General features: G+C 60.1%; 57 protein-coding genes (2 of these 57 running past the window's edge). 18 read left to right on the top strand and 39 right to left on the bottom strand.

Annotated features, from left to right (window positions below; genetic code table 11):
- Nucleotides 1-457 carry the 3' portion of a hypothetical protein gene (locus MHX65_RS07545; RefSeq protein WP_239269531.1) on the top strand. The gene continues 353 nt to the left of window position 1, outside the view, so only the last 457 of its 810 coding nucleotides appear in the window; the start codon falls outside the window, past its left edge; it ends in the stop codon at nt 455-457.
- An 11-nt stretch (nt 458-468) separates the two neighbouring features.
- A complete protein-coding gene (locus tag MHX65_RS07540; protein WP_239269530.1) occupies nt 469-1,017 on the top strand; it encodes a hypothetical protein in 549 nt (182 codons plus the stop codon).
- 5 nt (nt 1,018-1,022) lie between these two features.
- Here the strand turns inward: MHX65_RS07540 and dapF are convergent, their stop codons facing one another.
- Genes dapF through MHX65_RS07525 form a run of 3 tightly spaced genes read right to left on the bottom strand, consistent with a single transcriptional unit; the run spans nt 1,023 to nt 3,380 of the window.
- The gene (dapF, locus tag MHX65_RS07535; protein WP_239269529.1) at nt 1,023-1,868 is read right to left on the bottom strand and encodes a diaminopimelate epimerase; all 846 of its coding nucleotides are present in this window, start codon (nt 1,866-1,868) and stop codon (nt 1,023-1,025) included.
- Between the two features lie 10 nt (nt 1,869-1,878).
- Nucleotides 1,879-2,778: a tRNA (adenosine(37)-N6)-dimethylallyltransferase MiaA gene (gene miaA, locus MHX65_RS07530; protein WP_239269528.1), complete on the bottom strand. Its 900-nt coding sequence runs from the start codon at nt 2,776-2,778 to the stop codon at nt 1,879-1,881.
- Nucleotides 2,760-3,380 (bottom strand): hypothetical protein, encoded by a 621-nt coding sequence (locus tag MHX65_RS07525; protein ID WP_239269527.1) that lies wholly within the window; start codon nt 3,378-3,380, stop codon nt 2,760-2,762. Before MHX65_RS07525 ends, miaA begins: the two co-directional genes overlap by 19 nt.
- Nucleotides 3,381-3,516: 136 nt before the next feature.
- On the opposite strand from MHX65_RS07525, the gene MHX65_RS07520 reads away from it, so the two are divergent.
- Both MHX65_RS07520 and MHX65_RS07515 read left to right on the top strand, forming a co-directional pair.
- A complete protein-coding gene (locus tag MHX65_RS07520) occupies nt 3,517-4,821 on the top strand; it encodes a DUF349 domain-containing protein (RefSeq protein WP_239269526.1) in 1,305 nt (434 codons plus the stop codon).
- A complete protein-coding gene (locus MHX65_RS07515) occupies nt 4,821-5,921 on the top strand; it encodes a GNAT family N-acetyltransferase (RefSeq protein WP_239269525.1) in 1,101 nt (366 codons plus the stop codon). Before MHX65_RS07520 ends, MHX65_RS07515 begins: the two co-directional genes overlap by 1 nt.
- On the opposite strand, the gene MHX65_RS07510 is transcribed toward MHX65_RS07515, so the two are convergent.
- From MHX65_RS07510 to MHX65_RS07490, 5 genes are all read right to left on the bottom strand, one after another.
- Nucleotides 5,918-6,544 (bottom strand): Rv2732c family membrane protein, encoded by a 627-nt coding sequence (locus MHX65_RS07510; protein WP_239269524.1) that lies wholly within the window; start codon nt 6,542-6,544, stop codon nt 5,918-5,920. The two genes, MHX65_RS07515 and MHX65_RS07510, sit on opposite strands and share 4 nt — an antisense overlap.
- A 22-nt stretch (nt 6,545-6,566) precedes the next feature.
- Entirely contained in the window at nt 6,567-8,093 is a 1,527-nt protein-coding gene (miaB, locus tag MHX65_RS07505; protein WP_284771451.1) for a tRNA (N6-isopentenyl adenosine(37)-C2)-methylthiotransferase MiaB, read from the bottom strand.
- A gap of 183 nt (nt 8,094-8,276) precedes the next feature.
- On the bottom strand, nt 8,277-8,876 hold the full coding sequence (recX, locus tag MHX65_RS07500; RefSeq protein ID WP_239269523.1) for a recombination regulator RecX: 600 nt from the start codon (nt 8,874-8,876) through the stop codon (nt 8,277-8,279).
- Nucleotides 8,877-8,915: 39 nt separating this feature from the next.
- Nucleotides 8,916-10,052, bottom strand: a complete 1,137-nt coding sequence (gene recA, locus MHX65_RS07495; RefSeq protein WP_023030598.1) for a recombinase RecA — start codon at nt 10,050-10,052, stop codon at nt 8,916-8,918.
- Nucleotides 10,053-10,233: 181 nt separating this feature from the next.
- Entirely contained in the window at nt 10,234-10,449 is a 216-nt protein-coding gene (locus tag MHX65_RS07490; RefSeq protein ID WP_023017347.1) for a DUF3046 domain-containing protein, read from the bottom strand.
- 130 nt (nt 10,450-10,579) lie between these two features.
- Between MHX65_RS07490 and MHX65_RS07485 the strand changes: the two genes are divergently transcribed.
- From MHX65_RS07485 to MHX65_RS07475, 3 genes are read left to right on the top strand one after another with little or no spacing between them, the layout of a single operon-like run.
- The gene (locus MHX65_RS07485) at nt 10,580-11,143 is read left to right on the top strand and encodes a biotin transporter BioY (protein ID WP_239269522.1); all 564 of its coding nucleotides are present in this window, start codon (nt 10,580-10,582) and stop codon (nt 11,141-11,143) included.
- Nucleotides 11,143-11,835: an energy-coupling factor ABC transporter ATP-binding protein gene (locus MHX65_RS07480; RefSeq protein WP_239269521.1), complete on the top strand. Its 693-nt coding sequence runs from the start codon at nt 11,143-11,145 to the stop codon at nt 11,833-11,835. Before MHX65_RS07485 ends, MHX65_RS07480 begins: the two co-directional genes overlap by 1 nt.
- Nucleotides 11,836-11,848: 13 nt before the next feature.
- On the top strand, nt 11,849-12,472 hold the full coding sequence (locus MHX65_RS07475) for an energy-coupling factor transporter transmembrane component T family protein (protein WP_255716860.1): 624 nt from the start codon (nt 11,849-11,851) through the stop codon (nt 12,470-12,472).
- A gap of 124 nt (nt 12,473-12,596) precedes the next feature.
- Here the strand turns inward: MHX65_RS07475 and MHX65_RS07470 are convergent, their stop codons facing one another.
- From MHX65_RS07470 to pgsA, 4 genes are all read right to left on the bottom strand, one after another.
- The gene (locus tag MHX65_RS07470; protein ID WP_126319241.1) at nt 12,597-13,454 is read right to left on the bottom strand and encodes a PspA/IM30 family protein; all 858 of its coding nucleotides are present in this window, start codon (nt 13,452-13,454) and stop codon (nt 12,597-12,599) included.
- A gap of 133 nt (nt 13,455-13,587) precedes the next feature.
- Nucleotides 13,588-13,965 carry a helix-turn-helix domain-containing protein gene (locus tag MHX65_RS07465; RefSeq protein ID WP_005278839.1) on the bottom strand — a complete coding sequence of 126 codons (378 nt, stop codon included), beginning with the start codon at nt 13,963-13,965 and terminating at the stop codon, nt 13,588-13,590.
- Nucleotides 13,966-13,973: 8 nt separating this feature from the next.
- Complete coding sequence (locus MHX65_RS07460; RefSeq protein WP_239269520.1) at nt 13,974-14,489, bottom strand: CinA family protein; 516 nt, start codon at nt 14,487-14,489, stop codon at nt 13,974-13,976.
- A 3-nt stretch (nt 14,490-14,492) separates the two neighbouring features.
- Nucleotides 14,493-15,077, bottom strand: a complete 585-nt coding sequence (gene pgsA, locus MHX65_RS07455) for a CDP-diacylglycerol--glycerol-3-phosphate 3-phosphatidyltransferase (protein WP_239269519.1) — start codon at nt 15,075-15,077, stop codon at nt 14,493-14,495.
- A 59-nt stretch (nt 15,078-15,136) separates the two neighbouring features.
- On the opposite strand from pgsA, the gene MHX65_RS07450 reads away from it, so the two are divergent.
- The gene (locus tag MHX65_RS07450; protein ID WP_239269518.1) at nt 15,137-15,427 is read left to right on the top strand and encodes a YciI family protein; all 291 of its coding nucleotides are present in this window, start codon (nt 15,137-15,139) and stop codon (nt 15,425-15,427) included.
- A gap of 10 nt (nt 15,428-15,437) precedes the next feature.
- Here MHX65_RS07450 and MHX65_RS07445 read toward each other — a convergent pair whose 3' ends face one another.
- From MHX65_RS07445 to dapB, 7 genes are all read right to left on the bottom strand, one after another.
- Nucleotides 15,438-16,559: a TerC family protein gene (locus MHX65_RS07445; protein WP_023017338.1), complete on the bottom strand. Its 1,122-nt coding sequence runs from the start codon at nt 16,557-16,559 to the stop codon at nt 15,438-15,440.
- A 169-nt stretch (nt 16,560-16,728) separates the two neighbouring features.
- Nucleotides 16,729-19,950 carry an FtsK/SpoIIIE family DNA translocase gene (locus MHX65_RS07440; protein ID WP_239269546.1) on the bottom strand — a complete coding sequence of 1,074 codons (3,222 nt, stop codon included), beginning with the start codon at nt 19,948-19,950 and terminating at the stop codon, nt 16,729-16,731.
- 272 nt (nt 19,951-20,222) lie between these two features.
- Nucleotides 20,223-20,861: a TIGR03085 family metal-binding protein gene (locus MHX65_RS07435; protein WP_239269545.1), complete on the bottom strand. Its 639-nt coding sequence runs from the start codon at nt 20,859-20,861 to the stop codon at nt 20,223-20,225.
- 65 nt (nt 20,862-20,926) lie between these two features.
- Nucleotides 20,927-23,083 (bottom strand): ribonuclease J, encoded by a 2,157-nt coding sequence (locus tag MHX65_RS07430; protein WP_239269517.1) that lies wholly within the window; start codon nt 23,081-23,083, stop codon nt 20,927-20,929.
- Nucleotides 23,084-23,085: 2 nt separating this feature from the next.
- Nucleotides 23,086-23,994, bottom strand: a complete 909-nt coding sequence (dapA, locus tag MHX65_RS07425) for a 4-hydroxy-tetrahydrodipicolinate synthase (RefSeq protein ID WP_239269516.1) — start codon at nt 23,992-23,994, stop codon at nt 23,086-23,088.
- A gap of 54 nt (nt 23,995-24,048) precedes the next feature.
- Nucleotides 24,049-24,795: an FAD-dependent thymidylate synthase gene (gene thyX, locus MHX65_RS07420; protein WP_239269515.1), complete on the bottom strand. Its 747-nt coding sequence runs from the start codon at nt 24,793-24,795 to the stop codon at nt 24,049-24,051.
- Between the two features lie 4 nt (nt 24,796-24,799).
- Nucleotides 24,800-25,546, bottom strand: a complete 747-nt coding sequence (dapB, locus tag MHX65_RS07415) for a 4-hydroxy-tetrahydrodipicolinate reductase (protein ID WP_239269514.1) — start codon at nt 25,544-25,546, stop codon at nt 24,800-24,802.
- A 124-nt stretch (nt 25,547-25,670) separates the two neighbouring features.
- Here dapB and MHX65_RS07410 point away from each other — a divergent pair, with 124 nt between their 5' ends.
- A complete protein-coding gene (locus MHX65_RS07410) occupies nt 25,671-26,060 on the top strand; it encodes a VOC family protein (protein WP_239269513.1) in 390 nt (129 codons plus the stop codon).
- Nucleotides 26,061-26,178: 118 nt separating this feature from the next.
- The gene (locus tag MHX65_RS07405; protein ID WP_239269512.1) at nt 26,179-26,910 is read left to right on the top strand and encodes an AMIN-like domain-containing (lipo)protein; all 732 of its coding nucleotides are present in this window, start codon (nt 26,179-26,181) and stop codon (nt 26,908-26,910) included.
- An 86-nt stretch (nt 26,911-26,996) separates the two neighbouring features.
- Here the strand turns inward: MHX65_RS07405 and MHX65_RS07400 are convergent, their stop codons facing one another.
- From MHX65_RS07400 to MHX65_RS07385, 4 genes are all read right to left on the bottom strand, one after another.
- Nucleotides 26,997-29,243, bottom strand: coding sequence for a polyribonucleotide nucleotidyltransferase (locus MHX65_RS07400; RefSeq protein ID WP_239269511.1), 2,247 nt, complete (start codon nt 29,241-29,243; stop codon nt 26,997-26,999).
- A gap of 212 nt (nt 29,244-29,455) precedes the next feature.
- Nucleotides 29,456-29,725 carry a 30S ribosomal protein S15 gene (gene rpsO / locus MHX65_RS07395; protein WP_005278802.1) on the bottom strand — a complete coding sequence of 90 codons (270 nt, stop codon included), beginning with the start codon at nt 29,723-29,725 and terminating at the stop codon, nt 29,456-29,458.
- A gap of 149 nt (nt 29,726-29,874) precedes the next feature.
- Complete coding sequence (locus tag MHX65_RS07390; RefSeq protein WP_239269510.1) at nt 29,875-30,816, bottom strand: nucleoside hydrolase; 942 nt, start codon at nt 30,814-30,816, stop codon at nt 29,875-29,877.
- A complete protein-coding gene (locus tag MHX65_RS07385; protein WP_239269509.1) occupies nt 30,817-31,839 on the bottom strand; it encodes a bifunctional riboflavin kinase/FAD synthetase in 1,023 nt (340 codons plus the stop codon).
- Nucleotides 31,840-31,862: 23 nt separating this feature from the next.
- Here MHX65_RS07385 and truB point away from each other — a divergent pair, with 23 nt between their 5' ends.
- Nucleotides 31,863-32,756, top strand: coding sequence for a tRNA pseudouridine(55) synthase TruB (truB, locus tag MHX65_RS07380; protein WP_239269508.1), 894 nt, complete (start codon nt 31,863-31,865; stop codon nt 32,754-32,756).
- Nucleotides 32,757-32,803: 47 nt separating this feature from the next.
- Here the strand turns inward: truB and MHX65_RS07375 are convergent, their stop codons facing one another.
- From MHX65_RS07375 to rimP, 9 genes are all read right to left on the bottom strand, one after another.
- Nucleotides 32,804-33,478 carry a 4'-phosphopantetheinyl transferase family protein gene (locus MHX65_RS07375; protein WP_239269507.1) on the bottom strand — a complete coding sequence of 225 codons (675 nt, stop codon included), beginning with the start codon at nt 33,476-33,478 and terminating at the stop codon, nt 32,804-32,806.
- Entirely contained in the window at nt 33,478-34,284 is an 807-nt protein-coding gene (locus MHX65_RS07370) for a metallophosphoesterase family protein (RefSeq protein WP_239269506.1), read from the bottom strand. The genes MHX65_RS07375 and MHX65_RS07370 overlap by 1 nt, the downstream gene beginning before the upstream one ends.
- Nucleotides 34,285-34,384: 100 nt before the next feature.
- Nucleotides 34,385-35,695 (bottom strand): MATE family efflux transporter, encoded by a 1,311-nt coding sequence (locus tag MHX65_RS07365; protein ID WP_239269505.1) that lies wholly within the window; start codon nt 35,693-35,695, stop codon nt 34,385-34,387.
- Nucleotides 35,685-36,653, bottom strand: a complete 969-nt coding sequence (locus MHX65_RS07360) for a DHH family phosphoesterase (RefSeq protein ID WP_239269504.1) — start codon at nt 36,651-36,653, stop codon at nt 35,685-35,687. The genes MHX65_RS07365 and MHX65_RS07360 overlap by 11 nt, the downstream gene beginning before the upstream one ends.
- Nucleotides 36,654-37,097 (bottom strand): 30S ribosome-binding factor RbfA, encoded by a 444-nt coding sequence (gene rbfA, locus MHX65_RS07355; protein WP_005278773.1) that lies wholly within the window; start codon nt 37,095-37,097, stop codon nt 36,654-36,656. It abuts the gene before it with no gap.
- Nucleotides 37,098-37,316: 219 nt separating this feature from the next.
- Nucleotides 37,317-40,184, bottom strand: a complete 2,868-nt coding sequence (gene infB, locus MHX65_RS07350) for a translation initiation factor IF-2 (RefSeq protein WP_239269503.1) — start codon at nt 40,182-40,184, stop codon at nt 37,317-37,319.
- Between the two features lie 107 nt (nt 40,185-40,291).
- A complete protein-coding gene (locus tag MHX65_RS07345; protein WP_239269502.1) occupies nt 40,292-40,654 on the bottom strand; it encodes a YlxR family protein in 363 nt (120 codons plus the stop codon).
- Nucleotides 40,655-40,738: 84 nt separating this feature from the next.
- Nucleotides 40,739-41,755: a transcription termination factor NusA gene (gene nusA, locus MHX65_RS07340; protein WP_239269501.1), complete on the bottom strand. Its 1,017-nt coding sequence runs from the start codon at nt 41,753-41,755 to the stop codon at nt 40,739-40,741.
- A gap of 23 nt (nt 41,756-41,778) precedes the next feature.
- Nucleotides 41,779-42,318: a ribosome maturation factor RimP gene (gene rimP, locus MHX65_RS07335; protein WP_239269500.1), complete on the bottom strand. Its 540-nt coding sequence runs from the start codon at nt 42,316-42,318 to the stop codon at nt 41,779-41,781.
- Between the two features lie 38 nt (nt 42,319-42,356).
- Here rimP and MHX65_RS07330 point away from each other — a divergent pair, with 38 nt between their 5' ends.
- On the top strand, nt 42,357-43,205 hold the full coding sequence (locus tag MHX65_RS07330; RefSeq protein ID WP_239269499.1) for a DUF4439 domain-containing protein: 849 nt from the start codon (nt 42,357-42,359) through the stop codon (nt 43,203-43,205).
- 178 nt (nt 43,206-43,383) lie between these two features.
- Complete coding sequence (locus MHX65_RS07325) at nt 43,384-43,713, top strand: transglycosylase family protein (RefSeq protein WP_370657795.1); 330 nt, start codon at nt 43,384-43,386, stop codon at nt 43,711-43,713.
- A 124-nt stretch (nt 43,714-43,837) separates the two neighbouring features.
- Here MHX65_RS07325 and MHX65_RS07320 read toward each other — a convergent pair whose 3' ends face one another.
- Together MHX65_RS07320 and MHX65_RS07315 are read right to left on the bottom strand one after the other, a co-directional pair.
- Nucleotides 43,838-44,200, bottom strand: coding sequence for a DoxX family protein (locus MHX65_RS07320; protein WP_239269498.1), 363 nt, complete (start codon nt 44,198-44,200; stop codon nt 43,838-43,840).
- A 60-nt stretch (nt 44,201-44,260) separates the two neighbouring features.
- The gene (locus MHX65_RS07315; protein WP_239269497.1) at nt 44,261-46,030 is read right to left on the bottom strand and encodes a proline--tRNA ligase; all 1,770 of its coding nucleotides are present in this window, start codon (nt 46,028-46,030) and stop codon (nt 44,261-44,263) included.
- A gap of 30 nt (nt 46,031-46,060) precedes the next feature.
- Here MHX65_RS07315 and yaaA point away from each other — a divergent pair, with 30 nt between their 5' ends.
- Nucleotides 46,061-46,783, top strand: a complete 723-nt coding sequence (yaaA, locus tag MHX65_RS07310; RefSeq protein ID WP_239269496.1) for a peroxide stress protein YaaA — start codon at nt 46,061-46,063, stop codon at nt 46,781-46,783.
- Nucleotides 46,784-46,805: 22 nt separating this feature from the next.
- On the opposite strand, the gene MHX65_RS07305 is transcribed toward yaaA, so the two are convergent.
- From MHX65_RS07305 to MHX65_RS07290, 4 genes are read right to left on the bottom strand one after another with little or no spacing between them, the layout of a single operon-like run.
- The gene (locus MHX65_RS07305) at nt 46,806-47,543 is read right to left on the bottom strand and encodes an ABC transporter permease (RefSeq protein WP_239269495.1); all 738 of its coding nucleotides are present in this window, start codon (nt 47,541-47,543) and stop codon (nt 46,806-46,808) included.
- Between the two features lie 28 nt (nt 47,544-47,571).
- A complete protein-coding gene (locus tag MHX65_RS07300) occupies nt 47,572-48,471 on the bottom strand; it encodes an ABC transporter ATP-binding protein (protein ID WP_239269494.1) in 900 nt (299 codons plus the stop codon).
- 59 nt (nt 48,472-48,530) lie between these two features.
- Nucleotides 48,531-49,292, bottom strand: coding sequence for a response regulator (locus tag MHX65_RS07295; protein WP_239269493.1), 762 nt, complete (start codon nt 49,290-49,292; stop codon nt 48,531-48,533).
- Nucleotides 49,285-50,466, bottom strand: a complete 1,182-nt coding sequence (locus MHX65_RS07290; protein WP_239269492.1) for a sensor histidine kinase — start codon at nt 50,464-50,466, stop codon at nt 49,285-49,287. Before MHX65_RS07290 ends, MHX65_RS07295 begins: the two co-directional genes overlap by 8 nt.
- A 66-nt stretch (nt 50,467-50,532) precedes the next feature.
- On the opposite strand from MHX65_RS07290, the gene MHX65_RS07285 reads away from it, so the two are divergent.
- Nucleotides 50,533-51,357 carry a PhzF family phenazine biosynthesis protein gene (locus MHX65_RS07285; protein WP_239269491.1) on the top strand — a complete coding sequence of 275 codons (825 nt, stop codon included), beginning with the start codon at nt 50,533-50,535 and terminating at the stop codon, nt 51,355-51,357.
- 1 nt (nt 51,358) lies between these two features.
- The gene (locus MHX65_RS07280; protein ID WP_239269490.1) at nt 51,359-52,714 is read left to right on the top strand and encodes a protein adenylyltransferase SelO; all 1,356 of its coding nucleotides are present in this window, start codon (nt 51,359-51,361) and stop codon (nt 52,712-52,714) included.
- Nucleotides 52,715-52,819: 105 nt separating this feature from the next.
- Here the strand turns inward: MHX65_RS07280 and mqo are convergent, their stop codons facing one another.
- The gene (gene mqo / locus MHX65_RS07275) at nt 52,820-54,316 is read right to left on the bottom strand and encodes a malate dehydrogenase (quinone) (RefSeq protein WP_005278731.1); all 1,497 of its coding nucleotides are present in this window, start codon (nt 54,314-54,316) and stop codon (nt 52,820-52,822) included.
- Nucleotides 54,317-54,601: 285 nt separating this feature from the next.
- Here mqo and MHX65_RS07270 point away from each other — a divergent pair, with 285 nt between their 5' ends.
- Together MHX65_RS07270 and mtr are read left to right on the top strand one after the other, a co-directional pair.
- Nucleotides 54,602-55,648, top strand: coding sequence for an alpha/beta hydrolase (locus tag MHX65_RS07270; protein WP_239269489.1), 1,047 nt, complete (start codon nt 54,602-54,604; stop codon nt 55,646-55,648).
- Nucleotides 55,649-55,683: 35 nt separating this feature from the next.
- A protein-coding gene (gene mtr / locus MHX65_RS07265; protein ID WP_239269488.1) for a mycothione reductase crosses the window boundary here: on the top strand, nt 55,684-56,106 show its 5' end (the start). Its footprint extends 978 nt past the window's final position; only the first 423 of its 1,401 coding nucleotides appear in the window; its start codon is at nt 55,684-55,686; its stop codon lies off the right edge, out of view.

Raw genomic sequence — 56,106 nt, 5'->3', positions numbered from 1 at the left:
CGCGCAGGGGCCGCTGTTGGCAGAAGAACCGCGGCAGGAATGGCAGCAGGTATCGCTGACCGCCATGGGGCTCGATATCACCACCTACGAGTCCCCGGCCGCCTACGAGGCCGAAAACGGCGAATACCCCGCCCTCTTTGAATCCGAGGGCGCCCGCGTCATCGCCTCTGGCTCCGGCGCGCAGGCCCCCACGCCGGCGGCTACCTTCGCCGCCCGGGTGATGGAAGCCGAATGGCGTACCAATGAACTCACCGGTGAGAAATTCGCGCACCTCGTCATGGATGGGCTATTCCCCTTCGATCTCTGCCTGCCGGCGGACCGTGGCGAATTGCCGGTCAAGGATTCCGTGATCTCCGGTACGGCCCTGCTCACCGCCGCTATTGACATGCCGTCCGGCGGCTGCGGCGATGGCGGATGCGGTTGTGGATCCGGCGGTTGCGGCTGCGGCGGGCACTAGATTTTTAGGCCATGCCTTTCCTTAGCGATCCGCAAAACCGGAGGACACTTGTCTTTGTCCTCTTGGTCCTTTGCGCGATCGCGATCGTTGTAACGCTAAAACTGCCCGGCCTCATCATCGCCGCCATGCTGGTGGGCGCGGGCTGGTTCATGCTGCGCACGCGCCCCGATACCGCGGAAAGAAAGGCCCTGCGCAGCTCCATTTCGCTTTCGGCGGACGATATCCAGGACGTCATCGCCGAATTCGAGGAATTCGAAACGTCCACAGAGGCCGAGCCGCTGGCGGATCGCACGCTGTACCGGCCTGCACTGCTGGACCTCGACTGTTCCCACCCCGCCATCGATGCGTTCCACTACGAATTGGCTGGGGCACGCCGCTTTCTCCGCCGGCTCAATATCCGCATCCACTCCCACGGCATGCGCACACAGGACTTGGAAGCCCTCCTCCGCGTCACCGATGAGCGCACCCGCGAGCTGAAAGAATCGTGGTTGGCGGCCCGCCGCGCGGCCTTCCGGCTCGGCCCGGATTACCGCACCCGGCAGTTCGACGACGAAGACTAAGGCTTTTACAGGCTCGTTTCGCCCGTCGCGACGATGGCGGACGGTCCCGTCAAGCGCGTGCCGTTCTCATAGACCTCAACGGTGACCTCGCCGCCAGGAACGTGGACGTGGACGGTGCCGAGGGCTTGGGCGGCATCGGCAAGCGCGGCGGTAGCTGCCGCGACCGTGCCCGTACCGCACGACTGCGTCTCCCCAACCCCGCGCTCAAAGACGCGCATATGCACGTGCCCCTCGCGCAGCGGGGTGACCAGCTCAAAATTCACCCCGCCCGGGAAGAAGGACTCATCGTAGACCGGCGCCGTTAGGTCCTTGGCGGCCAAAGCTGCTGGCTCCAAGCCCGGAATGACGGCCGCGAGGTGCGGGTTGCCCATATCCACCCCGAGGCCGGCGTAGGACTCACCGCCCACGGACGCGGTAGATACCCCGGTCACGCGCGCGGGGCCCATCTCCACGGTGACGCTCGCGTCGGTAGCGTCACAGGAATGCACCGTCACCTGCTTGGCGCCCGCCCGGGTACCGATGGTGAATGCGTCCTCGCCCACCAAGTCGTGCGAACGCAGCCAGTGGGCAAAGACGCGGGTGCCATTGCCGCACATTTCCGCCACGGACCCATCGGCGTTGCGGTAATCCATAAACCAGTCGGCGGAATCCACCCCGTCCGGAAGTGCCGCCAGCTCTCCTGCGTCCACGAGGGCGCCGGCGCGCACTACGCGCAACAGGCCATCGCCGCCGATTCCCGCCCGGCGGTCACACAGCGCCGCTACGCGCTCCGGTGAGAGCGGCGCCTCGGCGTCGAAGTCTTCTACGATGACGAAGTCATTTTCGGTTCCATGGCCTTTGGCAAATTTCATGCCTTCTACCCTAGCGCCGAAGCGCATACAAAGCCTGGGCCATAGTATCGCCCTCGGCATCGAGCCAGGTAATGCGCTTATCGCGGTTAAACCAGGAACGCTGGCGGCGCACGTACCGGCGGGTGCCAGTAATCGTGCGCTCCACGACATTCTCCCAGGTCAGCTCGCCGCGCTGGGCTTGTAGAACCTGCGCATAGCCAATGGCGCGACCCGCGGTGGAATCGGCCACAAGCCCCTTATCCTGCAGGCGCTCGACTTCCTCGACGAGGCCTTGCTCAAACATGAGGTGCGTGCGCTTTTCGATGCGCGGGTTCAACCACTCGCTATCAGTCCGCAGCCCCAGCAGCTTCGTCCCCCACCGGGGCGGGCCGTTCTTCGGCGGCTGGCTGGCCTTAAAGGACTTGCCGGTCAGCTCGATGACCTCGAGCGCCCGGACGGTGCGGCGGGGGTCTTTGTCCTCGATGATGGCGGCGGCGGCCGGATCGACGCGTGCGAGCTCGGCGTGGAGTGCATCCGTTCCGATATCGGCGCGGCGGGCCTCGTATTTGGCCCGCACCTGCGGATCGGTGGGCGGGAATTGCCAGTCATCCACCAACGCCTGGGCATAGAGCATGGATCCGCCGACGAGGATGGGCGTCTTGTCGCGGGACATGATGTCCTCGATATCGCGCAAGGCCGCCTGCTGATAGCGCGCCACGGAAGCAGTCTCCGTCACGTCCCAGACATCGAGTTGGTGATGCGGGATGCCTTCGCGCTCTGCGGGGGAAAGCTTCGCGGTCCCGATATCCATGCCGCGGTATAACTGCATGGAATCGACATTGACCACTTCCCCACCCAGTTCATGGGCAAGGGCCAGCCCGAGCGCGGATTTGCCGGACGCGGTGGGGCCAACTACTGCGATGGGGCGCATGTTACCTCCCAACCTGCCACGTAGCGGCCTACCCCGAGGGTGGCGTCCGTCGCCCGGACCTGCGCGCGCTTGGGCGTGCAGGCGGCAAGCTCGAGCCAGAGCGCTGGCTCTTCCACGCCGCGTTGCTTCAGCCATTCGGCCTCGCTGCTTGCCGATGCCCCCATCAACACCTCCTCGCACCACCGGTGCGCCTCCTGCGCGCCGGGGATAAGGGCCAGCGGTGCTCTCTCGGTAAGCCCCGCGCTGCCGTCTGCGACCACGATGCTAAGGACCTTTGGGTCTGGCGTGCCCAGGCGGTCGCGGCTATCGCGCACCGTTATCTGTGGGACCGTGGAAAGGACGTAGCGGGCCATGATTTCTGGCAGGTAGTTTCCGGCGCCCACGTGCACCTGGTCGGCTCCCCAGGCGCGTAGGCTTCCCGCGTGGCGGGTATGCCACCGCGAGGAGCGGGATCCGATAATTTCTGCTTCGCCAATGCCGGCGGCTGCGGCTTCGACCGCCAGCGTGCGCGCCGCTGCCAGCAGCGCCCGCGAGGCGGCATCGTTGGGGGCTAGCTCGACTGCCAGCGCCGGCGAGGCGGCCATAACCATGAGATTGAACATTATTCCTCCATACTATCTACCCAAGAGGAGGTAATTAAATAGATTCTAGGCACACGGCGATTTTTCGCGGTAATGTAACCAGTGATTTCATCCGGCAGCCGTGACGCGCGGCGATATATGTCTAGGAGGGCTTTCCATGTCTCCCACCCCTACCCCAGGTTCCATGCCCAAGAAGGGCCCCCGCCCCACAGCCAAGCCCGTGCCCGTGCAATCACCGAGCAAGAACGATCCGGCCAAGTGGGGGCGCGTCGATGCCGATGGGTCCGTCTTCGTTTCCGCCCCCGAGGGCGAGCGCAAGATTGGAGAATGGCAGGCAGGCTCTGCGCAGGAGGGCCTCGAGCAATTCGGCGCCCGGTATGATGACCTAGCCACCGAGATCGAGCTCCTAGAGGCTCGCCTGCGCGCCAACCCAGGCGAGGCCGCAGGAATCAAGCAAACCGCCGCCGAACTCCGCGAGACCCTGCCTACCGCTGCGGTCATTGGCGATATCGCGGCGCTGGATCGCCGCCTCGCTGCGGTTATTGATCACTCCGTTGTGGCCGGTGAGCAGGCGCAGGCGGAGCGGGAAAAGCGCCGTCAGGACGCGATTGCGGCGAAGGAAAAGCTCGCCGCCGAGGCCGAAGAGATTGCCGAAAACTCTACGGAATGGAAGGCCGCCGGCGACCGCATCCGCGCCATTTTGGAAGAGTGGAAGCAGATTAAGGGTATCGATAAGAAGACCGATGACGGCCTGTGGAAGCGCTACTCTCGCGCCCGCGATTCCTTTAATAGGCGCCGCGGTTCGCACTTTGCGGATCTCGATCGTGCCCGCGCGGCGGCGCGAAAGAAGAAGGAAGAACTCGTCGAGCGCGCCGAGGCCATCCAGGACTCCACCGATTGGGGCCCCACCGCCCGCGCCTACCGCGATCTAATGGCGGAGTGGAAGGCGGCCGGCCGCGCCCCGCGCGAGGTCGATGACCAGCTGTGGGCGAAGTTCCGCGCAGCGCAGGACCGCTTTTTTGATGCCCGCAATGCGGTCAACGACGAGCGGGACCGCGAGTTCGCCGAAAACGCCAAGGCGAAGGATGCGCTGCTTGCGGAATACGACAGCCAAATCGACCCATCGCAAAGCATGGACAAGGCCAAGGCTAAGCTGCGTGAGCTGCAGGAAAAGTGGGAGGAAATCGGCTTCGTGCCCCGCAACCAGGTGCGCGAGTACGAATCCAAAATTGAGCAGCTAGAAAAGCGCGTCACCCAAGCAGAAGAATCCGAATGGCGGCGCACCGACCCTGAAGCGCAGGCTCGCGTGGCCCAATTCCAGGCGAAGGTGGAAGACTTCAAGGCCCAGTCCGCGGCCGCAGAGGCTAAAGGCAAGGAGAAGAAGGCCGCGGAGCTGCGCGCGCAGGCGGAGCAATGGCAGGAATTTGCCGATGCCGCTGCCAATGCCGTCAACGATAAATAGTGCACCTCGTTCAGATTGCGCGCCCAACCCAGGTAGCCGAGGCTGAACCGGCGGATTGCATCCGTTCCTTTGTTTTCTGGGCAAACCTGGCGGCGCAGGAAGCAAGCGGCGATGCGGCGGCCTCGACTTCGCCTAGCCGCGTGGTGCACCGCCTGCAGGGTTCGGGCGAATCGCAGACCTACCTTTTCGCGGTGGTCGATGGGCCGGCGACGCTCGGGCCCGTCTCCGAGCTCGGTCTGCCCCAGATCCCCGCCACCGCACCGAGCCCCGAGCTGGACTACGTGGGATTTATCCACATCAGCCTGCCGCTTTTAGAAGAGCGCAATGCCGCGGAAATCGAGTGCGTCCTGTGCGATCTACCGCTGCCCGGTGAACCCCTTGATGCCGAGGGGCACAAGGTGGCTACCTGGATGGGAGATACCGCCTTAAAAATCACCCAGCAGCTCGGCCGCAGCGTCGCGCACGTGGGCCTGCTGCACCCGCCGGAGACGGCGCCGGAATATGACGCAATGGCGGCGGTCTACCAATCCCTGGGCTTTACGCAGCGCCATAGCGAGCGGCAACTAGCCATCGATATTCCAGAGCACCCGGCTGCCGCCCTCTTTCCGCCCGGGCTTTCGGCCGCGATATGGCAGGACTATGCCATTCCGGAAGAACATATCGACGATGTCATGCGCCTTTTAACGGTTGCCTCCGCGGATGCCGATACCGGCACCTTATCCACCGAGCCCATCGTCTGGTCCCGGCAGCGGTTGGAAGAAGCGCATCAACGCCTGCGCTCGCGGCGCGGACATACGCTGCTCGTGGCGCTCATCGATGATGCTGGGGGCATCGTAGCGCTCACGGAGCTAGCACGGCACGAGGCCGCAGATCCGGAGGTCTGCGAATGGACCCTCACCGGCACCGACCGCGACCACCGCCGGCAAGGACTGGCGCAATTGGCAAAACTCACCGCCCTGCACGAGGTCAACCAAGCGTGGCCACAGGTGCGCCGCTGCTATTGTTCCGTCGCAGCCGGCGACGCCGCCATGAACGCGCTGTATGCGCGGCTCGGGGCGCGGGAAATCTCCCAGTCTTCTGCCTGGGAGCTCCACCTTTAGCCCTCGTGCTGGTGGCGGTGGCGCTCGGCGGCCTTTTTCCGGCGGTCATCGACAAGCATCTCCTGCGGCTGCGGGGACGCAATATTGGATTGGAATTTGCCTACCTCATCCAGCTGGCCTGCCGAGGCACGAACCTTTTCTTCTGCCGCGCGCTGCTCTGGGCTACGCCGCAGGGCGACGAGGCTAAAGCCCAAGAAGGCCAGGAAGGTTGCCAGCATGCCCACCCACATGCCAATGGCCGGGCCGTCCGCAGTAGAGCCGCGGTACCAAAAGCCCCACAGGTTAACGAAGAAAGAAACCGTCACCATCATCCACGCAATCAGCCCGAAGGTGGCGCGGCGGGTCAGCAGGGTTGCCGTCGTCAGCACGCCCACGCCAAGTAGCGCGAGCCACGCGGAGATGGTCTCCATCAGCGAGATCTTCACCCCGTCCTCGGTGGTGCCAAAACTTAAGGCCTGCCACCCGTGGGCGGAGCCGGCATAAGGAACGATGAGGTAGACAATATAGGCCGCCACAGCGATCCACAGCGTCACCTTTTGCCCACGCAGATCCATGGTTTGTGCTGCTCGGCGCTCCGCCTGTGCCGCTTCCTGGGCGGCGGTGGTGGTATTTCGCTCTCTCATGGCACCCTAGCCTACTCCCCGGTTAGCAGCCGCAAGAATCCGCTGCGGCAGCGCCAGCAGGCTTGCCGATGCCCGGCAGCCCCAAGCCCACCCCAATCGGAGCGGTAGTGGGGGTTTGGCCCGCTGCCGACATGTCGCCGGCCTTGGTGCGGGTGTGGACGCTTACTGCGGCATCGGCAAGCAAGAAGAACGAGCCTGCGCCCGTGACTTTGGTGCGCACGACGTCGCCGGGGCGAATCTCGGCGGAGATATCCGCGCCGTTGTCATCAATAGGGCTAAAGTGCACGAGGCGCCCATCCCGAGCTCGACCCGACATGCGGTGGGTCTCATCGTTCTTGCGTCCGCCCTCAGCTTGGACCAAGAGCTCCACCTCAGTGCCCACGAGCTTCTGGTTCTCTTCTGCCTGGATGCTATCTTGCAGCGCAACGAGCCGCTCGAAGCGATCCTGGACGACTTCCTTGGGGACTTGGTTGTCCATCTCCGCCGCAGGGGTGCCAGGGCGCGGGGAATACTGGAAGGTAAATGCCGAGGCGAAGCGGGCGCGGCGGACCAAGTCCATGGTGGCCTGGAAATCCTCTTCGGTCTCGCCCGGGAAACCAACGATGATATCCGTGGTAATCGCCGCGTTCGGAATCTTCTCCCGCACCTCATCGAGGATGCGCAGGAACTTCTTCGTGCGGTAGGAACGACGCATGTCCTTCAAAACCTTATCCGAGCCAGATTGCAGCGGCATGTGCAACTGTGGGCACACCGCCGGGGTTTCCGCCATGGCGTCGATGACATCCGAGGTGAATTCCGCCGGGTGCGGGGAGGTAAACCGCAGGCGTTCGAGGCCGTCGATCTTGCCCACTTCGCGCAGCAGCTTCGAGAAAGCAAAGCGATCGCGCGGCATTTCTGGATCGGCGAAATTCACGCCATAGGCGTTGACGTTTTGGCCCAAGAGGGTGACCTCAGAGACGCCCTGATCCACCAGCGCCTGTACCTCGGCCAGAATATCGCCTGGCCGGCGGTCCTCTTCCTTACCGCGCAGGGAGGGAACGATGCAGAAAGTGCAGGTGTTATTGCAGCCCACGGACACCGATACCCAACCCGCGTAGGCGGATTCGCGCTTAGCAGGCAATATGGAGGGGAACGCCTCTAGCGAATCGACGATCTCGACCTGGGCTTCCTCGTTATGGCGGGCGCGCTCGAGAAGGGTGGGCAACGCTGCCATATTGTGGGTTCCGAAGACCGCATCCACCCACGGCACATTGTCGAGGACGGTGTCCTTATCCTTTTGTGCAAGGCAACCGCCCACGGCGATTTGCATGCCAGGATGGTTCTCCTTCGTCTTCTTCAATGCGCCCAGCGTGCCGTAGAGGCGCTTGTCGGCATTTTCGCGGACAGCGCACGTGTTAAAGACGATGAGATCCGGCTCCGTGGCCTCGTCTGCGGCCGCGTAGCCAGCTTCCTCCAGCAAACCGGAAATGCGCTCGGAATCGTGCACATTCATCTGGCAGCCGAAGGTTCGGACTTCATAGGTACGGGTTTCAGGAATTGTCTGCTCCACGTCGGCATAGTTTAGCCATCACCCAGAACAACTCATAACCGTCGCAACTCGGCACCCGTGCAGGCACGTGGGTGGGATCGGGCACGCCGTGAGGCGCGTTGGGGCACGGGCCCGCGATGGGTGGGGCGCGTGTGCGAGTCACTAGGTTGGAGCCAACAAGGCACTAAGCCCCATCCGCCGGATTTAAGGAGAAGACAGCTCCTCGCACCGTTCATCAAGGGCGCTAATGGCGATGTTTAAAGACATCCCCTCGTTGAACCCGCGGCGCGCCAATACTCCCACGATCCTGCGTAGCGCCTTTTCCCGTTCCTTCCTATCTGCAGGAACGGATTTCACGCTGTGCGCCTTCTTTTCCGCCAAGGCTCGGGCCATCGCTTCTTCATCGGCCGCGTCAATTTGGGTGAGGGCTTCGTCTCGGTCTTCTTGACTTACGCCCTTCTCCCAGAGCTCGCGGTCGAGGACGCTGCGCGATTTCCCCCTCCGCTTATGCCGCTGCCGCACCCATTCGGCGGCAAAGGCGGCATCGTCAATTAAGCCGGCATGGGCCAAGTCATCGAGGACCTCGTCAACCACCTCAGGGTCGAATTCGGCCTGTACTAAGCGGTCGTACAATTCCTGACGGGACCGCGAACGCTGGTCGAGCAGGCCCAATGCGCGGGACCGCACCTTTGATTTTGCCTCTTCGGCCTCCCGATCAAAAAGCCCGCCCCCGGCTTCTCCTTTTTCATAGGCTTCAAGGGCCTGGCGGAGTTGCTCTAGCTTGTCAGGGGCGGGTTGATTCATAGCGCGGGTGTTAAGCGGTGGGAGTGTTGGTGGACAGGCTTAGTCGTCATCGAAGTCGACGTTTGGGACCAAATCTACGGATTCATCCGTCAATGGGTCATCGGAGCCGGGGACATCCATGGCGGTAGCTTCTTCACCATTTGCCGCCTCTTCCCCAATGCCGAGCTTCTGGAAGATCTTCTTTTCGATCTCATTGGCAAGGTCGGGGTTGTCCTTCAAGAAGGAACGCGCCTTTTCCTTACCTTGGCCCAGCTGATCGCCTTCGTAGGTAAACCAAGAACCGGACTTGCGGATGAAACCGTTTTCTACGCCGAGATCGATGATGGAGGACTCGCGAGAAATGCCCTCGCCGTACATGATGTCGAACTCGGCGATCTTGAACGGCGGGGAAACCTTATTCTTTACCACCTTGAGCTTCGTGCGGTTACCGATGGCGTCTTGGCCATCCTTCAGCGTCTGGATACGGCGGATATCGCAGCGCACGGAGGAGTAGAACTTCAGCGCTTTACCACCGGTGGTGGTCTCCGGGGAGCCGAACATCACACCAATCTTCTCGCGCAGCTGGTTGATGAAGATTGCGGTGGTGCCGGAGTTATATAGCGCACCGGTCATCTTGCGCAAGGCCTGGGACATCAGGCGGGCTTGCAGGCCGACGTGGCTATCGCCCATCTCGCCTTCGATTTCCGCCTTAGGGGTCAGCGCCGCCACGGAGTCCACGACGATAATGTCGATGGCGCCGGAGCGCACCAGCATGTCCGCGATTTCCAGAGCCTGCTCACCGGTATCGGGCTGGGACACGAGGAGGTTATCGGTGTCGACGCCTAGCAGGCGTGCATATTGGGGGTCGAGGGCGTGCTCGGCATCGATAAACGCTGCAATGCCGCCGTCTTTTTGCGCCGAGGCAATGGCATGCAACGCCACCGTCGTCTTACCGGAAGACTCTGGGCCATAGATTTCCACAATTCGCCCGCGCGGGAAGCCACCGATGCCCAGCGCCACGTCGATTGCCGTGTTGCCGGAAGAAATGGCCTTGATGGGCGGGCGATCATCATCACCCAAGCGCATAACGGCGCCCTTGCCATAATCCTTTTCGATCATGGCCATAGCGGCATCTAGCGCCTTCTTGCGGTCATCTCCCTTGGTTGCGGCTGAGGATGATTTCTTTTTCGTTGCCATTGTTATAAATCCTTATCTCGTACGACGCTGCGTGAACACTTAATTAGACTGCTGCAGAACCCTAAATGGTTCCGCCCTCATTGCGATCCCACTGTAGTCGCCCACACCGACACCCCAACTAGAGTACATACATCTGTTCGAATATCGAAAATAGACACACCTTTTCGGCTTTTCTGAGACCCTATAAGGATGGGTAATCTACGCCGAGACGGCGCTCTTGGGGAACATCGAAGTCATTGCACAGCCCTATCCAGACACGGCGGGGATCGACGCCACGTTCGATAAGCTCATCCGGCGTTCCATTAAGCTCTGATAAAACATGCGAATGGCTAATCCACGCCCCTTTTGATTCGCCAAATTCATCCACAACCAGTTGGTGGTACTCCGTCAATCGCATGCGCGCAATCCTACCCACCACCATGGAAATATTTCCAAAACTTTTACCAGGACCCCAGAATTAGCTTCCTTGAACGACGTTCAAATTGGTGTGTCTACAGCGTTTTTCTCCAAGGTGCTAATCTTTGTCCATGCAAAAGAACTCCGTGGCAACCACCATTGCCTATGTAGCGGTATTTACCGCCCTCGTTATCGTTTTAGCCTTCGTTTCTATCCCCGTAGGCACCGCCGGCGTGCCCATCGTCTTGCAAAACGCCGCGCTCATTTTGTCCGGCCTCATCTTGGGCGGAAAGCGCGGGGGCTACGTTGGCTTGCTATTCCTCTTTATCGGTTTGGCATTGCCCGTTTTGGCAGGCGGTGGCACCACGCTCCGCGCGCTTGCCGGCCCTACCGTGGGATACATCATCGGTTACGTACTCTCCCCTATCGCCGCCGGCGCCATTGCTTACCGCGCCCCACGCGGGAAGGGCGGGATGACCGTGGTACTCGCTATCGCAGCCATCGTTGGCCTTCTCGTGCAATACACCTGTGGCGCGATCGGCCTGATGCTTCGCTCCGGATTGGACGTCGGCCCGGCCATCGCAGCGCAAGGCCCATTCGTCCTCGTTGACACCGCAAAGCTCGTCGTGGCCGTTATCATTGCCGTTGGTGTTCACTCCGCATTCCCCGACCTGATGGGTAGGAAGGCCTCCTAGTGCCCACCATCGACTTTTCCTCGGTCACGGTAGCTTTTGATGAGACGGTGGTCCTCAATGACATCAACCTCACTTTAAGCGAGCAGCGGATCGGCGTCATCGGTCAAAATGGCGGCGGAAAGTCCACACTGACCCGGCTTATTAATGGCCTGGGTGAGCCCACCGCGGGTACCGTCACCGTCGACGGCATCAATCCCAGCGAGCAGGGCAAGAAAGTGCGCGAAAAGGTGGGTTTTGTCTTTTCCGATGCCGAAAATCAGATCGTCATGCCCAATGTACGCGATGACATCGCTTTTTCCCTGCGCCGCTTCAAGCTATCGAAGGATGAGCGCAATGCCCGAGTAGACGCCGCCTTGGAACGGTTCGGGCTCTTAGAATTTGCCGAGCGCTCCCCGCACACTCTTTCTGGTGGACAAAAGCAATTGCTCGCCTTAGCCGCAGTGCTGGTCATCGACCCAGTGCTCATCATCGCCGATGAACCAACGACGCTGCTTGATCTCCGCAATCGCGACCGCATCAAGCGCGAGTTCGCGCAGCTTGACCAGCAGCTCATCGTCGTTACTCACGATCTGGAATTCCTCACGGATTTTGACCGTGTCATTTGTATCGATGACCACAAGGTTGCCGCCGATGGCGCTCCCCAGGAGGTCATCGATTTTTACAGAGAACTCATGGCGCGGCGGCCACTCTAGAAAGCCACCTCTAATGACCCGACGCAGAACCAATATTCCGCTATCCGTATATGTTCCGGGCACGACGGTAATCCACCGGATGAAGCCCAGCTGGAAGATACTCATCTTGCTGGTATTTATCCTGGTTACCAGCATCTTTTTCAATACTCTGCCGTGGGCAGGCGGTGCGGTGATCGCCGCAGCGCTAACCTATGTCATCGCCCGCATCCCCCTACGAATTGCCTGGAGCCAACTCTGGCCGCCCCTGGTCATCCTCATTCCCCTTGCCGGTTTCCAATGGTGGGCGAAGGATTTTGACTACGCCGCGGTGATGTTCCTCAATATTTTGGCGGCCATGATTCTGGCCTTTTTGCTAACGCTCACTTCGACGGTCGACGCCATCATGGAGTCGCTGGAAGAATCCCTCCAGCCGCTGAATCGTTTCGGCGTCCCGGTAGAAAACATTAGCTTGGCGATGTCCCTGACTATCCGCCTCATCCCCCTCATGTTCGAAACGATCTACGAGGTTCTCGATGCCCGCAAGGCTCGCGGCGCTGGGTTCTCCCCCTCGGCCTTTGTCACGCCCGTCATCATTCGCTCCATTCGGCGCGCTCGGGCCATTGGCGAAGCCCTTCAGGCCCGCGGCGTCGGTGACTAAGAAAACTTAGGCACATACACTGATAGCGCGACAAAGCCTCCGACTTCCCCACCGCTCAACGCGGCAAAGGAAAGATCGGAGGCTATTTTTCAATTAGCGCTACGACAAGCGCGGGATGAGGAAGTTACTCTCCGCGCAGCTCTCGCAAGCGAGCCTGGACGGCATCATCATTCGAGGTCGGCTGCGCTGCCTGATCCGCAGCAGAGCCAGAGGCCTTATTGCCCTCGATGGCCTGGGTGCGGTTAGATTCTACGGACTTCGTGGAGTTCATCTCGCTACGGATCTGCTCCAAGCGGGAGTGGCCGGCCATCTGGATGCCCGCCTGCTGCACCTCGGCCATACGGTTTTCGACGGAATTTTCCGCCAACTCCGCTTGGCCCAGAGCCTTGGAGTAACGGCGCTCAATCTTATCGCGCACGGCATCGAGCGAAGGCGTGTTGCCGCCTGCAGAAAGCTCGTTCATGGAGTTCAAAGACTCGGAAACCTTTTCCTGCATCTTTGCCTGCTCCAGCTGCGATAGCAGCTTCGAACGCTCATCAACCTTCTGGCGCAGGGCTGCATTATTGCGTTCTACAGCGCGCTTAGCCTGCTCAGCCTGTTGCAATGCCTGGTCGTGGAGCTTCTTCGTGTCCTCCACAGACTCCTCTGCGGTCACCAACTGAGCGGCAAAGGCCTCGGCGGCGTTCTCGTACTCCACGGCCTTGTTTTCATCACCATTGGCGCGCGCCTTATCCGCAAGCTCGAGCGCCTGGCGGGTATTGCCCTGCAGCTTTTCGACCTCGGCTAGGCGACGGTTAAGTTGCATCTCCAGCTGGCGCTGATTGCCAATGACCGCCGCAGCTTGCTGCGAAAGCTCTTGGTGCTGACGTTGGGCATCTTCGATGGCCTGCTCAATCTGAATTTTCGGATCGGCATTCTCTTCGATTTTATTATCGAACAGTGCCATCAGGTACTTCCAACCCTTAACAAATGGATTCGCCATTATGCTCTAGACCTTTCTAAGGAATGTGGTAATGCGTCGCGTTGTCGTGTTCATAGTAACCCAACGCCTAGGGCTCTGCCGCTACTAATCGAAGGTATCCACCGCGGCAATTCTTTTCAGAATCGCGCACGCGTTAAAGCTCAGAAGCAGCCGGCGCGGTATGCGCGAGCTCTTCATCCATCGAGGGCAGCGCCATATAACCGGCAGCCTCGATCAGGACGTCCGACACCGATGCGTCGAGCGCGTGGCACACGGAGGCCAGTAACTCAGAAGAAACTTCCTTGCGGCCCCGCTCGAGCTCCGACAAGTAGCCCGGTGACACGCGGGCAACGCTAGCCAATTCGCGCAGGGTAACCGACTTGTCCGCGCGGAATGCACGCAGGGTCAGGCCCAATGCTTCACGCAGGAGTGGTTCTGGGGCGCGGGCAGGTTGTGGCGCCGATGGTGCCGCTGCCGCAGGTTCCGCGGCAGTCTGCGCCGAGTGGTCTAGGACTGCTGTAGAAATGTTCATCGTACGTTTTAACGCTCCTTCGATGAAATTTGTTCCCCACTGCTAGGAAAATTTTTGATGATCGCACCAAGTTGGGCGATTGCTGCTCCTACCGTGGCCTTTCTGATGTCGTTGCGTTCAGTGCCCAAGTCGCGCAAACAATAAGACTGCGCTATGCGGCCCGCGGAATAGATTCCTAAAAATACCGTGCCGGGATCTTTTCCTTCTTGTTTATCTGGCCCGGCAACGCCGGTAAGCCCTAAGCCCCAATCCGCCCCCGTTTCCGCAACTGCGGCGCGGGCCATATCGACTGCGGTTTCGCCAGAGACGACGCCTACGCGTTCGATCTCAGAGACTGGTTTATCCAAGAAGTGGGACTTTACCTCTGTGGCATAGGTAATAAGGCCGCCGCGCAAGACGGCCGATGCTCCAGGCACCGAAGCGATGGTAGCGCTGGCTAGGCCGGCAGTCAGCGACTCGCAAAAAGCCACGGTCTCGTGGCGCTCTGTTAATAAGGCAACGAGGTCAGATTTTGTGAAAGCCATTGTTTAACTATTTTGCTTTTGTCCATCGATGAGATACTGCACGCCGGTAATGACCGTTACCACGACGGCCATCCACATGATGAAGGAGGTAGGAATATCCATCCACGAGGGAAGCGGCCACAAATATAGGCCTACGGCAAAGGACTGCAGGACGGTCTTCAACTTGCCGCCTTTAGAGGCTGGGACGACTTTTCCGCGGCGCAGCAAGGCCATGCGCCAGATGGTAATGCCGAATTCCCGGATCAGAATAATGACGGTAACCCAAACCGAAAGCTGATCGACGATATTGAGACAGACAAGCGCTGTGGTCATGAGCGCTTTATCAGCAATGGGGTCGGCGATCTTGCCAAAATCGGTAATCAACCCGCGGGCGCGAGCAATATCGCCATCGAGCTTATCCGTGAGCATTAAGGCGGCGAAGACGCCAAAAGACCACCACTGGTGGCCGCCGATGACCAGCCATGCAAAGACCGGAATGAAAACGATACGCAGGCAGGTAAGGACATTTGGCAGATTCCAATTAGAGACCTGCGGATTCACATCCGAGGACTGCGCTGACTGTGCTCCGGGTTGATTCACCCTATACATACTACCCGCTTGGGTTATGGTCTCGCGGCACACTCCCCCGAAAATTTATACTGTCCGGTATGAAATATTTTGCAGTCAACTATGAATATAACCCGGCCAACCCAGAGATAGCGAAGGTCCGCCCGGCCCACCGCGAGTTCACCGGGAAACTATTTGATGAGGGCACCATCGTGGCCTCGGGACCGTTCACGGATTCCCAAGGAGGCGCGCTCATCGTCGTGCGCTTTGACGATGATGGCACCGAGGTCGCCGATGTCATCCAGCTGATGAACGATGATCCCTTCTATCAAGAAGGCTGCCTCCAGGGCCGCAGCTTCCGCGAGTGGAACCCGGTTAAAGCCCGCTTCTAGGCTCTCCCCCCTAGTTGGGTAGGTCTTCCTTGGACAGATCCTCGGCCCTGCCCAGGTAATCGCCGCGCGTATTGCGTACGATCTTATTTCCTTCCTCATCCCAGTCGTAGTGGTTGTGGGATACGGCCACTACGCCTTGGGTTTTATCGCGCATGTTCTTAATAACCGATGCAAGAACCGTGATGACCAAGACTCCAACAATGACCACCAGCGAGCCGATGGTGGAGATTTCCGGCACGGATTCGATATTGTCGCCGCCATTGATAAACGGCAGGTTATTCTCGTGCAACGCGTGGAAGAGCAGCTTGACACCGATGAAGCCCAGGATGATGCCCAGGCCGTAAGGCAGGTAGACGAGGCGGTCCAAGAGGCCATCGATAAGAAAGTACATTTGGCGCAGGCCCATCAGCGCGAATGCGTTGGTGGTAAAGACCAAAAACGCCTCTGAGGTAATGCCGTAGATTGCCGGAATGGAATCGAAGGCAAACATGACATCGATAAGCCCAATGGATACCAGCGCGACGAATAGCGGCGTGAAGGCGAACTTGCCCTTCTTCGAGCCATCGTCCACGCGGTGGGTGAGCTTATCCCCGTGGTACTGCGGGGTGACATCTACCGCCTTGCGCACGAGCTTGATGATGGCCATATCGTTCGGGTTGGTCTCCGGCGCATCCCGAATCTCATCGATGACCAACTTGATGGCGGTATACAGCAGGAAGATGGCAAAGAGGTAGAAGATATCAGACCACGCCGCGATGACCGCCGCACCCAGCAAAATGAATACGAGGCGGAAGACGAGGGCGATGATGATACCGATGAGCAGCACCTTTTGCTGGTACTTGCGCGGGATTTTAAAGGATCCCATGATAAGCGCAAATACGAAGAGGTTATCCACGGAAAGCGCCTGCTCTGTGACATAACCGGTAAAGAATTGGATGCCGTGCTCATGGCCCCATACGGCCCAGACAACGCCGCCAAAAACTAAGGCGACGGCAATGTAGAACAAGGTCCACAGGCCCGACTCTTTCAGGGTGGGCTCATGTGGACTGCGCACGTGAGAATAAAAGTCGAATATAAAAAAGGCTAGAATCACCGCACCGGTGACCAGCCACACCCACAATGGAACGTTCATCGCGAGATCCCTCCGGTCGAATTTACTTTAAGAAAGTGACCGGAGGTCTCCCCCGCCCAGCGGATATTCCTCGCTGGGCCGACACGACCGGGAGCGCACAGCTACCGTGTTGACGATCTATGCCGAATGTGGGGTACTCCCCTCCAAGACCGTAACCATCTTACACTACTTAGAAGGCCCCGGATGATGGGTTATAGGTCGCTTGCACCGTCCGCGTATCGGAATCGGGGGAGTCGGGGGCATCGGAAAGAGCGGAATCTGCGGAATCGCCGCCATCATCGTCTTCTTCCTGGTTCATCTCGTCCTGGATTTCCTTGGGGGCATCGGCAGGGTCGGCGCCCTTAATCATCCACAGGATGGTATCGAGCTCTTCCGGCTTGACCAGCACCTCGCGCGCCTTGGAGCCTTCCGATGGCCCGACGACGCCGCGCGATTCCATCAGGTCCATCAGGCGGCCCGCCTTGGCAAAACCGATGCGCAGCTTACGCTGCAGCATTGAGGTGGAACCCAGCTGAGCGGTGACCACCAGCTCGACGGCCTCGAGGAGATCATCCATGTCCTTGCCAATGTCATCGTCGATCTCCTTCTTCGCCTCGGACTGCTTTTCCTCGGTCACGCCCTCGGTATAGTTCGGGGCGGCCTGGGATTTAGCGGCCTCAACCACATCCATGACCTCGTCATCGGAAACGAAGGCACCTTGCATGCGCACTGGGCGCTTGCCCTGCGGGATAAATAGACCATCACCCATGCCAATGAGCTTTTCCGCACCGCCTTGGTCCAAGATAACGCGGGAGTCGGTCAAGGACGAGGTGGCAAAGGCCAAGCGGGAAGGCACGTTGGTCTTGATAAGGCCGGTAACCACATCGACGGACGGGCGCTGAGTAGCAAGCACCAAGTGGATGCCGGCGGCGCGGGCCTTCTGGGTGATGCGGACGATGGAGTCCTCGATCTCCTTCGGGGCGGTCATCATCAAGTCCGCCAGCTCGTCGACGACGCAGACGATATAAGGATACGGACGAACCTCGCGCTCGGAACCTGCCGGTGCCTGGTACTCGCCGGAGACAACCTTGCGGTTATAGTCCTCGATCTTGCGCACGCGCGCGGCCTTCATATCCATGTACCGCTGCTCCATCTCTTCTACCAGCCACTGGAGGGCCGCGGCGGCCTTCTTCGGCTGGGTAATGATGGGCGTAATCAGGTGCGGGATGCCCTCATACGGCGTGAGCTCGACCATCTTTGGGTCGACGAGGATCAGGCGTACCTGCTCCGGGGTGGCGCGGGTAAGCAGCGAGACCAGCATGGAGTTCACGAACGCGGACTTACCGGAACCGGTAGCGCCGGCAACCAGCAAGTGCGGCATCTTCTGCACGGAAAAGGACGTATATTCGCCCTCGATATCCTTGCCCAGGCCAATCAACATTGGGTCCGGGGAAGACGTCATGCTGGGCGCGTCCAAGACCTCGCGCAGGTGGACCATTTCGCGGTCCGGGTTAGGCACCTCAATACCCACCGCGGACTTGCCCGGAATCGGCGTGAGCAAACGCAGGTTATCGGTAGCCACGGCATAGGCCAGGTTGGACTGCAGGTTCGTAATCTTCGAAACCTTCACGCCTGGTCCAAGCTCAATCTCATAGCGTGTCACCGTGGGGCCACGGCTAAAGCCCGTCACTTGAGCATTGACGTTGAACTCTTCGAAGACATCGGTAATGGCCTCGATGATGCGGTCATTGATCTCGGTGCGTTCCTTCGCAGGCGTGCCTGGGGTCAGCAGATCGGTAGAGGGCACCGCATAGTTGTCGTTGCCAAATTGCGCAGGCGCGGGGGCTTGGGGCTGTGCGGCAGGCTGTTCCGCCCCCGCGGTGGATTCCACCTGTGCGCCGGTGGCCGCATCGCGCCCAGAACGCTCGCGGAATAGGCGCCGGGCCTCCTCGTGCGCCGAAGAGACAGCATCGGAACCGGCCTTGGCGGCACCAGCGGCAGCGGCTCCGGCGGCAGCTCCAGCACCAGCGCCCTTGGCCTTGCCGGCTGCACCTGCGGCACCAGCCACACCAGAAGCAGCGGCAGCACCGGCGCCAGCGGCCCCAGCGGCTCCAGCACCAGCGCCGCGGCCAGCCCGCGACTTGCGGCCGGTGGAAGAACCACCGGTGGCAGAACCCAAGACGCGGGTGGGCTCGCTTTCTGGCAGGGCCTGTTGGGTGGATTCGGAAGCCTCTGCGTAGTCAGCGTCGTCTACTGCCGGGAAGGCATCGGTATCCCCCATTTGGGAGTCCGAGCCGTAGCTCAACTCTTCGTCGTTGCGGTCCACCGGCTCATAGCCCGCGCGGACCGGGGTGTTGAAGGCGACGGTGTGGTCGTCCTCGGGGGCATCGGCAAGCGATTGCACCGGATAGGGGCTGCCAGTCTTGCGCGGAGTGGACGTGCTGCGGCGCTTCGGGGCGGGGCGCTCGGAACGCTCGCGGCCGTGCGCAATATCGTCGATATCGCCAGACACGTGGCCGTAGAGATCGTCATCCTCGTCCGCATCATCGTAATCTGCATCGCTGCCGCCAAAGCGGGAAAAGGCCGAGCGCAGCGAATCCGCCACGAGCTCATAGGCCTCGCGGATGGTGATACCGGTGACCAGCAGCGCGCCGTAAATGATGACGAGGAAGAGCAAGGGTACTGCAACATACGAGGTAAACGCGGCATCGAGAATCCCGCCGATGGCAAAGCCAACAATACCGCCGGCCCCGCCCGCGGTATCGGTGGTAAACCCAAGCGGCGGATTGCCGGCAAAGATGTGGATGAGGCTCAGCATCGCCAGCACGATAATCGTCGTGCCGCCCGCAATACGCGGATTAATGCGCCCGGATGGACCATCCATTTCCATCATGAGCGAAATGGCCAGCGCGACGAGCGCAATGGGAAGTACCCACGCGCCGGCGCCGATGACGTAGCGCACCAGGTTGCCTACCCAGGCGCCCACCTGGCCGGCAACGCCAAACCACACGGTGGCGGCGAGGACGATGGATACGCCGATGAGCACCAGGGCAACCGCATCCGGATTATTGACTCGCAACCCGCCCTGCGGGGAAGCCGCCTCCTCCTCGGCAGCCTGTGCCTCCTCTTCGGCTGCGATATCGCGCGCGCGAGTTACCTTGCTTTTCTTCTTTTTTCCGGCGCTATCAGAAATTTTCTGTGGCTCCCTTGCTCTCTCGAAATCCTCCGTGCCGTCAGCAGTTACATCCTGGCTCGGCTTCAGGCCCGCAAGGCCATTGCCTAGGCCGCGGGCAACATTGCCCATTCCGCGCGCGGTGGCACCAAAAGCGGAGCCAAGCCCCTTGCCGACGGCCCTAAATGCACTCCCCGTACGCTCTTGCGTCGTTCCTGCCGCGCGCCCAGACGAGGTCATCTCCAGCGTCTCTGGCACACCGGCGCTGGACTGGCTGCGACCAGATGGCCGCGACCTGTTCGCTTTCCGGCCAGGCGCGCTTTTCGATGCTCGCGTCTGGTTCCGGCGCGATCCGCGAGAGGAGGCATTTTTGGCAGACATGTCATTTACCTTAACCGGAAAACCCCACAAATCACATACGCCACACGCTTGGCAGTGCTAGTTGGCCGGAAATTATCCCGCGTCCGGACCAAAAAGGCGCAGCATGGGCCACAAAATCGACTTTATCTAGCCTACAGGGTTGACATCTTGATGGCTGACTCGTCGCCATTGATGGTGACCTGCACGACATCGCGCCCGTACGCCCACAGCAGGAGTTCGCCGACCTCCCCGCTTACGCGGACCACGCGATCGCCGCGATCGGCTACCCCGTGCTTATCTGCCACGACGATGCGCGGCATCCCGTCCGGCTGCAGGATCACCGGCTGGGTGGATTTACGCAGGCTCAATTTGGCCCAGATCTTCAAAAAACGGTGCAGCTTCTTCTGCACGGCGACAGAGAAATCGCGGGGTTCGGTCTGGCCATTGGCGCGACGGATATCCTCGTGGTGGATAAAATGTTCGCCCAAATTTTGCTGGGCATCGAGAAAACGTGCGGGGTTGAACTTTGCTGGTCCCCTCCCCCAGGCATCGACAAGCTCATCGAAATCGCGGCGGGCAACCTTGGCGGATTCCTTTTCCAGGTGGGGCTGCAGGACCGAAAGGAACATGCCCGCTGCGGCATCGGGACGGTTTTCGCGCACCCACAGGTGGGCAACTAAGTCGCGCGTGGTCCAGCCTTCACACAGCGTGGGGGCGTCTGGACCTAGCTGATGCAAAAGCGCGACCATCTTGGCGCGTTCGGAAGATGAAAACGACATGTGCCCCAGCATACCGAGGTCATCGAAATGCTGGGGCACAGAAACTATGCCGGAATTAAATCCTTTTGTAGGAGAACCTACAGGGACTCGCGGCTGGCGTCGACATCGGCGTCATCGGCAAGCAGCGTGCCTGAATTCGTCGGCACGATGGTGGGCAAAATAACCGGCTCGCGCTTGTACTTGGAATCCATGAGCTTGGAGACCTTGCGGCGCAGCTTTTGCACCATCCGGTAGGTGTCATTCTCGCCCTCTGCGGCGAGATCGTTCATGGTGTTTTCCACCATCTCCGCAACCTCGGGCACAACGCCGCGGTCATCATCGGAGAAACCGGTGGTTGCCACGGTTGGGTGCTCGAGCAGGCGGGAGGTGCGGTTATCAATCACGCAGGTAATGGATACCACGCCGCCGGCGCCCAGGTTGGTGCGGTCTGCCAAGGTATCGGCATCGACATCGCCCATGGACACTCCATCGACGTAGAGGTGGCCAACCTGCAGCTGGCCGACAACCTCCGCGCGGCCCTTGCGCAGATCTACCACGACACCGTTTTGCGCCAAGACCGTCCGGTCGCGGGCCACACCGGTGGAAATCGCCAATTCCTTATTGGCACGCAGGTGGCGCCACTCGCCGTGGACCGGCATGGCATTGCGCGGGCGCGCCGCGTTGTACAGGAAGAGCAGCTCGCCGGAGTAGCCGTGGCCGGAAGCGTGGACCTTGACGTCCTGGTTGGTAATGACGTTGGCACCGATCTGGGACAGCATATTGATAACGCCGAATACGGCCTCTTCGTTGCCCGGGATGAGCGAGGAGGAGAAGATGATGGTATCGCCATCGCGCACCGTGATCTGGCGGTGCTCGCGGCGGGCCATGCGGGACAGCGCGGCCATCGGCTCACCCTGCGTACCAGTGGTAATGAGCATGGTCTTGTGCGGAGCCATCTTCGCGGCCTCGTCGATGGGGATGATGGTACCGCGCGGGACCTTCAAAAAGCCCATCTTTTCCGCGATTTCCATATTGCGCATCATCGAACGGCCATTGAAGGCCACCTTGCGGCCATTGGCCACGGCAGCGTCGATGGCGGCCTGCACGCGGTAGACGTTCGAGGCGAAGGAAGCCAAGATGACGCGCTGCTTCGCATTAGCCACCAAGCGCTTGAAGTTGGCCGGGATATCGCCCTCGGAGGCGGATACACCCGGCACGGTGGCGTTGGTGGAATCGCACAGCATGAGGTCGACGCCCTCGTCGCCGTAACGAGACAGCGCCGGAAGGTCGGTCGGGCGATTATCCAACGGGGTCTGGTCAAGCTTGATATCACCGGTGTGGATGATATTGCCTGCCGGGGTGCCCAGCATGATGCCGAGCGCATCCGGCACGGAGTGGTTGACCGCCCAGAAGCGAACGCGGAAGCAACCGTAGGTCACGTCAGACTTCTCGTTGACCTCGACGAACTTCGGCTTCTGGCGGTGTTCCTTACACTTGGCCGCAATAAGCGCGATGGTGAAACGGGAAGCCACGATGGGGATATCCGGGCGCAGCTTCAGCAGCCACGGGATGGCACCGATGTGGTCTTCGTGGGCGTGGGTGACCACGAGGGCCTTGACCTTGTCGATCTTCTTCTCAATCGGCCCGAAGTCCGGCAGGATGAGGTCCACGCCAGGCTCGCCAGACGATGGGAAGAGCACGCCGCAGTCAATGATGAGCAGCTCATCGCCGTACTCAAAGACGGTCATGTTGCGGCCGATTTCGGAGATACCGCCCAAGGCGTAGATGCGCAGCGTATCCTTCGCCTGCTTTGGCGGTTCCGGCAGGCGCTTGGTCAAATCAGCACCCTGCATGGACTTCGGCACGTTGCGGCGGCCGCGGTTATTGTTATTGCGGCCACGGCCCTTGCCGTTGCCGTTCTTTCCGTTGCCACCGTTGTTGTTCTTATTATTGCCACCGTGGCCATTGCCGCCGTGGTTATTTCCCTGGCCATTGCCATTATCGCCGTTTCCACCACGGCCACGGCCGCGGCCGCCACGGGAACGCGAGCGGCGGCCGTTGTTATCGCCGTCGTTCTTGTTATCGGCAGAGTTATTCTTGCCAGAGTTGCCCTGGTCTTCATTTCCGGCAGTGCCGGCGTTATTTGCAGGGGCCTGAAATACGGGCGAAGCCGCCTCATTGGAGGCGGTCTCAGTTTCCGAAGGTGGACCCGCCTTGCGGGTGACCTTGCGGGAACGGTTACGGGGTTCAGTCATTCTTAAAGGACTCCAGATTGTTCCAAATCACGGCGAAGTACCTCGCGTTCCTCCTCGCTCGCGGCGGTAACAGGAAGGCGGGGATCGCCAACTTCAAAGCCCTGCAGGCGCAGAGCTTCCTTTGCAAATGTCGCTCCGCCCAACCGCGCCTGAGCGCGGGTCAGTGGAAGAAGCGTTGAGTAATTTATTTCTTGCGCGCGGGCCAAATCGCCCGCATCGAAAGCTTCATAGAGTTCTACCAAGGCACGCGGCGCAGCGTGCCCGATGACGGAGATGAAACCCGAAGCACCGAGGGATAGCCACGGCAGGTTAATCGGATCGTCACCGGAGTACCACGCCAAGTCGGTTTCTTGGATGAGTTCTGCGGCCGCGGAAAGATCGCCCTTAGCGTCCTTCACGGCTTGGATAGTCGGCAATTCCGTAAGGCGGCGGAGCGTATCCGACGCCACTGGGATGCCCGAGCGGCCAGGGATGTCATAGACGCAAATCGGCAGATCCGTAGAATCAGCAACTGCGGCAAAATGCTCGTAGACGCCCTTTTGGGAGGGCTTGGAGTAATACGGAGTCACAACGAGCAAGCTATCGGCTCCTGCGGCGGCGGAAGCTTGGGCAACCTCAATCGAGGTTGCGGTGTTATTCGTTCCGGCGCCCGCACAGATCCGGACGCGGTCTCCCACTTCCTCTTTTACGGCCTTGAGCAGCTCCAACTTTTCGTCCAAGGACGTGGTAGGAGACTCGCCCGTCGTTCCACCCAAGATGAGTGAATCCACGCCGTTGTCTACGAGATGAGCTGCCAGGCGGCGACCCGCTTCTACATCCAGCGCACCGTCACGATCAAACGGAGTGACCATGGCGACGCCAATGCGACCGAAGGTGTCAACGCCAGTCTTTGCTGTCATACCTGTGCTCATAGCCGTCAAGGTTACCCGCTAGTGCACCTTTTGGCCGCATCGGGGTGGCGCGTGTTAAGCGTAAGGGCTTGCGGCCATCTGCGTTCCATCGGCCAACGTGGTGATATGGAAGTCATCGAAAAGCGCTGGTGCTTGCTCCTGCAAATGCTTCAAGCACTCCACCGCCACTTCGCGCAATTCCGTATCAGCATGCTCAGCCGCCCGCGCCCCAATGAAGTGGCGCCACGCGCGGTAATTGCCGGTAACGACGAGCCTGGTTTCCGTCGCATTGGGCAATACTGCGCGCGCCGCCTGCCGCGCCTGCTTCTTTCGCAGCAGCGCATTCGGCTCATCCAGCTTTTCTTCCAAGGCCTCTAGCAGCTCATCGTAGACAAAACGGGTTTCATCCACGGCTTGCATGACCAATCGGCGTAATTGCTCATCTTCTTCCACCAGCTTGGGCAGCGCTACGTGCATCTCATTAGGGTGCACAAAGCGCTGGGATAGCTGCGAAAAGGAAAAATGCCGGTGGCGAACCAATTCATGGCTGGCTGAGCGCGAGAGCCCCGTGATGTACATCGTGGCCGTGGCGTGTTCCAATAGCGCCGTATGGCCTACCTCCATGATGTGGTGCAGGTAGGCGGAGTTCGTCGCGGTGCGCGGGTTGGGTTTGTCAAAAGACTCATAACACGCCCGTCCTGCGAATTCGACGAGGGCCTCGCCATCGGTCGCCGTCTCATCGGCACGCCACTGCGTTCCCTGTGGCGGGTGAAACTCGGTGGCGGCAATGAGCTGGATATTTAGCTCACTCGCAGTGGCCATACCGCTACAGCCCCAGGTACTTGTCTAGCCCGACAACCAATCCCGGGTGCTGCGCAATCTCGCGCACGCCGACCAAAACGCCAGGGGTAAAGGAGGAACGATCGTAGGAATCCTGGCGGATGGTCAGGGATTGCCCCTGCGCACCGAAAATGACCTCTTCGTGGGCCACCATGCCGCGGGTACGCACGGCATGCACCGGGATTCCGTCTACATTCGCACCGCGCGCGCCCTCGAGGGACTTTTCCGTCGCATCCGGCATCTCGCCCAATTCGGCATCGCGGCGCGCCTGGGCAATGGCCTCTGCGGTGTGGATGGCGGTGCCGGAAGGCGCATCCAGCTTGGTGGGGTGGTGAAATTCAACGACCTCTGCGGTCTCGAAAAACTTCGCCGCCTGCTTGGCAAGCACCATGGTCATCACGGCAGAGATGGCGAAATTCGGTGCGATCAGCACGTTGCCAGCACCTTCTTGGCGGGTCCACTGCTCCACCTGGTCCAGGCGCTCTTTATCAAAGCCAGTGGTGCCCACCACGCAGTGAATGCCGTTCGCGATGCAAAACTCCAGGTTTCCCATCACCGAATCAGGCTGGGTGAAGTCCACGATGACCTCTGCGTGATTATCAACCAAGTGCTGCAGGTCATCCCCGCGGCTAATTTCCGCTACGAGCTCTAGATCATCTTCGGCATGAACGCCTTCAACAATCGCTTTGCCGACGCGCCCCTGCGCTCCCAAGACTCCTACTTTGATCGCCATTGCGGGCCTCACTTTCTTAACAACTTTGAGTTAAACCTTTGTTTCTTTCCCATCCTATCGCGCTCGCCCATCCGCGGTGGGCGGGCCTCCGAACGGCAAAAATACCACTGCTAGACTGGGCGTCATGCAGATTTATATTGCGTCCGTTCCAGTAGATGACGTTGCTCGCGCCCACGATTTTTATGTCGATGTCCTAGGTTTCCGGGTAAAAGATGACGTCACGCACGGCGATTTCCGGTGGCTAACGGTCACCAACGCGGACGGCGACGGCAGCGTTGAATTGCTGCTTGAACCCAAGGGTCACCCAGCCGCCAAAACGTACACCGAGGCGCTGAAGGCGGATAATATCCCGGTCACCCAATTCTTGTCGCAGGATGTGGAGAAAGAATACGCCGAACTCAAGGACAAGGGCGTGGACTTTACCATGGAGCCCACCGACGTTGGCCCCTCCATTACCGCAGTCTTTGACGATACCGTGGGTAACCTCATCCAGCTCGTCCAGTTGAAGCGCTAGGCCCACGCCTTCGCTACTTTCCCTTATACAACAATTGCATCACTTCCCCAGTTAGGCCACTTGTGTACCGGTAGAATTGGAAGAGACAACAAGGTAGACAACCTAGGAAGTGGTCAGAATGTCTCGATCTACTCTCACCCGCGCTATCGCTGCTGGCGCCGGTATAAGCTGCATGCTCTCGCTGGCTGCTTGCGCTAGCCCCAGCGATGACGAGGCCGCCGATGCCTCATTTGCCACGCAGGAGGAATCAACCAGTTCCACCGCTGAGTCGACCACGTCTGCGGCAAAGAAATCAGAGCCTACCACCACGACCACTGCCGATGACCCAACCAAGACGGTAGAAGACACCGCCCCGTTAAGCCATCATCAGCAACAAGCGCAGGGCAATGATCCAAAACCTGCTTTTGGCGGTATGGGCACGCCCTCCCTCGAGGATCAGCGCCACCTACCTCCTGGATTGGGTGGCCTCGTCCCCACCGGGATCCGAGTAGCCGCGCATGACTCTTTTACCCGCGTCGTGGTTGATCTTGAAGGCGACGGAGAAGCAGGGTGGTTTACTACCTATACGGATCAGCCCGCCCACCAAGCATCGGGGCTTCCGGTCGAGGTCAAAGGCGCCACTTTCCTCAACCTTGGTATCGAGGGCACCCCGTGGCCATCGACGCCGGAGTTAGAACAAAGGTTTATGGATACTGGCATCACACCAGGTGCCGGTGTCGTGCAAGAGATCAACTACACCACCACCTTCGAGGCGCAAACGCAGTTGGTCATCGGGCTAAAGAAGCAAACGCCTTATTCCGTGACCTTCCTGCAAAACCCCAAACGCCTTGTGCTTGATTTCCAGAACTGAGTGATCACGGCGCAGGCATAGAAAATGGCCCTGTTTCCCACCATATTCGGGAAACAGGGCCACTGCTCTAAAGGGCGCCTGAGGGATTAGTCCTCAACGGGCACTAGGGAGATCTTGCCGCGGTTATCAATATCCGCGATTTCTACCTGTACCTTATCGCCAACGTTAACGACATCTTCGACCTTCTCAATGCGTTCGTCCCCACCCAGGTTGGAGATGTGGATCAATCCATCGCGGCCAGGGGTCAAGGAAACGAAGGCGCCGAATGGAACGGTCTTGACTACCGTGCCGAGGAAGCGCTCGCCCACCTTGGGCAACTGTGGGTTGGCAATGGAGTTAACCTTTTCAATCGCAGCGTCTGCGGCTTCGCCGGTGACCGCAGAGATGTAGACCGTGCCATCGTCTTCGATCGAGACATCAGCACCGGTATCTTCGGTGATCTGGTTGATGGTCTTGCCCTTAGGGCCGATGAGCTCACCGATCTTGTTGACCGGAATCTTCACCGAGGTGATCTTCGGGGCCAGGCCAGACATCTCATCTGGGGAATCGATGACCTCTGCCATGGTTTCCAGAATGGTGGCGCGGGCATCGCGGGCCTGCTCGAGTGCCTGGGCCAAGACCTTAGACGGAATGCCATCGAGCTTCGTGTCCAGCTGCAGCGCGGTGATGAATTCGGAGGTGCCCGCAACCTTGAAGTCCATGTCGCCGAAGGCGTCCTCGGCACCGAGGATATCGGTCAGTGCGACGAACTTTTCCTTGCCCTTGACCTCACCGGAGACCAAGCCCATGGCGATGCCGGCTACCGGCGCCTTGAGCGGAACGCCCGCGTTGTAGAGGGACAGGGTGGACGCACAGACAGAGCCCATGGAGGTAGAACCATTGGAACCGAGCGCCTCAGAGACCTGACGGATGGCATACGGGAAATCCTCGCGCGACGGGATGACCGGAAGCAGGGCGCGCTCGGCGAGCGCACCGTGGCCGATTTCGCGGCGCTTGGGCGAGCCGACGCGGCCGGTCTCACCGGTAGAAAATGGCGGGAAGTTGTAGTGGTGCATATAGCGCTTGGACTCAATCGGAGTAAGCGAGTCGATCTGCTGCTCCATCTTCAACATATCCAGGGTGGTGACACCGAGGATCTGCGTCTCGCCGCGCTCGAACAAGGAAGAACCATGTGCGCGTGGAACCAAGTCAACTTCGACGGACAGATCGCGGATATCGGTCAGGCCGCGGCCATCGATGCGGAAACCATCGGTCAAGATCTTGCGGCGCACGATCTTCTTCATGACCTCGTTATACGCAGCGCGAATCTGCTTGGAAGCCACTGCCTCTTCCAGGTCAGCAAATTGCGGCAGCAGATCTTGTTCGACCTGCTCCATGTGTTCGTTCGTGGCCTCGTCGCGCTCCTGCTTGCCCGGAATGGTCAGCAAGCTCTCCAGCTTCTTGGAAGCGGCCTTTTCCACGGCGGCGAAGACATCGTCTTCATACGCCGGGAAGAGCGGGAACTCCTGGGTCTCCTTGGCGGTGCGCTCTGCCAGGCCGTTCTGGGCTTCACACAGGGTCTTAATGAACGGCTTGGCTGCCTCAAGTCCTTCGGCGACGGCGGCTTCTTGCGGTGCCGGGGCGCCATCGGCAATGCGCTCTGCAACGTTGGTGCCGGCGCCAGCTTCCACCATCATGATGGCGACGTCTTCTTTACGCCCCTTGGAAACGATGCGGCCGGCCACGACCATCTCAAAGAGCGCGCGCTCGTGCTGCTCGTGGTTCGGGAACGCCACCCACTGGCCACCAGGGTGCTTGTCATCGGCGATGAGCGCCATGCGCACGCCGCCGACGGCGCCGGAGACCGGCAGACCGGAAAGCTGGGTTGCCGCAGACGCGCCGTTGATGGCTACGACGTCGTAGTACTCTTCCGGGTCCTGCGACAGGACGGTGATGACCACCTGCACTTCATTGCGCAGGCCCTTGACAAAGGTGGGGCGCAGCGGGCGGTCGATGAGGCGGCAGGCCAAGATGGCCTCGGTGGAGGGACGCCCCTCGCGGCGGAAGAAGGAGCCGGGGATCTTGCCGGCTGCGTACATGCGCTCTTCCACGTCCACAGTGAGCGGGAAGAAGTCAAAGTTCTCGCGCGGCTGGTTCGAGGCGGTCGTGGTGGCCAGCAGCATCGTGTCATCGTCGAGGTACGTGGTTACGGAACCATCTGCCTGGCGGGCCAACTGGCCGGTTTCGAAACGTACCGTGCGGGTGCCAAAGTCCCCGTTGTCGAGGACAGCGATAGCTTCGGTAATACCGAATTCTTCATCGATATTGAACTCTACGGAGTTCTGAACGCTCATCTAGTAATTCTCCTTGAGTGCTTTAGGCGATCGTCGGTGCCGCCTTTTCCACATTGTTTTGACAACGGTGAAAATTCTAACAGAGATTCCGCACTTTTGAGCTACGGCGACCGCAATCGCCCCTGCTCCCTACAAGGTTTAAGAGGGTATAAAACCACTAATTCCCCTTGCCACAGGGCAAGGGGAAAAATTCGGCCGCAGCCGCGTCGCAATTAGCGGCGCAGGCCCAGGCGGGAAATCAGGTCACGGTAACGATCCACGTTGTTTTCTGCCAAGTACTTCAGCAGGCCACGACGACGACCAACCATCAGCAGCAGACCACGACGGGAGTGGTGATCGTGCTTGTGGAACTTCAGGTGCTCCGTCAAAGTGTTGATGCGGGAGGTCAGCAGGGCAACCTGTGCCTCGGGGGAACCGGTGTCGGTCTCGTGCAGGCCGTACTCCTTGAGGATTTCGGCCTTCTTCTCAGTGGTCAATGCCATGAGTATTTCTCCTTTATTTCAGTCCACACTATTCTTCAACGCGCAGCGCCGCCGTTGCGAGCTCCGCGTGCCGCAACTGTCGTGAACCACAGTCGCTAAGCCAACTGGTCATCTTACAGCCAATTAGCACGGCAAATCAAAACGCTGCGCTACTTGGCGCCCACCGTGCGGAAAAGTTCTTCGAGGCGGTCTACAAATTCACTGACAAACCGCTCGTTATCCACGCCCACGGCGACCTTCGCGGTCGGTTCCTGGCTCAGCCTAGTTTCATCCGCGATGGTGCGCCCGCGGGTGGGGCCTTCGGTATCGGTTTTCATATTGGTCTCGATGACTTCCACCAAGGAAGGATCTGCGGCTACCGCCACGGCCAGCGGATCGTGCAGACCGCAGCCGGCCAGGTGAGGAGCCGTGGTGGCATAAGCGCGGATATAGTAATCCACCATATCGGCGAAAATCTCGCCCGCGGCCGTTCCGGTTGCCCGCCAGCGCGCGGTTTCCTTTTCCGTCAAGAGGGTGCGCAGGGTGACATCAAGGCCCACCATGGTGACATCTTGGCTGTGGCGGAAGAGGTAATCGGTGGCATCCGGGTCCTGGGAAATATTGGCCTCTGCCCACGCGGAAACATTGCCGGGAACGGTCAGCGCCCCGCCCATCATGACAATGTGGGCGTTGGTGGCAAAGGAGGCATCGGCAAGCATGGCCTGGGCGATGGTCGTGGACGGGCCGGTGGGGATAATGACGAGTTCATCGCCGTAATCGCGCACGGCCTGCACGAGGAAATCCGCGGCCGGCTGCGTGTCCTCGGTCTTATCGGACGGGCTAAGCGCGACCTCACCCACGCCATTCTGGCCGTGGATGAAGGCCGAAATCTCGCTGGGCTGGAAACCGTCCGGGCTGGGGCCAGCAAAGACCGGGATATCGGGCCTATCCAGCAGCTCCAGCAGCGCCAGGGTATTGCGCACCGCCAGTGGGACGGTGACATTGCCATACGTGCAGGTCACCCCAATGAGCTCAAGCTCTGGGTGGGCTAGGGCATACGCCAAGGCCAGGGCATCATCAATACCGGTATCAAGATCGAGGATCGCCTTCATTTACTTCTCCTTTAAGAAATAGTCTTCGCTATTGCAGCCCTGCGCGCGGGCATCGGCAGCCAGCACCGTGCGGGCGGCAGCGACGTCCTGGGCCATGGCCTCCAAAAGCTCATCGACGGAGTGAAACTTCACCATATCCCGCAGGTGGCCCACGAATTTCACGGTTGCCTCATAGCCATAAAGATCGGCATCGCGATCCAAGACAAAGGACTCCACGGAGCGCTCTTCATCACCAAAGGTGGGATTCGTGCCCACGGAAATCGCCGCGGCGTAGGCCACTTCAGGTTGCATGTCCCCGTCGAGGGGCGATTCGGAATGCACAATGAACCACCCCGCATACACCCCATCCGCGGGAATGGCTACGGTATCTGGAAAGTACTGGTTGGCCGTGGGAAAACCCAGCTCCTTGCCGCCGCGCCCCGCGCCGCGCACCACGGGTCCGGTCACGGTAAAGTGCCGGCCAAGCGCCCAATTCGCCGATTCTATATTGCCCCGGGACAGGCTCTGGCGAATGTAGGTGGAACAAATCTGCACGCCGTCTTCATCCAGCAGCGGGATGATATCGACGCTAAACCCAAACTCCTCGCCCAGCTGCCGCATGGCTTCCGCGGTGCCGCTGGCCCCTGCGCCGAAGGTGAAGTTCTCCCCCACCACCACGTGCTGTGCATGGAGTTTTCCCACCAAGAGGTCGCGCACATAAGGCCGTGGCTCCACGCCATCGAGTTCCTTGGTGAAGTCAATGACAAGTACCATCTCAATGCCCATTTCTTCCGCGAGCTCTAGCCTGCGCTCGAAGCTCACCACGGATAGCGGGGCGCGCTCCGGCAAGAAAACGGAGACCGGGTGCGGGTCAAAAGTCACCATGACGGGGACCTGATTATTCGCCCGCGCATGCTCCACGCAGGCAGAAACGAGCTGCTGATGGCCGCGGTGCAAGCCATCGAAGACGCCAATGGTTACCGAGGTCGGCCCCACATCCGCGGGGATGTCATCGATTCCGTAACAAATATCCACGGAATCCATCGTAGAGCATAGACTTGTACCCTATGACTGATGCGCTCGCACATTCCGGACTTGTCATCGTTGATAAGCCTGCCGGCATGACCTCCCACGATGTTGTTAGCCGCCTACGCAGGTATTTCCACACCAAAAAGGTCGGCCATGCCGGCACCCTGGATCCCATGGCGACAGGGGTGCTAGTCCTCGGCATCGAACGCGGCACCAAATTCCTCGCGCACATGGTCGCCTCCACCAAGTCCTATTCAGCCACCATCCGCCTCGGCGCTTCTACCACCACCGATGATGCTGAGGGCGAATTTCGCTGGGGCAAGCCTGCGGCCGCGCTGCACCGTTCCGCCATCGAGGCCGAAGTTGCCGCGTTAACCGGCGATATTATGCAAAAGCCCGCCGCGGTTTCCGCCATCAAGATCAAGGGCAAAAGGGCGCATGAATTGGTGCGCGAGGGCAAAGAGGTAGATATTCCCGCCCGCCCGGTCACCATCCACAGCTTTGACATTCATGACCTGCGCACCGAGGGCGATTTTGTTGACCTCGATGTATCCGTGGAGTGTTCCTCCGGCACCTATATCCGCTCCTTGGCGCGCGATATGGGCGAAGCCTTGGGCGTCGGCGGGCATTTAACCGCCCTGCGCCGCACAACGGTGGGGCCCTTCGCGCTTGCCGATGCCCACCTGCTCGCCGATCTTGCCGAAAACCCCCGCCTCTCCTTAAGCCTCGATGAGGCGCTCAAGCGCAGTTTCCCCGTCCTGCCCGTCACCGAGGACGAGGCCGCCGCCTTAGCGATGGGCAAATGGTTAGAGCCGCGCGGGCTGTCCGGGGTTCATGCGGCGGTAGCCCCCAATGGCCAGGCCATCGCGCTCATTAAGGAGAAGGGAAAAAGGTTGGCTACGGTCTTTGTGGCACGGCCGTCCACCCTCTAAGTCAGTGGCTGAGGGCATTGATCGAGGCGATCTGAGCGGGTTTCCGGTCAGGCTGAAAAATCAAGGGCCGGAACCAGCGTGGAAACCACGACATAACCGCCTTCTAGGATCCACTTGCCGGTGATAAACGGCACTGGCGTGGGGCGGGCCAGGATATAGGAAATGAAGGTGCCATCCTCGCGGATATCGATCTCCGCTTGATCGAAATCCAGCCACCGATGCGTCATGGGAAACCACGCCTTATAGGTAGCCTCCTTGGCGCAAAATAGCAGGCGGTCTGGGCAGTGCACCCCCGCCTTTTCTAGGCGGGGCAGCTGCTGCATTTCCCCGGCTCGGGCGATCATGGTCAACACGTGTTCGGGCAGGCGCTGCGCCGGCTCCGCATCAAGGCCAATGGAGCGAAAATCCGTAGTGGAGGCTACCACTGCTGCGCGCATGCCCTCCGTATGGGTCATGGATCCAATAAATCCTTCGGGCCACAGCGGCATGCCCCGCTCGCCGCGCATAATCGGGTTAGTACCTGTAAAGCCCAGCTCGCGCAGGGCCTGGTGCGCACACCAGCGGGCATCGCCAAATTCGGACTTCCGGATATCGACCGCCTGCGAGACTATGGACTGTTCTTTTGGGTCGAGCTGCTCATAATTGAGCAGGTCGGACTCGCGAGCATCCGTGCGCACATAGCAATACCGGGTAGTTTCTGGGAATAGGTCGGGATACAGCATTAGTCCACCTCACCAAACGTCGAGGTAACTGGGTATGGCCACGGGATACGGTGGGGCTGGTTACGCCACTCGCGCGGATAGCCCAAAGAGACTTCGATATGGTCTACCCCATCCACATTCATCTTGGAGGGCGTGTGCAGGTGTCCGTAGATGACCGCTTCTGCCTTGTACCGCCGCGGCCACGAGCGCGTATGCCGCGAGCCGCTCCACAGGGCGATTTCCGGGAAGCGCAGCACCATCGTGGGCTCTTGCACCAGCGGCCAGTGGTTGATCAAGATGGTTGGGCCCTGCACTCGGGATAAACGCTTAATGGAATACGCCAAGCGGTCCCAACACCAGGCGCGCACATCTACAAAAGGTGCGATAGCTACCTCATCGGTCATGACAAGCTTTTTGGCGCGCGCCTGTTGCACCGCTTCTTCCACCGAGGTCCCCGGTGGGCGGAAGCTGTAGTCATACAGGGTAAAAAGCGGCACGATCGTTATCCCGTTAAAGACCGGGTAAGGGTCCTCCGGGGTGATAACGCCGATTTCCCGGCAGGCGGCAACCAGGTGGTCGTATTTTTCGCGCCCCTTGTACTGGTCTTGGGAACGGGAAAATAACTCGTGATTGCCCGGCGCCCAAATAACGGTGTCATAGCGCGCGGCCAAATCGCGCAAGATGCGCACGATGAGCTCGCTGCGCTCTGCGACATCGCCTGCCACAATGAGCCAATCGGCGGGATCTGGTGGGGCTAGCTCTGCAATGCGCGCAAAATTTTCACGGATCGCGCCGTGCAAGTCTGCAACTGCCCATAACGTTGGCATTACCGCTCCCACCCGCCTTGCTCATCATCGTTACGGAGTTTCCGCTGTAGTTAAATCTGTAGTGCTGTTGCTACTCGTCATAGTCACTGTAGCGCAGCTATTACTCTGCTACTACGGCCCATTTCATGGAATAGAAGCGGTAGACCACGCCGATGAGGCGGAAAGTAATGAATGCGGCCAAGCCGCACCACACACCGGTAAGGCCCGTGCCCATGGCATGTGCGAGGAGCACGCCGGGCAAAAATCCCAAAAGCACAGAGGCAATGGTCAGGCTGCGCAAGAATGCCGCATCCCCTGCCCCCAATAGGACGCCGTCAAGGGCAAAGACCACGCCGCCGGCGATGACCATGCCGACCAGGATCCACCACGGTTGGCTCATGGCATCGATGACCTCCTGCGAGGATGTAAAGACGCGCGGGATAACCCCGACCCCGGCGGCGAAAACCAAGGCGAGGAAGGCTGAGAAGATGGTGGAATACATCACTACCTTGCTTCCCACGCTGCGCGCGTGGCGGGCCGAGCCGGCGCCCAAGGCCGCTCCGGTCAAGGCCTGAGCAGCAATGGCCAAGGAATCCAAAATCAGCGACATGAAGTTCCACAGCTGCATCATGATTTGGTGGCCGCCCAACGCGGCCGTGCCCACGCGGGACACCACGGCCGTTGCGGTAAGAAAGGCCACCTGAAAGCTAGCGGAGCGCAAGATAAGGTCACGTCCCAAGATCAGCTGTTTACGCACGATGTCCCACCGGAACTTCCACGAACCTTCGTGCTGTTTATACAGCTCGCGCACGAAAAGACTTGCGATAATGCTCATTCCCAAGACGGTGGCAATGGCAGACCCGGCAAGGCCCCACCAGTACACGAATGCAGGCACGGCAATGGCGCCGGGAATCATTCCGGCGAGGGTGAAATAGAGCGGCTTCTTGGTATTTTGTACGCCGCGCATCCAGCCATTTCCGGCCATTTCCACGAGTGTTACGGGAATGGCCAGCGCGGCGATCCGCAGCCACAGCGCGGTGCCGGCCGCCGTGGTGGGATCTCCGGTAAGCCACCGGGCAAATACGCCGCCGAAGATCCACATAATAATGGCCAAAAGCCCGCCGACGCCTACAGCCACATAGGTTGCTTGCACGCCTTCTGCTACGGCCTCGGCGCGCTTTCCAGCGCCAAACAGGCGGGACGAGCGGGCCGTGGTGCCGTAGGACAAGAAGGTCAGCTGCGTGGTCACCACGGTATGGATCGTGGTTGCCGCGGCGAGCGAAGCCAATTCCTGGGCACCCAAGCGCCCCACCATTGCGGTATCGAGCAGGAGGTAGAGCGGCATCGCGGCCAGGACGCCAAGCGCAGGAAACGCGAGGCCAAAGACCTCGCGTGCGCTTACTGTCGTGGGGGTTGACTGCCTAGTGCTCATGGATGGCACTCACCAGCTCCGCGACGATGCTTTCTTCGCTTCCTTGTGTCATGTACCCGGCAGCGGGAATATGCCCGCCGCCGCCGAATTGGGCTGCCAGGGCCGCGCAATTGATCGTGGTCGAACGCAGCGATACCGCCCAGATCCCGGGCGACTGTTCCTTAAAGACCACACCCAACTGCGTGCCCTCAAGGGCGCGCACGAAATCCACCAGGGATTCCACTGCAGAGTCCGAATGACCTTCGATATCGGCCAAGCCCGCGACGAGGATGCCCACGCCCATTTCACCAGCATGTTCAATGCGCAGCCCTGCGAGCACGCGGCCAACCATCTGTAGATCATCGGGAGTCGTGGCATCGAGTAAGTCCGTGGCAATCTGCTTGGTATCCAGGCCATAGCGCATCAAGCGCGTAGCCACATCGTGCATGGCGGGCCTGCCCCAACGAAAGCTACCCGTATCGGTCAAAAGCCCAGCGTACAGGCAGTGTGCGATGCTGCTTTCGATTTGCACCGACAGCATATCCAGGATGGTCAATATGGCCACCGTGGTGGACTCGCACTCTGAGTCAACCAAGTTTACTGAGCCAAATCCGAGATTGGACGAGTGGTGGTCGATGCACAGCACGCGCCCTGCCGTCACCAGTTGGGCGATATCTGCGGAAAATAGACCGGTGCGATCGATCGACCCGCAATCCACGGTGACATAAAGGTCATAGCCCTGCGGTAACTCCCGCATGACCTTAACCTGGTCTGCGCCGGGAATGGAGTAAAGATTAGGCGCAAAGTCCCTATCCTGGCCGATGACCGCGCAGGCTTCTTTCCCACTTTGTTGTACGGCTAAGAGCAAAGCCGTGGCCGACCCAATGGCATCGGCATCCGGGCGCAAGTGGGTAATAATACAGATGCTCTGCGCGCCAGAAATGGCGTCGACGGCGCCCTGATATTCCTTGCGGGTCACTTAAGCCTCGTCTTCATCGGAGGTCTTATACGGATTCGCCTCGCCCGCGGGCTGAGCGTTTTCCTTCAACTTTGCTAGCTCTTCATCGCGAGCACGAGCGCGCGCCAAGAGTTCTTCCATGTGCGCGGAGGCCTCTGGGACAGTATCGAGCTCAAACGTCAGGGTTGGGGTAAAGCGGACGGAGAGCTGATCGCCAACGATCTTGCGCAACTGCCCCTTCGCGCGCTTGAGTGCTTCCTCAGCCTGGTCATAATCGGGTTCTGCCTCGATATCGTGGCCACGCACCGTGTAAAAGACGGTAGCGTCATGCAAATCACCGGTGACGCGAGCATCGGTCACGGTGACCATCTCCAGGCGGCGATCCTTAATCTGCAGCTCAATGGCACTAGCCACGATTTCCTGAATTCGTTTTGCTAGCCGCGCCGCGCGTGCGTGATCGACCATGAGAACCTCCAAGCTAAAGGGGAAAATTTATTCCTAAATTACCGTGTCGCGGTATCAGAAACTACCAGTTTAGTTACTCACCGCACCCAATGGAAACCGCTTGAAAACCTCACCGCGAAAACGCTAAACGGCCCGCTCTACCTGCCGCACCTCGTGGCCTAACTCCAAGGAGAAAGGCCCTCAAGGTGGGCACGTACAGCGGGCCGACACTAGCAGCGACTAGTCGCGCGGTACCTCGACTTCTTCATAAGCCTGGATGATATCGCCTACCTGGATATCCGGGTAGGACAGCACCATACCGCACTCATAGCCGGCCTTGATCTCGGTCGCGTCGTCCTTCTCGTGACGCAGGGACTCGATCTTGGCATCGGTAGTAATGACGTTGTTATCGCGGAGCAAGCGAACCTTGCCGTTGCGGACAACCTTGCCATCGGTGACCATACAGCCTGCGATAGTACCCACCGAGGAGGACTTGAACAGGGCGCGGATTTCGGCCGCACCGGTGTCGCGTTCCTCGTAGATCGGCTTGAGCATGCCCTTGAGAGCGGCCTCGACTTCCTCGATGGCCTTGTAGATAACCGTGTAGTAGCGGATATCCACGCCCTCTTGGGTAGCAATCTCCGTGGCCTTGCCTTCCGAGCGCACATTGAACGCAATGATGACGGCATCGGAAGCGGCGGCCAAGGAAATATTGGTCTCCGTTACGGCACCAACACCGCGGTCGATGATGTTGAGCTCGACTTCGTCCTCGGTCTTGATATCCAGCAGGGCATCTTCCAGCGCCTCGACGGAGCCGGCGTTGTCGCCCTTGAGGATGAGGTTGAGAGTCGAAGTCTCCTGCAATACCTTGTCCAGATCCTCCAAGGACACGCGCTTGCGCTGCTTTGCCTGCAAGGCAGAACGCTTACGAGCATCGCGCTGGTTGGCAATCTGGCGGGCCACGCGGTCATCATCGACCACGAGCAGGTTATCGCCAGCACCCGGCACGCCGGACAGGCCTTGTACCTGTACCGGGCGGGAAGGACCGGCTTCCTTAACGTCCTCGCCAAATTCATCGAGCATGCGGCGCACGCGACCGTGCGCATCGCCTACCACGATGGAATCGCCGACGTGCAGCGTACCGCGCTGGACGATGACCGTAGCCACAGGGCCGCGACCGCGGTCCAGGTGGGCTTCGATGGCCACACCCTGGGCATCCATCTCTGGGTTAGCCGTGAGCTCAAGGGCGGCATCGGCAGTCAGGATGACAGACTCCAGCAACTGGTCGATGTTCTGGCCCTGCTTAGCAGAGATATCAACGAACATCGTGTCGCCGCCGTACTCTTCAGGCACCAGGCCGTACTCCGTGAGCTGGCCACGGATCTTCTCCGGCTGGGCCTCCGGCTTATCCACCTTGTTCACAGCCACGACAACCGGGATATCGGCAGCCTTGGCGTGGTTGATGGCCTCAACCGTCTGTGGCATGACGCCGTCATCGGCGGCGACAACCAAGATGGCCAGGTCGGTGGACTTCGCACCACGGGCACGCATGGCGGTAAACGCCTCGTGGCCAGGGGTATCCAGGAAGGTAATGGTGCGTTCGCCATCCACGTCAACCGTGGTCTGGTAAGCGCCGATTCCCTGGGTAATACCGCCGGCCTCGCCGGCTGCCTCATTGGTCTTACGGATGGTATCCAACAGGCGGGTCTTACCGTGGTCAACGTGACCCATGACGGAGACGACTGGAGGGCGGTGTTCGAGGGCTTCTTCGCCGCCTTCGTCCTCGCCGAATTGCAGGTCGAAGGACTCGAGCAGCTCGCGGTCCTCGTCTTCTGGGGAGACGACTTCTACCTTGTAGTTGATCTCGTCACCGAGCAGCTGCAGCGTATCTTCCGATACGGATGCGGTTGCGGTGACCATTTCACCAAGGTTGAACAGTGCCTGCACCAATGCTGCTGGATCGGCACCGATCTTCTCCGCGAAGTCAGACAGCGAAGCGCCGCGGCGCAGGCGGACGGTCTGCCCCTTGCCATCTGGCAAGCGGACGCCGCCTACGACGTGCTTCTGCTGCTCTTCAAACTCATGGCGCTTTTGTCGCTTCGACTTCTTGCCCTTGCGTGGTGCGCCACCTGGACGGCCGAATGCGCCAGCGGTACCGCCGCGACGTCCACCGCGTCCACCGCGGAAGCCGCCGGGACGACCGCCGCCTGGGCCACCTGGGCCTCCTGGTCCACCGTGGCCACCGCGACCGCGGCCACCGCGTCCCCCACCGCTCGGTGCCTTGGACGGCATCGAGGCTGGGTTTGGATGCGAAGGCATCATGGCAGGCGATGGACGACGTCCGCCGCCACCCTGGCCTTGGTTCTGATCCTGGCCCTGACGGTTATTGCCACCTTCATTGCGGCCGCCGCGCTTTCCACCGCGGTTATCGCCGGGGCGGTTGCCGCGCTGGCCCTTAGAGCCACCGGGGCGTGGGCCTGGGCGGTTGTCTCCCCCACCCGTGGAAAATGGGTTATTGGCCACGCGGCGGGATCCGCCGGGCTTAGGCATCGGTCGCGGCATGGCGTTGCCTGGGGTCGGGCGCTCGCCCGACTTCTTGGCATCGCCTTGACCTGCGTTCTGGCCTGGCTTCGGTGCACCTTGGCCGGGCTTAGGTGCTGGCTTGGAAGCAGCGGCGCCTGGCTTTGGTGCTGCCTGACCTGGCTTGGGGGCAGCCTTAGCGGACCCTGCACCTGGCTTCGGCGCAGCGTCGGATGGCTTCGGTGCCTGTGCACCTGGCTTAGGGGCGCCGGGCTTTGGCGCAGCGGATTTCGCGCCGCCCTGTGCACCTTGACCTGGCTTCGGCGCAGGCGATGCCGGCTTCTTGGCGTTGCCCTGGCCGGGCTTAGCGGGCTTGGCAGCCTTCTCAGTCTTGTCTGCCTTGCCTTCGGTGGCATCGCCACCGGACTGTGCTTCATAGTGAGCACGCATCTTCTTGACCACCGGTGGTTCGATGGTCGAGGATGCGGTTTTGACGAACTCGCCTTGTTCCTTCAGGGTGGCGAGCAGTTCCTTGCTGGTTACTCCGAGCTGTTTTGCCAACTCGTGAACACGTAGCTTTCCGGGCACTTGTCTCCTCTTGGTATCGCCTAGGAGCCAAGGCCGCGAAAAACTGGCCTGACTCCTAGTTAAACGTTCTGGACTTTCATCGCTGATGCTTCATCGTTGTGCGCTCATCAGTGTTCGGTCTTCCTTTTTAACTCTGGTGTGTACGAATCTTGTGCAGCTTGTTCCGCACACGGTACTTTTTCGCCCTGTACATTTTCGCACTGTGCTTCCAAGTACCTACGTACCTGACCTGTGTCCACGGATGCGGACGTGCGGAGCGCGCGCTTGAAAGCATGTTTGCGCTCAGCTAGCTCGAGTGCAGAAAGCGTGGGGCTAATCCATGCGCCACGGCCAGGAAGCCGCCGGAATGGATCCGCCACCGCGCGGCTGCCGTGAGGATCATTGGCATCAATGACCACCCGCAGCAGCTCCGTATCGGGCATGCGGCGACGCGTAGCGATGCAAGTACGAAGCCGTTGAGTCTGCGACATCCAACTCCTTAACTTTCGCTGCGTCTACATGTCCCTTTCTGCATCTGGGCCGTTTACTAGCCTACGCTATATATCCGCATTTCCTTAATTCGCGTCCGCGTCTGAATGAATATCGATCTTCCATCCGGTCAAACGGGCGGCTAGGCGCGCGTTCTGGCCTTCTTTACCAATGGCAAGGGACAGCTGGTAGTCAGGGACGATGACGCGCGCCACCTGCTCCTCGCTATCGAGCACGGTCACCTTGATCACCTTTGAAGGAGCCAGGGCATTGCCCACATACACGGTGGGATCTTCGCTGTAATCGATGATGTCGATCTTTTCGCCACCCAGCTGACGCATGATGTTATTCACGCGCTGGCCGCGCGGGCCGATGCACGCACCCTTGGCGTTCAGGCCCTTCGCGTGGCCGATGACGGCGACCTTCGAGCGGTGCCCAGCTTCGCGGGCGATGGCGATCATTTCCACGCTGCCATCCGCAACTTCCGGAACCTCCAGTTCAAAAAGCCCGCGCACCAGCTCCGGGTGGGTCCTGGACAAGTTGATCTGCACATTGGCACCATTGCGGTTTACTCCCACCACATAAGCCTTGATGCGGTCACCGTGCTGCAGCTTTTCCCCGGGGATTTGTTCTGCGGGAAGCAGGATGCCGTCCTGCGATTCCAGCTCGGAGCCGAGCTGGACCACGACGATGCCGCGGGCATTGGCATGCGCATCGCGCTGGACGATGCCACTGACAACGCGCCCGCTCAGCTCCGAATAGGAATCAAAAGTGCGCTCAGCTTCGGCCTCGCGCAGCTTGCGTAAAATGGCTTCGCGCACGGCACGTGCACCCACGCGGCCAAAGTTATCCGGGGTGTCATCGTACTCACTGGTTACTTCCCCGGTTTCGGGGTCGCGCTCGGTAACGATGACGCTGACGGCACCGGTAGTGGTATCGATGTCTACCCGGGACTTGGCGCCTTCGGCCTTGCCCTCCGCGGTGGATTCGCGGTAATCCAGGTAGGAATACAACAAGGCACTTGCAATCGACTCCAACAGGTCATTGACTGGGACCTGCCGTTCGGATTCGATGGTGCGAAGTGCCTCAAGATCAATATTCACTTGTCTATCCTCTCGATTGCCGGTTAGCTCTCGGCTTCTGCAAATGGCTGGTGCACGGCGTCTAGCTCACGTTGTGATGGCTGTGCAAACTCAATTTCTACCACTGCGTGGGCAATGTTTTCCAATCGCTCCACTTCTGTATGAACCTCGTTTTTCTCAGAGGTGATAAGGACAACGGCATCTTCGTCCGCGTTGAGTGCGCCGATGCGCGCGGTATGGCTCTTGTCGTCGCCGCGATTAAAGGTCACCTTCCTCCCCTTGTTGCGTCGCCAGTGGCGCGGTGCAGTCAACGGCAAATCCACACCGGGGGTGGAGACCTCCAAGGTATATCCAGCACCAAAATTCAGCTCGCCCACAGCCTCTAGTTCATCGAAGAAGGCCGAAATATCGTCGGAGACTTCCTCTAATACGTCGGAGCTGGGACGCCTATCGCCATCGATGCGGATGATGACCTGTGATTTCTTTCCCGCCTTGGTGGTTTTAATATCCTCCACGTCGAGCCCGCGGGCTTCTAGGCGAGGTTGGAGCAAATCAGTTAATTGTTGTGCATCTGGGAAAGCCATGCCCACTAGCCTACGTCCTTCAAGGTACAGTCTTTTGGGTGAACCGCCGACGTATTGCTTTAACCTGTGTAGCCTCGACTGCCGCCCTGCCCGCACTCGCGGGCTGTTCCGCGGTCGATTCCGTCGTCGACTATTTTGGCCCGCGCCCAGAAGACGCACTCGAGCGCCTTGCCGTGGCCGCCGCTAGCGATAGCCTCGCCCTCCAGGGCGTCGATGATGCGGCCGCGGATATGCGCAGCTCCCAAGCCGATGCGCTGTATGAGGAGATCGCGCGCCTCTGCGGCACCGATGACCAAGGAAACCTCCCGCACAGCTGTGAGGTGGAACGGCCCACGCAGGCACCGCCGGCCCCAGATTCCTCCCAGGTACTAGAAGAAGCCGCCTCGGCCACCACGGAAGCCGCCGATGAAGTCAGCTCTGAGTCGCGGCCGATAGTTACCCAACAGGCCATCACGCTTAATGCTTGGCTGCCTGGCGATGCCCCCGATATCCCCACGCTCTCCCAGCCGCACCGCGAGAGCGCGGCTGATTTGTTGCAGTGGGAATACGAGCAGGTCTTTGGCCTGGATTTCGCTCGGGCTTATAGCGAACCTGCTGCCGAGGGGCGCATCGATACGCTTTTAAGCCTCCATCATCGCCGCATCGACCAACTGCAAGAGGCGCTTAGCCAAAATGGCGAGGCTCCCCAGCCGGAGCCTGCCTATTCCTCCGGCGCAGCCACGCTTCCCAGCGATGCGGACTCCGCTGCCACCTTCCTCGATACCTTGGTTGAACGAGACGCCGACAAATGGCACGCGGCCGCGGTGGCTGCCGCACAACAAGAAAGCCCAAACCAGGAGTGGCTGAACTGGTTAATCGGCACCGCCGCCGAAGCCAAGGCCGCATAGTTCCCGTTTTTCCCACCGCGCCTACCTGAACATTCACTGTCCGGTGGGCAGCGAAAAATCAGCGAATTATAGGCCGATATTCATTGATAATTCGTCCAACCCCTACGTAACTTGGTGGATTACGTGCTTGATGGAGATTCCACAAGCCCAAAACACAATGAGAAGGAGTGCTTTCTCAATGCGTACTAAGAAGACCTTGCTTACTATGGCCGCAGCTACGTTGGGCATCGCCGGCATTGCCGCACCAGCCGCCAATGCAGCCCCGGCGAGCGCCTGGGACCAAGTCGCCGCGTGCGAGTCCGGCGGTGACTGGCACATCAACACCGGCAACGGCTACCACGGCGGACTGCAGTTCTCCCAGCAAACCTGGGCCGGTAGCGGCGGCACCCAGTACGCGGCTACCGCTGACCAAGCCACAAAGGAGCAGCAGATTGAAATCGCTGAAAATGTTCTTGCAAACCAGGGAGCTGGCGCATGGCCTAATTGCGGCGGCCCCGTGGCTGGCTAAACCTCTTCCGCCCGCAGCGGTCGCGTGATGCTGCGCTAGCGGCGGCATCACGCAAGCTACCGACCCCCGATTTCCTCTGGGTATCTATTTTCTTGGAAAATTGGGGAGTCGGTTCTTTTTGGTTTTATGTCCTACCCTGCGCGATCTTCCATGCGTAGCGAATCAACGGAATCTGCAGCGGCAACCGAATGATGTGATACAGCTTCTTCGGCCATCCCGCGTCGCGCTCGATCCAGGCGTGGTACATATTCGCCGGCCACACGGCAAGAAATAGCGCCGCGGCTGACGCGCCACCGGACTCGCGAGTGGCGCGTTCAGTGAGCAAACAGCCGGTAGCTATTTCCCAGGCGCCGGAAGCAAAGTTATACAACCGCGGCGAGCCCGGCAGCTGCGGCGGCACGATAGATTCAAAATTTTTAGCGCGCAGGAAATGCAGCGTGCCCATCGTAATAAGGGCCATGGGGAGCACGTATTTATTAAGTCTCATGCTTCCCCAGGCTACCTTGCCCCTGCTTATGAGCGCTGGGCCTTGGCGCGGTGCTTTAAGTTAAGCCCGCACAAGCTCGAGGAGTTTATCCACGATTTTCTCCGCCGGAACTTCCAGAGGTTCCTGCCCGCGGATGCGCAGCTCAATGATGCCGTCTTTGAAGGCGCGTCCCAAGATGGCCACAAAGGGCATGCCAAGTAACTCTGCATCTTTGAACTTCACGCCCGGGGAGACCTTGGGGCGGTCATCGAAAAGCACCTCAAGGCCTGCCTGGGATAGCTCTTCTACCAGCTTATCGCCGGCCTCCATGGCCGCTGCATCCTTATTCGCCACCGCCACGTGCACTTGGTACGGCGCCACCGCCACCGGCCAATTCAGGCCCTTTTCATCGTGGCGCTGCTCTGCCAGCACGGCCAGCATGCGGGAGATGCCGATGCCATAAGAGCCCATCGTGGGGATGGCGCGCTTGCCGTTTTCATCGAGGATTTGCACGTCAAAGGCCTCGGTGTACTTGCGGCCCAACTGGAAGATGTGGCCCAGCTCGATGCCTCGCTGCAAGGCCAAGGTGCCCTGGTTATCCGGTGCGGGATCGCCCTCTTTGACCTCTGCTGCTTCCACGAACTCATCGACGTGGAAATCGCGGCCGGCCACGCAGCCCACGACGTAGCAGTTTTGCGCATCCGCGCCGGTGATCCAGGAAGATCCCTTGACCACGCGGGGATCGGCAAAGACCTTCACGCCATTGGAGTTCAGCGCGCGCGGGCCCACAAAGCCCTGTTCCAAGAAATCGTATTGCGCATAGATCTTATCGCTTGCCAGGGTGAATTCTGCCGGTTCCAAGGCCGCTTCAAGGCGCTTGGGATCTAGTTCGCGGTCGCCCGGGATCAGAATCGCCGCCAATTCCTTCTTCTCTTCAGCATCCTCTAGCGCCGGGTGAGTTACCTCCACCATGACGCACTTGAGGATATCCGCGGCCCGAGCCTCATGGCCGTCGACCGCTATGTCCTCGGTCTTCGCCCAGTGCACCAGCGCTTCAATGGTGGCGGCATCCGGGGTACGATATTCCTTTGCCGCGGGCTGACCCGCAATGTCCTTTTCTGGGGGCGCTTGGGTCACGACCGCCTCTACATTGGCCGCATAATCGCCTTCGGTGGAGCGAACAAAAAGGTCTTCGCCCACCTCAGAAAGCGCCAAGAACTCCTCGGAGGCGGATCCGCCCATCGCGCCAGAAGTGGCCTTACAAATGGCGTAATCGATTTCCAAGCGGTCAAAAATATTCTGATATGCCTTGCGGTGACGGGCGTAGGAGGAGTCTAAGCCCTCATCGTTCATATCGAAGGAGTAGGAATCCTTCATCACGAACTCGCGCCCGCGCAGCACCCCGGCGCGGGGGCGTTCCTCATCGCGGTACTTCGTCTGAATCTGATACAGGGTGACCGGGAAATCCTTGTACGAGGAGTACATGTCCTTTACGGCATTGGCAAACATTTCCTCGTGTGTTGGCCCCAGCAGCAGGTCCGCATTCTTGCGGTCCTGCAGCCGGAATAGGTTGGGACCGTATTCCACCCACCGGTTGGTCTTTTCATAGGGCTCGCGCGGTAGCAGCGCTGGGAAAAGCATCTCTTGCCCGCCAATGGCATCCATTTCTTGGCGTACCACGTCTTCAATCTTGCGCAGGGTGCGCAGCCCTAATGGCAGCCAGGTATAAATGCCCGGCGCGACGCGGCGCACGTAACCGGCACGCACCAGCAGCTTGTGGCTGGGGACCTCGGCATCGGCTGGGTCCTCGCGAAGGGTGCGGAGAAATAGTTCAGAAAGGCGGGTAATCATGGTCAAAATATACATCGCTACCCTATCTATATGCTCATTGTCCTCCCTCCTTCAGAAACCAAGGCCCATGGCGGCACGGGAAAGCCGCTCGATTTTGCGCACCTATCTTTTCCAGAACTTACCGATACGCGGCGCGAAATCGCCGCTGAGCTGCAGTCTCTTCCCGTTGATGAGGCGATGGTGACGCTGAAGCTCTCGGAAAAGCTGCGCAGTGAGGCCGAATCCAACAGCCAGCTTTTTACCACCCCCACCATGCCGGCGGTCGAGCGCTATACTGGCGTGCTTTTTGATGCACTTTCGGCATCCACCCTTCCCTCGTGGAGCCGCCTTGCTATTGGCGATGCCCTCTTCGGCCTCCTGCGCGCCGACGACCCCATCCCCCATTACCGCTTATCGGGCGGAACCAAGCTGGGCGGTCGCACCATGAAGTCTTTTTGGGGCAAGCAGATAACGCAGGCACTAGAAAACATCGACGAGCTGGTTGTGGATCTGCGATCGGGCACCTACCAGCAATTGGGCCGGCTGCCTTCGGCGGTGACGGTGCGGGTGGAAAGCGTGCAACCGGATGGCTCGCGCAAGGTGGTCAGCCACTTTAATAAGCACTTTAAAGGCCTGCTGGCCCGGGAGCTGGCGCTTTCGCCCGCCGATGCCTTCAGCGCCGCCGATGTCGCCGCTATCGCCCGCGCGGCCGGCATGACGGTGGAGGAACCGCCGCACGGCTCACGGGAGCTTACCCTCGTCGTATCCCCGTAGGGTGTGAGTGCCTGGCAGGAGCTTAGACCACGGCGCGGCGGCGCTGGACGGCCGCTGCCCCACCGAGGACAGCTACCACCATGGCTAGGACGATAACGCCGGATACCCACTGCGGGGCCATGAGCCCGAAGGTGTTTTGGCCTTGGAAGAAGGTGCGCAGGTTGGCATCGGGCAAAATCTGCAGGATGATTTTGGCCCAGCCCATATCCATCGAGGTCAGTACGCTTTCGATGACGAAGTACTCAATAATGAGCAACATGGCCGCGAAAGTGCCGCTGCGCAGGATATATGCCAAGCCGGTAGCGAGCAGGGTGTAGACGATGTATTCCACAAAGGTAAATAGGAACACGGCGTTATCTGGGTAGTGCACGAAGCTGGAGAAGTCATACGAGCTGCCGAGCGCAGCGTTAAACAACATTCCGAGGATGCCTGCCAAGGCCGCGGCGGCAACGTTAGCCACGGTAATGACGAGGATCTGGCTCGAAAGCACTTGTAAACGCCGGTTGGTAGATAGGTAGCTCCAGGCTACGGTGCCTTTCTGTAAGTCGCCACCGACGAGCGTGGCCGAAGAAAAGATCATGATGACCACGGCGAAGATGGCGCCGATGGCTAGGTCAGAGGATTGGAGGGCGCTGTCGTCATTGCGGATAGCTCCCATCAGCACGTTGGCGGCTGTCAGCCCGACGGTGATGATAGCGAGGTATACCCACGTTGAGCGCAGGGAAAATATCTTGCGGGATTCGGAAACGATGGTATTCATGGCTCGTCATCTGCCTTTCTTAAGCGAGTTATGCGGAGCGGTAGTCCAGGTGGTCTGCGGTAGCGCCGAGGAAGGCGTCTTCTAAGGAGGGATGCTTGACCTCAAGGCTGCTGATGCGGATGCGGTGGTCAAAGCACAATTGGCCGACCTCGTCGCGGTCTAGACCGGTAATGCGCAGCACTTCCCCATCAAAGGAGGTCTCCGCCTGCGAATCGTGCAGCAGGCGAGCCAGCTCTTCGGGCTGGTCCACGACGACCTCCACGGTGGTAGCACCAGAGGCGTTGACGAATTCTTCTACCGTGCCTTCGCCGACGAGCTTGCCCTTGCCGATGACCACTAGGCGGTCCGCCGTGAGCTGCATTTCTGAGAGCAGGTGGGACGACACCAGCACGGAGCATCCCCCGGCGGCGAATTCGCGGATGCGGTCGCGCATCCAGTGCACGCCTTCGGGGTCGAGGCCGTTGACGGGTTCATCGAGAAGCAAGTGCTTGGGCTGTCCCACCATGGCGCAGGCGAGGCCCAGGCGCTGTTTCATACCAAGCGAATAGCCCCCGATGCGCTTTTTCGCCACCTTTCCGAGCCCGACGCGCTCCAGGGTGTCATCGACGTGATTCATCGATACCCCCTGCAGTGCTGCCATATAGCCCAGGTGCGCGCGGGCGCTGCGGCCGGGGTGGAACCAGTTGGCATCGAGCAGAGTGCCCACCATGGAGGCAGGATCGGATAGTTCGCGAAATGGGGTGCCATCGAAAGTGGCGGTGCCGGAGGTGGGATTTTCTAGACCGACGCACATGCGCATCGTGGTGGATTTGCCGGAACCATTGGGTCCAAGGAACCCGGTGACCTGGCCATCGGGAACCTCGAAGGAGAGGTTGTCTACTGCTGTAAAGGAACCGTATTTCTTGGAAAGCTGTGTGACTGTGAGCATGGTTTTATCCTGGCGCTTTCCCGGCGCGAAGTAACCATCCTCGAGGCGGATTTAGCCGTTCATCCCTGGGGATGAGAAAGCAGCTCCTCTACGGTGACTACCCCATGGGTATAGGCATACAGCACGGCCTGGACGCGGTCGCGGGACCCAGTCTTGGTCAGCACGTGGCGCACGTGGGTCTTGACCGTTGCCATGGAGACAAATTCCTCTTCGGATATTTCGGTATTGGAATACCCCAGCGCCATGAGCCTTAAAATATCCATCTCGCGCGGGGTGAGCTCCGCTGCAGGCGGGGTCGTGGCGGCATCGGCGCCGGGCTGCGCTGCCGCAGCGGTATGCGAAGCCGAGTGCTCCTTCCCGCTATCTCCACCCTCCTCGCTGCGGACTTGTTGGAGCACCTGGGCGGTAATGCGCGGCGAAAGCACGGCCTCGCCCGAGTGCACGGTGCGAATGGCGGAGAGCAGCTCCTCGGGCTCGACGTCTTTGAGCAAGAATCCAGACGCCCCAGCAGAGATTGCGCCGTGGACAAAGTTGTGATCATCAAAGGTGGTCAGCATGATGACCTTGGTCTCCGGGAATTCTGGGAGAACTTCCTCCGTGGCCGCAATGCCGTTGACCCGCGCCATTTGCACGTCCATGAGGATGATATCGACGGGCTCTTGCCGCGCAAGGTCCAGTACCTCATCGCCATCGGAGGCCTGCCAGACCACGCTCATATCCTCCTGCGAGCCGATCAGCATGGCGAACCCGGCGCGCAGGAGCGGTTGGTCATCGACAAGCGCAATGCGAATGGGCTCAGGTTCCTGTTCCGGATTAGACATGCGGTACCTCCACGGTGATTGCAAACGTTCCATCCTCGGCCTTGGTGGACACACTGCCACCATAGGCCTTTACGCGCTCTTTCATCCCGATGAGGCCGTAGCCTGGCGTGTGGTCCTTGTCCGGCTGCGCCATGGGGTTGTGCCCCTCGATAACAAGCGCCGACCTATCGCTGCGAAAGCGCAGGGTTCCCCTATTTTGGCTGGAGTATTTGAGCATATTGGTCAGCATCTCCTGCACGATGCGGTAGATGGTGAATTGATAGAGCTCATCGCTATCGGCGGGTAGCTTTTCCATGCCGTAGACGGTGATATCGAAGCCGGCGCGCCGGGCCTCCGAAAACAGCCCGGCGATGTCTGAGGTGCCTGGGGCCTTGGTTTCCCCGCGCGAATCCTCTTCGCGCAAGACGGAGAGCAGGCTGCGCATCTGTTTTAAAGACTCGCGCGAGGTGGAGGCGATGGTATCGAGCGCCTCCGTGGCTACCTTGGGGTCTTTGGTGGCGGCGAACCGGGCGCCATCGGCAAGCGCAATGACGCCAGCGAGGTTGTGGGCGACGATGTCATGCATCTCGCGGGCGATGCGGTTGCGCTCGACGGCGCCGGCCATCTCCGCGCGCTCGATGAGCAGCTGTTGGCCCTCCCGGCGCTTCCGATTATTGGTGCCGAGCAGGTAGAAAAAGCCCAAGACCGGCCAGCCGAGCAGGACCGTGCCGGCATAGGCAAGCAGCGGGCTCATGGTCGCATCGCCCAGGCCGATGTCGCTACCCGCGAAGAGCTTTTCCCCAAATAGGCTTGCGGTGGTTCCGGCCAAAGAGCCCAAGGCGATCCAGGCAAGCCAGATATAGCGCAAGCGCTTGCGGGAATGCGTGCCGATGAGAAAGGCCGTGTAGGCAAAAATCGGGGCGTGGAAGTTTGCCAGGGAGGCCAAGGGCGTGAAAATGCACAGCGTCATGGTGCCGGCAACGAAGAAAATGGACTTTTCTTGCAGCTTGGGATGCAGCCACAGCGCCAGCGGGATGCCGACGGTGTACAAGACCGCGACGATGGCCTGGAAGGGCGAATCGGTGTGTAAAAAGTTCGCGGCGTTGGGCAACAGCACGCCGAAGAACACGGGGATAATGATTCGCCACGGCGGTCCAATCCAGTCGCGCAGACGATCCGGCCAAAGCTTAGTCATAAGGGCAAGGCTAGCGCAGAAGCCAGCCTGCCGGCCTCATCCCCAGGGCTGACTAGACTGGCGGGCATGCAACTCCAGTTCTTTGAAGTCGATGTCTTTGCCACCTCGGCGTTTTCCGGTAACCCGCTCGCCGTCGTGGCCCATGCCGATGGGCTCTCGACGCAGCAGATGCAGGCCATCGCGCACTGGACCAATTTTTCTGAAACTACGTTCTTGCTCGAGCCCACCGATCCCGCGGCGGACTATCGCGTGCGCATTTTTACCCCGCACGAGGAATTCGATTTCGCCGGCCACCCCACCCTGGGCAGCGCCGCCGTCTGGCGGGCACTCGGCAATAAACCGCAGAAGGAAGGCACCATAGTGCAGGAATGCGGGGTGGGGATGGTCTCCGTGCGCGAAAGCGGGAGAATTTATTCTTTTGCCACCCCTCCCCTGCGCGCGAGCGGGCCGCTGAGCAGCGCCGAACTGGCAGAGGCCTGCGCGGGCTTGAATATCGCAGAAGCAGATGTCATCGATTCCGCTTGGGTGGACAATGGGCCTGGTTGGCGGCTTTTACAGCTGCGCGATGCCGCGGCCGTGCGCGCGGTTCAGCCCGCCGCAACCCGACCCAAGGTGGGCGTGGTGGGCATGTGTAATAGCAGCGCGGGTACTGATTCCGCCGCCTATGAAGTGCGCGCGTTTACCGCAGGATTCGAGGATCCTGTCACCGGCTCCTTCAACGGCGGTGCCGCACAATTCATGCGCTCGCGCGGGCTGGTCCCTGCCCGCTACACCGCCTGCCAGGGCAGCCAGCTGGGACGAGACGGGGAGGTCTTTATCCACGATGACGGCGCCGATATTTGGGTCGGCGGCCGCGTCCACATCCGCGTGCAAGGAAAATTGGAGGTCTAAAATGCACCTACACCACGACTATGCAAAGCACCTGCCGGACTTGGTGGCGGCAACGCACGGCGAGGAACAACCGGATCCTAAGCTCGTGGTTCTCAATGAAGAGCTGGCCCGACAGCTGGGCCTCAATACGGACTGGCTGCGCTCTGCAGAGGGCCTGGATTTCCTCTTGGGCCGCGGCGGCGGGCATGCCATGGCCTATTCCGGTTTCCAATTCGGCTCCTTCAACCCGCAGATGGGCGATGGCCGAGCCATGCTCTTGGGCGAGGTGGAAAAAGACGGAAAACTGTGGGATCTCCATGCCAAGGGCACGGGGCTGACCCCCTATTCCCGCCTGGGTGCCGATGGCCGCGGCACCCTTTCATCCATGCTGCGCGAATACCTGATTTCTGAGGCCATGCATGCCCTCGGCGTGCCCACCACGCGCTCGCTCGCCGTGATTTCCACCGGCCGGCCCATCCAGCGCGGCCACGTGCAGCCGGCGGGCGTCCTGGTCCGCGTGGCCGCCAGCCACATCCGGGTCGGAACTTTTCACTATGCCGCGCAGTCCGGCCACCTCCAGGCTCTCGCGGACTACGCCATCGCGCGCCACTACCCTGGGGCAGACTACCGGGAGTTCTTCCAGGGCGTGATGGACCGCCAGATAGCCACCGTGTCTTCGTGGATGCGCTTGGGCTTTATCCACGGGGTAATGAATACGGATAACACCACCATCTCCGGTGAAACCATTGATTATGGCCCGTGCGCCTTTATGGAGGCTTACTCTCCCGATACGGTATTTTCCAGCATTGACCAGCAGGGACGCTATGCCTTTGGCAATCAACCAGCCATCCTGGGCTGGAACCTCGCCCGGCTCGCGGAATCGCTCGTGCCGCTTTTTGATGCCGATATCAATGCCGGGGTCGACTTCGCGCAAGAGACCATCAACGGGTTCCAGGAGAAATTCGCCACCCAGCGCCACAGCGATATAGCCGCGGCCCTCGATTCCACCACCGAGGTAGCCTCCGCCTACCTTACTGCGATGCAGCTATCTCGCCCGGATATCACGTTGGCGCACCGTGCGCTTGCCGATGCCGCCCGCGGCCACACCCTTCCTGCCCAAGAGCTCTTCACAGGTACGGACTTCCTGGATAGCTACCTAGCCACTCACCCCGCCCCGGATGCCGTGGATGCTGCCATGCCCCGGGTCATTCCCCGCAACATGGCCGTCGAAGCCGCGCTGCGCGCCGCCGAGGCGAGCGATATGCAGCCCTTTACTGAGCTCCTCCACGCCGTGACCCACCCGTGGGAGCCGCATCCGTCCTACGAACAGCCCGACCCGAATGGGCTTGCAGGTTTTCTCACCTACTGCGGTACCTAATTTTCTAGCCACCCCGAATTCAAAAGTTGCACAGCACAAAGCCCTCCGCGCAGTACGTTCTGCACGGAGGGCACGGGCTGGGACTTAGTCCCAGCCGAAGGCGTTTTAGCGCTCTAGCTTCAGCGTCTTCTGGGTGTATTCCCACATCTCGTTGTAGAAGTCCTCATCATTGGCCAGCTTCATGCCGTAGGACGGGACCATCTCGCGAATCTTATCGCTCCAGTCAATCATGCGCTCGCCAAAGCAACGCTCCAGCAGCTCCAGCATGACGGCTGGGGCAATCGAAGCACCCGGGGAAGCACCGAGCAGGCCGGCAATATTGCCCTCCTGGTTATTAACCAAGGCGGTACCAAACTCGAGGGAGCCAAAGCGCGGTGCACCAGCAGGCTTGATGACCTGTACGCGCTGGCCGGCAATCACGGTTTCCCAGTCACTTTCCTTCGCATTCGGGACGTATTCGCGGAGGGAATCAACGCGGTCAGAGAAGTCCTTGCGCACCTCATCAATGAGGTACTTGGTCAGGCCGAATTCCTGCACGGCAACGCCCAGGTAGGAGGTGATGTTATCCGGGCGGATGGACTTGAAGAGATCCAGGTAGGAACCCTTCTTCAAGAACTTCGGGCTCCAGCCGCCGTACGGGCCAAACAGCAGGCCCTTCTCGCCGTCGATAACGCGGGTATCCAGGTGCGGCACGGACATCGGAGGAGCACCCACCGCTGCCTTACCGTAAACCTTAGCCTGGTGCTGCTCAATGAGCTCCGGATTCTTGGCGCGCAGCCACAGGCCGGAAATGGGGAATCCGGCGTAGCCAGCTACTTCCTTCACCTTTGCCTTGCGGAGCAAGTCCAGGGCGTAGCCGCCGGCACCGACGAAGACGAACTTCGCCTTCACCACGGTGATATCGCCAGTGTGCTTGTTCTTGGAATAAACCTTCCAGTCGTTTCCGTCGCGGTCGATATCGAAGACCTCGTGGCCGTAACGGATCTCCGTGCCAGATGCGCGCGCCGCGGTCAGGAACTGCTTGGCCAGGGCGCCGAAGTTCACGTCGGTGCCGACTTCGGTCCAAGAGATAGCGACCTTATTGGAAAAGTCGCGGCCGTCCGCCATGAGCGGCAGCTTCTCCGCAAAGGTGGATTCGTCATCAGAGAACTGCATGCCGGGGAACATGTGCTTTTCACTCAGCACCTCGTAGCGGCGCTTCAGGTAGTCCGCCTGGATTTCGCCCTGGGCGAAGGAGACGTGCGGGACTGGGTTGATGAACTCGCTGGGTTCAGTCAGGATGCCGTTGTTGAGCTGGTGGGACCAGAACTGGCGCGACTTCTGGAACTTCTCGTTGGTCGCAATGGCCTTAGAGATATCGATGCGGCCGTTCTTCTCTGGTGTGTAGTTGAGCTCGCACAGGGCGGAGTGGCCGGTACCAGCGTTATTCCACGGCGAGGAGGATTCCAGGGCGGGGCCATCAAGGCGCTCAAAGATCATCTGGGTCCAGCTCGGCTCCAACTCGCGGAGCATAGCGCCCAGAGTGGCGCTCATGATGCCGGCACCGACCAGTGCGACATCGACCTCATCTACAACTTGTGCTGTCTTCTTTGCTGAGGACACTGTGTTATAACCTCTTCGAATTGAAAATTTATATACATCGGCGCGTTCTGCACCATATATTTTAAGCGCTTTGCGCCCCACACCGCGACTGTTGTGCACAGCCAACCTGCCGATGTGTCACGCATTAACGCCTTACCTTACGCTTTTCTTTTCTCGATTGGTTTTTCTCCCCCACCCTGGTCACCACAATATGGGGCGACCTGTTATACAGTTCACATTTCACTGAAATAATGGCAGGTCACGCAGCTACCGTAGTGACGACCAACTGTTGACTAGACTCGTGTCATGGCTACAGCAACTCCGTCATGGGGGCCCGATATCCTCGGCCCCGATTTTCAATCAGCCACCCTCGACCTTGGCCCCGATCCCGATGGCGAGGGGGATATTGTCACCACCCTCGTCCGCTATGCGCCAGGCTCGGCCGCAGGCTCCACGGATTCGGGCCCCGCCGATCCTTCTTCGCCTTCTGCCACTTCCCGCCCGGCCTTGGTATGGCTGCACGGGATGACTGACTACTTCTTCCAAACGCACGTCGCACAGCACTTCGCGGCACAAGGCTATGACTTCTACGCGGTTGACCTGCGCAAATGCGGCCGATCGCACCGCCCGGGCCAGTCCTGGCACTACGTTTCGGACTTGTCCTTATATAACGCGGATCTTTCCGCAGCCCTCGATGCCATTACAAACGACGAGGTAATCGTTATCTCCCACTCCACCGGTGGCCTGATTGCGCCGCTGTGGATGGACTTCTTACGCCGCCATGACGCGGAGCGCTTCTCCCGCCTGAAGGGCCTCATCCTCAATAGCCCCTGGCTGGACATGATGGACGTTCCCAGCTGGGCCGTATCAGCGCTGAAGCCGGCGATATACTCCACCGCCAAGATCGCACCCAAGATCGCCTTGCCTGGGGGCAACCTCACTGCCTATGGCGAATCGGTGCACAGCGACTTCTACGGCGAGTGGGACTACGACCTCAGCCTGAAACCATTAGCCGGGCATAAGAAATATATCGGCTGGCTGGCCGCCGTCTTCCACGGTTTTGACGCCATACACAGCGGCCGCATTAATGCCGGGGTCCCCGTATTGACGCTGCAATCTACCCGCTCGCTATTGGGCACGCCCTACTGCGATGCGGTCAATCATGCCGATTGCATCATCGATGTCGCACAGACCCGACGGTGGGCAAAAGAGCTCAATGCGCACTACACGCTGCGTTCCATCGAAGGCGCGCGCCACGATGTCTTTTTATCCCTCCCCCACCCCTTAGAAGAGGCCTTCGCGGCGTGCGATGCGTGGCTTCCCACCATTGTGGAAGCGCCCACACCAGCATAAATACCCAAATTGGACACATGGATTAAGGTACAAATATGACCACAATTGATACAGCAAATACTCCGGCCGCTGAGGAACACTACGACCTCATCATCATTGGCACCGGTTCCGGCAACTCCATTGCCAACCGCGATTTTCACGATAAGAAGATTGCCATCATTGAAAAGGGCCGCTTCGGTGGCACCTGCCTGAATGTCGGCTGCATCCCCACCAAGATGTACGTCTACGCAGCCGATGTCGCCCTCGCCGCCCGCGAAGGCGAGCGCCTCGGCATTGACGCCCAGGTCAACAACGTGGAGTGGAACTCCATTGTGGAGCGCGTCTTCCACAACCGCATTGACCAGATCGCCCAAAGCGGCGAGGACTACCGTCGCGGCGACAAGACCCCGAATATCACCGTCTACGACGAGCACGCACGCTTCGTCGGCTCTAAGACCATCCAGACCGGCGATCACGTC

The sequence above is a fragment of the Corynebacterium sp. ACRPS genome, from assembly GCF_022346005.1.
GTDB lineage: Bacteria > Actinomycetota > Actinomycetes > Mycobacteriales > Mycobacteriaceae > Corynebacterium.
The sequence above is the reverse complement of the archived record's forward strand: the minus strand, read 5'-3'. Positions and strand labels throughout refer to the sequence as shown.

Bases quoted from the DNA above. Each gene is read 5' to 3' on its own strand.
- MHX65_RS07540 (WP_239269530.1), top strand. From the start codon at position 469: ATGCCTTTCCTTAGCGATCCGCAAAACCGGAGGACACTTGTCTTTGTC.
- dapF (WP_239269529.1), bottom strand. From the start codon at position 1,868: ATGAAATTTGCCAAAGGCCATGGAACCGAAAATGACTTCGTCATCGTA.
- miaA (WP_239269528.1), bottom strand. From the start codon at position 2,778: ATGCGCCCCATCGCAGTAGTTGGCCCCACCGCGTCCGGCAAATCCGCG.
- MHX65_RS07525 (WP_239269527.1), bottom strand. From the start codon at position 3,380: ATGTTCAATCTCATGGTTATGGCCGCCTCGCCGGCGCTGGCAGTCGAG.
- MHX65_RS07520 (WP_239269526.1), top strand. From the start codon at position 3,517: ATGTCTCCCACCCCTACCCCAGGTTCCATGCCCAAGAAGGGCCCCCGC.
- MHX65_RS07510 (WP_239269524.1), bottom strand. From the start codon at position 6,544: ATGAGAGAGCGAAATACCACCACCGCCGCCCAGGAAGCGGCACAGGCG.
- recX (WP_239269523.1), bottom strand. From the start codon at position 8,876: ATGAATCAACCCGCCCCTGACAAGCTAGAGCAACTCCGCCAGGCCCTT.
- recA (WP_023030598.1), bottom strand. From the start codon at position 10,052: ATGGCAACGAAAAAGAAATCATCCTCAGCCGCAACCAAGGGAGATGAC.
- MHX65_RS07490 (WP_023017347.1), bottom strand. From the start codon at position 10,449: ATGCGATTGACGGAGTACCACCAACTGGTTGTGGATGAATTTGGCGAA.
- MHX65_RS07485 (WP_239269522.1), top strand. From the start codon at position 10,580: ATGCAAAAGAACTCCGTGGCAACCACCATTGCCTATGTAGCGGTATTT.
- MHX65_RS07475 (WP_255716860.1), top strand. From the start codon at position 11,849: ATGACCCGACGCAGAACCAATATTCCGCTATCCGTATATGTTCCGGGC.
- MHX65_RS07470 (WP_126319241.1), bottom strand. From the start codon at position 13,454: ATGGCGAATCCATTTGTTAAGGGTTGGAAGTACCTGATGGCACTGTTC.
- MHX65_RS07465 (WP_005278839.1), bottom strand. From the start codon at position 13,965: ATGAACATTTCTACAGCAGTCCTAGACCACTCGGCGCAGACTGCCGCG.
- MHX65_RS07460 (WP_239269520.1), bottom strand. From the start codon at position 14,489: ATGGCTTTCACAAAATCTGACCTCGTTGCCTTATTAACAGAGCGCCAC.
- pgsA (WP_239269519.1), bottom strand. From the start codon at position 15,077: ATGTATAGGGTGAATCAACCCGGAGCACAGTCAGCGCAGTCCTCGGAT.
- MHX65_RS07450 (WP_239269518.1), top strand. From the start codon at position 15,137: ATGAAATATTTTGCAGTCAACTATGAATATAACCCGGCCAACCCAGAG.
- MHX65_RS07445 (WP_023017338.1), bottom strand. From the start codon at position 16,559: ATGAACGTTCCATTGTGGGTGTGGCTGGTCACCGGTGCGGTGATTCTA.
- MHX65_RS07440 (WP_239269546.1), bottom strand. From the start codon at position 19,950: ATGACCTCGTCTGGGCGCGCGGCAGGAACGACGCAAGAGCGTACGGGG.
- MHX65_RS07435 (WP_239269545.1), bottom strand. From the start codon at position 20,861: ATGCTGGGGCACATGTCGTTTTCATCTTCCGAACGCGCCAAGATGGTC.
- MHX65_RS07430 (WP_239269517.1), bottom strand. From the start codon at position 23,083: ATGACTGAACCCCGTAACCGTTCCCGCAAGGTCACCCGCAAGGCGGGT.
- dapA (WP_239269516.1), bottom strand. From the start codon at position 23,994: ATGAGCACAGGTATGACAGCAAAGACTGGCGTTGACACCTTCGGTCGC.
- thyX (WP_239269515.1), bottom strand. From the start codon at position 24,795: ATGGCCACTGCGAGTGAGCTAAATATCCAGCTCATTGCCGCCACCGAG.
- dapB (WP_239269514.1), bottom strand. From the start codon at position 25,546: ATGGCGATCAAAGTAGGAGTCTTGGGAGCGCAGGGGCGCGTCGGCAAA.
- MHX65_RS07410 (WP_239269513.1), top strand. From the start codon at position 25,671: ATGCAGATTTATATTGCGTCCGTTCCAGTAGATGACGTTGCTCGCGCC.
- MHX65_RS07405 (WP_239269512.1), top strand. From the start codon at position 26,179: ATGTCTCGATCTACTCTCACCCGCGCTATCGCTGCTGGCGCCGGTATA.
- MHX65_RS07400 (WP_239269511.1), bottom strand. From the start codon at position 29,243: ATGAGCGTTCAGAACTCCGTAGAGTTCAATATCGATGAAGAATTCGGT.
- rpsO (WP_005278802.1), bottom strand. From the start codon at position 29,725: ATGGCATTGACCACTGAGAAGAAGGCCGAAATCCTCAAGGAGTACGGC.
- MHX65_RS07390 (WP_239269510.1), bottom strand. From the start codon at position 30,816: ATGAAGGCGATCCTCGATCTTGATACCGGTATTGATGATGCCCTGGCC.
- MHX65_RS07385 (WP_239269509.1), bottom strand. From the start codon at position 31,839: ATGGATTCCGTGGATATTTGTTACGGAATCGATGACATCCCCGCGGAT.
- truB (WP_239269508.1), top strand. From the start codon at position 31,863: ATGACTGATGCGCTCGCACATTCCGGACTTGTCATCGTTGATAAGCCT.
- MHX65_RS07375 (WP_239269507.1), bottom strand. From the start codon at position 33,478: ATGCTGTATCCCGACCTATTCCCAGAAACTACCCGGTATTGCTATGTG.
- MHX65_RS07370 (WP_239269506.1), bottom strand. From the start codon at position 34,284: ATGCCAACGTTATGGGCAGTTGCAGACTTGCACGGCGCGATCCGTGAA.
- MHX65_RS07365 (WP_239269505.1), bottom strand. From the start codon at position 35,695: ATGAGCACTAGGCAGTCAACCCCCACGACAGTAAGCGCACGCGAGGTC.
- rbfA (WP_005278773.1), bottom strand. From the start codon at position 37,097: ATGGTCGATCACGCACGCGCGGCGCGGCTAGCAAAACGAATTCAGGAA.
- MHX65_RS07345 (WP_239269502.1), bottom strand. From the start codon at position 40,654: ATGTCGCAGACTCAACGGCTTCGTACTTGCATCGCTACGCGTCGCCGC.
- rimP (WP_239269500.1), bottom strand. From the start codon at position 42,318: ATGGCTTTCCCAGATGCACAACAATTAACTGATTTGCTCCAACCTCGC.
- MHX65_RS07325 (WP_370657795.1), top strand. From the start codon at position 43,384: ATGCGTACTAAGAAGACCTTGCTTACTATGGCCGCAGCTACGTTGGGC.
- MHX65_RS07320 (WP_239269498.1), bottom strand. From the start codon at position 44,200: ATGAGACTTAATAAATACGTGCTCCCCATGGCCCTTATTACGATGGGC.
- MHX65_RS07315 (WP_239269497.1), bottom strand. From the start codon at position 46,030: ATGATTACCCGCCTTTCTGAACTATTTCTCCGCACCCTTCGCGAGGAC.
- yaaA (WP_239269496.1), top strand. From the start codon at position 46,061: ATGCTCATTGTCCTCCCTCCTTCAGAAACCAAGGCCCATGGCGGCACG.
- MHX65_RS07305 (WP_239269495.1), bottom strand. From the start codon at position 47,543: ATGAATACCATCGTTTCCGAATCCCGCAAGATATTTTCCCTGCGCTCA.
- MHX65_RS07300 (WP_239269494.1), bottom strand. From the start codon at position 48,471: ATGCTCACAGTCACACAGCTTTCCAAGAAATACGGTTCCTTTACAGCA.
- MHX65_RS07295 (WP_239269493.1), bottom strand. From the start codon at position 49,292: ATGTCTAATCCGGAACAGGAACCTGAGCCCATTCGCATTGCGCTTGTC.
- MHX65_RS07290 (WP_239269492.1), bottom strand. From the start codon at position 50,466: ATGACTAAGCTTTGGCCGGATCGTCTGCGCGACTGGATTGGACCGCCG.
- MHX65_RS07285 (WP_239269491.1), top strand. From the start codon at position 50,533: ATGCAACTCCAGTTCTTTGAAGTCGATGTCTTTGCCACCTCGGCGTTT.
- MHX65_RS07280 (WP_239269490.1), top strand. From the start codon at position 51,359: ATGCACCTACACCACGACTATGCAAAGCACCTGCCGGACTTGGTGGCG.
- MHX65_RS07270 (WP_239269489.1), top strand. From the start codon at position 54,602: ATGGCTACAGCAACTCCGTCATGGGGGCCCGATATCCTCGGCCCCGAT.